The sequence below is a fragment of the Actinacidiphila sp. bgisy144 genome, assembly GCF_057708105.1.
This window is the reverse complement of record NZ_JBYIRM010000047.1, coordinates 1-51,833: the sequence shown is the minus strand read 5'-3', so window position 1 is coordinate 51,833 and position 51,833 is coordinate 1. Positions and strand designations below refer to the sequence as shown.

General features: G+C 73.9%; 40 protein-coding genes. 15 read left to right on the top strand and 25 right to left on the bottom strand.

Annotation, left to right across the window (positions count from 1 at the left end):
* Nucleotides 1-157 precede the first annotated feature (157 nt).
* Nucleotides 158-634, bottom strand: a complete 477-nt coding sequence (locus tag AC3EVP_RS34355) for a GNAT family N-acetyltransferase (RefSeq protein ID WP_435137028.1) — start codon at nt 632-634, stop codon at nt 158-160.
* Between the two features lie 54 nt (nt 635-688).
* Complete coding sequence (locus AC3EVP_RS34350; RefSeq protein ID WP_435137025.1) at nt 689-1,585, bottom strand: aminoglycoside phosphotransferase family protein; 897 nt, start codon at nt 1,583-1,585, stop codon at nt 689-691.
* A 634-nt stretch (nt 1,586-2,219) separates the two neighbouring features.
* Here AC3EVP_RS34350 and AC3EVP_RS34345 point away from each other — a divergent pair.
* The 5 genes from AC3EVP_RS34345 to AC3EVP_RS34325 all read left to right on the top strand — a co-directional run bounded on the left by AC3EVP_RS34345 (nt 2,220) and on the right by AC3EVP_RS34325 (nt 7,142).
* A complete protein-coding gene (locus AC3EVP_RS34345) occupies nt 2,220-2,486 on the top strand; it encodes a hypothetical protein (protein ID WP_435137023.1) in 267 nt (88 codons plus the stop codon).
* Between the two features lie 299 nt (nt 2,487-2,785).
* Nucleotides 2,786-4,042: a hypothetical protein gene (locus AC3EVP_RS34340; RefSeq protein ID WP_435137020.1), complete on the top strand. Its 1,257-nt coding sequence runs from the start codon at nt 2,786-2,788 to the stop codon at nt 4,040-4,042.
* 97 nt (nt 4,043-4,139) lie between these two features.
* Nucleotides 4,140-5,081, top strand: a complete 942-nt coding sequence (locus AC3EVP_RS34335) for a dihydrodipicolinate synthase family protein (protein WP_335980237.1) — start codon at nt 4,140-4,142, stop codon at nt 5,079-5,081.
* Between the two features lie 271 nt (nt 5,082-5,352).
* The gene (locus tag AC3EVP_RS34330; RefSeq protein WP_435137016.1) at nt 5,353-6,210 is read left to right on the top strand and encodes an LmeA family phospholipid-binding protein; all 858 of its coding nucleotides are present in this window, start codon (nt 5,353-5,355) and stop codon (nt 6,208-6,210) included.
* A 116-nt stretch (nt 6,211-6,326) separates the two neighbouring features.
* Nucleotides 6,327-7,142: an SAM-dependent methyltransferase gene (locus tag AC3EVP_RS34325; protein WP_335980229.1), complete on the top strand. Its 816-nt coding sequence runs from the start codon at nt 6,327-6,329 to the stop codon at nt 7,140-7,142.
* Between the two features lie 28 nt (nt 7,143-7,170).
* Here the strand turns inward: AC3EVP_RS34325 and AC3EVP_RS34320 are convergent, their stop codons facing one another.
* The 3 genes from AC3EVP_RS34320 to AC3EVP_RS34310 form a co-directional block, all read right to left on the bottom strand.
* Complete coding sequence (locus tag AC3EVP_RS34320) at nt 7,171-8,073, bottom strand: helix-turn-helix domain-containing protein (RefSeq protein WP_435137012.1); 903 nt, start codon at nt 8,071-8,073, stop codon at nt 7,171-7,173.
* A 146-nt stretch (nt 8,074-8,219) separates the two neighbouring features.
* Nucleotides 8,220-8,456 (bottom strand): DUF397 domain-containing protein, encoded by a 237-nt coding sequence (locus tag AC3EVP_RS34315; protein ID WP_335980226.1) that lies wholly within the window; start codon nt 8,454-8,456, stop codon nt 8,220-8,222.
* Nucleotides 8,457-8,799: 343 nt separating this feature from the next.
* On the bottom strand, nt 8,800-13,209 hold the full coding sequence (locus tag AC3EVP_RS34310) for an NB-ARC domain-containing protein (protein ID WP_435137008.1): 4,410 nt from the start codon (nt 13,207-13,209) through the stop codon (nt 8,800-8,802).
* A 197-nt stretch (nt 13,210-13,406) separates the two neighbouring features.
* Between AC3EVP_RS34310 and AC3EVP_RS34305 the strand changes: the two genes are divergently transcribed.
* Nucleotides 13,407-13,568 carry a hypothetical protein gene (locus AC3EVP_RS34305; RefSeq protein WP_435137005.1) on the top strand — a complete coding sequence of 54 codons (162 nt, stop codon included), beginning with the start codon at nt 13,407-13,409 and terminating at the stop codon, nt 13,566-13,568.
* 141 nt (nt 13,569-13,709) lie between these two features.
* Here AC3EVP_RS34305 and AC3EVP_RS34300 read toward each other — a convergent pair whose 3' ends face one another.
* The gene (locus AC3EVP_RS34300) at nt 13,710-15,917 is read right to left on the bottom strand and encodes an alpha-galactosidase (protein ID WP_435137002.1); all 2,208 of its coding nucleotides are present in this window, start codon (nt 15,915-15,917) and stop codon (nt 13,710-13,712) included.
* A gap of 329 nt (nt 15,918-16,246) precedes the next feature.
* Here AC3EVP_RS34300 and AC3EVP_RS34295 point away from each other — a divergent pair, with 329 nt between their 5' ends.
* Nucleotides 16,247-17,422, top strand: a complete 1,176-nt coding sequence (locus AC3EVP_RS34295) for an ROK family transcriptional regulator (protein ID WP_435136999.1) — start codon at nt 16,247-16,249, stop codon at nt 17,420-17,422.
* A gap of 19 nt (nt 17,423-17,441) precedes the next feature.
* Here the strand turns inward: AC3EVP_RS34295 and AC3EVP_RS34290 are convergent, their stop codons facing one another.
* Together AC3EVP_RS34290 and AC3EVP_RS34285 are read right to left on the bottom strand one after the other, a co-directional pair.
* Complete coding sequence (locus AC3EVP_RS34290; protein WP_335980213.1) at nt 17,442-17,897, bottom strand: ASCH domain-containing protein; 456 nt, start codon at nt 17,895-17,897, stop codon at nt 17,442-17,444.
* Nucleotides 17,898-17,950: 53 nt separating this feature from the next.
* Nucleotides 17,951-18,682, bottom strand: coding sequence for a winged helix-turn-helix domain-containing protein (locus tag AC3EVP_RS34285; RefSeq protein ID WP_435136995.1), 732 nt, complete (start codon nt 18,680-18,682; stop codon nt 17,951-17,953).
* A 260-nt stretch (nt 18,683-18,942) separates the two neighbouring features.
* On the opposite strand from AC3EVP_RS34285, the gene AC3EVP_RS34280 reads away from it, so the two are divergent.
* Together AC3EVP_RS34280 and AC3EVP_RS34275 are read left to right on the top strand one after the other, a co-directional pair.
* Nucleotides 18,943-21,270, top strand: a complete 2,328-nt coding sequence (locus tag AC3EVP_RS34280; protein ID WP_488179845.1) for a hypothetical protein — start codon at nt 18,943-18,945, stop codon at nt 21,268-21,270.
* The gene (locus AC3EVP_RS34275) at nt 21,267-22,568 is read left to right on the top strand and encodes a S53 family peptidase (RefSeq protein WP_435136989.1); all 1,302 of its coding nucleotides are present in this window, start codon (nt 21,267-21,269) and stop codon (nt 22,566-22,568) included. The genes AC3EVP_RS34280 and AC3EVP_RS34275 overlap by 4 nt, the downstream gene beginning before the upstream one ends.
* Before the next feature lie 77 nt (nt 22,569-22,645).
* On the opposite strand, the gene AC3EVP_RS34270 is transcribed toward AC3EVP_RS34275, so the two are convergent.
* Nucleotides 22,646-23,089, bottom strand: coding sequence for a universal stress protein (locus tag AC3EVP_RS34270; RefSeq protein ID WP_435136986.1), 444 nt, complete (start codon nt 23,087-23,089; stop codon nt 22,646-22,648).
* Nucleotides 23,090-23,322: 233 nt separating this feature from the next.
* On the opposite strand from AC3EVP_RS34270, the gene AC3EVP_RS34265 reads away from it, so the two are divergent.
* Nucleotides 23,323-24,564, top strand: a complete 1,242-nt coding sequence (locus AC3EVP_RS34265; protein WP_435136983.1) for an AfsR/SARP family transcriptional regulator — start codon at nt 23,323-23,325, stop codon at nt 24,562-24,564.
* Between the two features lie 30 nt (nt 24,565-24,594).
* Here the strand turns inward: AC3EVP_RS34265 and AC3EVP_RS34260 are convergent, their stop codons facing one another.
* Both AC3EVP_RS34260 and AC3EVP_RS34255 read right to left on the bottom strand, forming a co-directional pair.
* Complete coding sequence (locus tag AC3EVP_RS34260) at nt 24,595-25,851, bottom strand: M20 family metallopeptidase (RefSeq protein ID WP_435136980.1); 1,257 nt, start codon at nt 25,849-25,851, stop codon at nt 24,595-24,597.
* Nucleotides 25,848-26,690, bottom strand: coding sequence for a trimeric intracellular cation channel family protein (locus AC3EVP_RS34255; RefSeq protein ID WP_435136977.1), 843 nt, complete (start codon nt 26,688-26,690; stop codon nt 25,848-25,850). The genes AC3EVP_RS34260 and AC3EVP_RS34255 overlap by 4 nt, the downstream gene beginning before the upstream one ends.
* Before the next feature lie 133 nt (nt 26,691-26,823).
* Here AC3EVP_RS34255 and adh point away from each other — a divergent pair, with 133 nt between their 5' ends.
* Nucleotides 26,824-28,341, top strand: a complete 1,518-nt coding sequence (adh, locus tag AC3EVP_RS34250; RefSeq protein WP_335980202.1) for an aldehyde dehydrogenase — start codon at nt 26,824-26,826, stop codon at nt 28,339-28,341.
* A 374-nt stretch (nt 28,342-28,715) separates the two neighbouring features.
* On the opposite strand, the gene AC3EVP_RS34245 is transcribed toward adh, so the two are convergent.
* The 7 genes from AC3EVP_RS34245 to AC3EVP_RS34215 all read right to left on the bottom strand — a co-directional run bounded on the left by AC3EVP_RS34245 (nt 28,716) and on the right by AC3EVP_RS34215 (nt 34,759).
* Nucleotides 28,716-29,849, bottom strand: a complete 1,134-nt coding sequence (locus AC3EVP_RS34245; protein WP_435136974.1) for a sensor histidine kinase — start codon at nt 29,847-29,849, stop codon at nt 28,716-28,718.
* Complete coding sequence (locus tag AC3EVP_RS34240) at nt 29,834-30,649, bottom strand: response regulator transcription factor (protein ID WP_435136971.1); 816 nt, start codon at nt 30,647-30,649, stop codon at nt 29,834-29,836. Before AC3EVP_RS34240 ends, AC3EVP_RS34245 begins: the two co-directional genes overlap by 16 nt.
* 85 nt (nt 30,650-30,734) lie before the next feature.
* A complete protein-coding gene (locus tag AC3EVP_RS34235) occupies nt 30,735-31,382 on the bottom strand; it encodes a methyltransferase domain-containing protein (RefSeq protein WP_335980197.1) in 648 nt (215 codons plus the stop codon).
* A gap of 69 nt (nt 31,383-31,451) precedes the next feature.
* A complete protein-coding gene (locus AC3EVP_RS34230) occupies nt 31,452-32,066 on the bottom strand; it encodes a TIGR04282 family arsenosugar biosynthesis glycosyltransferase (RefSeq protein WP_435136968.1) in 615 nt (204 codons plus the stop codon).
* Nucleotides 32,066-32,755: a glycosyltransferase family 2 protein gene (locus AC3EVP_RS34225; protein WP_335980192.1), complete on the bottom strand. Its 690-nt coding sequence runs from the start codon at nt 32,753-32,755 to the stop codon at nt 32,066-32,068. The genes AC3EVP_RS34230 and AC3EVP_RS34225 overlap by 1 nt, the downstream gene beginning before the upstream one ends.
* A 199-nt stretch (nt 32,756-32,954) precedes the next feature.
* Nucleotides 32,955-33,476 carry a hypothetical protein gene (locus tag AC3EVP_RS34220; RefSeq protein WP_335980190.1) on the bottom strand — a complete coding sequence of 174 codons (522 nt, stop codon included), beginning with the start codon at nt 33,474-33,476 and terminating at the stop codon, nt 32,955-32,957.
* The gene (locus tag AC3EVP_RS34215) at nt 33,473-34,759 is read right to left on the bottom strand and encodes a molybdopterin-dependent oxidoreductase (protein WP_435136964.1); all 1,287 of its coding nucleotides are present in this window, start codon (nt 34,757-34,759) and stop codon (nt 33,473-33,475) included. Before AC3EVP_RS34215 ends, AC3EVP_RS34220 begins: the two co-directional genes overlap by 4 nt.
* Nucleotides 34,760-34,914: 155 nt before the next feature.
* Between AC3EVP_RS34215 and AC3EVP_RS34210 the strand changes: the two genes are divergently transcribed.
* Both AC3EVP_RS34210 and AC3EVP_RS34205 read left to right on the top strand, forming a co-directional pair.
* Nucleotides 34,915-36,438 (top strand): hypothetical protein, encoded by a 1,524-nt coding sequence (locus AC3EVP_RS34210; RefSeq protein ID WP_435136961.1) that lies wholly within the window; start codon nt 34,915-34,917, stop codon nt 36,436-36,438.
* Nucleotides 36,439-36,554: 116 nt separating this feature from the next.
* Entirely contained in the window at nt 36,555-37,652 is a 1,098-nt protein-coding gene (locus AC3EVP_RS34205; RefSeq protein ID WP_435136958.1) for an NAD-dependent epimerase/dehydratase family protein, read from the top strand.
* Nucleotides 37,653-37,983: 331 nt separating this feature from the next.
* Here AC3EVP_RS34205 and AC3EVP_RS34200 read toward each other — a convergent pair whose 3' ends face one another.
* Nucleotides 37,984-38,328, bottom strand: coding sequence for an ArsR/SmtB family transcription factor (locus tag AC3EVP_RS34200; RefSeq protein ID WP_335980179.1), 345 nt, complete (start codon nt 38,326-38,328; stop codon nt 37,984-37,986).
* Nucleotides 38,329-38,517: 189 nt separating this feature from the next.
* Here AC3EVP_RS34200 and AC3EVP_RS34195 point away from each other — a divergent pair, with 189 nt between their 5' ends.
* Nucleotides 38,518-39,732 (top strand): MFS transporter, encoded by a 1,215-nt coding sequence (locus AC3EVP_RS34195; RefSeq protein ID WP_435136954.1) that lies wholly within the window; start codon nt 38,518-38,520, stop codon nt 39,730-39,732.
* 44 nt (nt 39,733-39,776) lie between these two features.
* On the opposite strand, the gene AC3EVP_RS34190 is transcribed toward AC3EVP_RS34195, so the two are convergent.
* Complete coding sequence (locus tag AC3EVP_RS34190; protein ID WP_435136951.1) at nt 39,777-40,511, bottom strand: response regulator transcription factor; 735 nt, start codon at nt 40,509-40,511, stop codon at nt 39,777-39,779.
* A 755-nt stretch (nt 40,512-41,266) separates the two neighbouring features.
* Here AC3EVP_RS34190 and AC3EVP_RS34185 point away from each other — a divergent pair.
* The gene (locus AC3EVP_RS34185; protein WP_435136948.1) at nt 41,267-41,980 is read left to right on the top strand and encodes an SDR family oxidoreductase; all 714 of its coding nucleotides are present in this window, start codon (nt 41,267-41,269) and stop codon (nt 41,978-41,980) included.
* A 271-nt stretch (nt 41,981-42,251) separates the two neighbouring features.
* Here AC3EVP_RS34185 and AC3EVP_RS34180 read toward each other — a convergent pair whose 3' ends face one another.
* From AC3EVP_RS34180 to AC3EVP_RS34160, 5 genes are all read right to left on the bottom strand, one after another.
* The gene (locus AC3EVP_RS34180) at nt 42,252-43,130 is read right to left on the bottom strand and encodes a hypothetical protein (protein ID WP_435136945.1); all 879 of its coding nucleotides are present in this window, start codon (nt 43,128-43,130) and stop codon (nt 42,252-42,254) included.
* A gap of 41 nt (nt 43,131-43,171) precedes the next feature.
* Nucleotides 43,172-44,512, bottom strand: coding sequence for an acyltransferase (locus AC3EVP_RS34175; RefSeq protein WP_435136942.1), 1,341 nt, complete (start codon nt 44,510-44,512; stop codon nt 43,172-43,174).
* Nucleotides 44,513-45,066: 554 nt separating this feature from the next.
* Nucleotides 45,067-47,838, bottom strand: coding sequence for an NPCBM/NEW2 domain-containing protein (locus AC3EVP_RS34170; RefSeq protein WP_435136939.1), 2,772 nt, complete (start codon nt 47,836-47,838; stop codon nt 45,067-45,069).
* A complete protein-coding gene (locus AC3EVP_RS34165; protein WP_435137031.1) occupies nt 47,838-48,125 on the bottom strand; it encodes an RICIN domain-containing protein in 288 nt (95 codons plus the stop codon). The genes AC3EVP_RS34170 and AC3EVP_RS34165 overlap by 1 nt, the downstream gene beginning before the upstream one ends.
* Nucleotides 48,126-48,127: 2 nt before the next feature.
* On the bottom strand, nt 48,128-51,439 hold the full coding sequence (locus tag AC3EVP_RS34160) for a GH92 family glycosyl hydrolase (protein ID WP_435136936.1): 3,312 nt from the start codon (nt 51,437-51,439) through the stop codon (nt 48,128-48,130).
* Nucleotides 51,440-51,833: the final 394 nt, after the last annotated feature.

Here is a 51,833-nt window from a genome sequence, read left to right as displayed (position 1 = left end):
GCCTGTCGTTTGGATCTCCGCGGCGTCGCGTCGCCCGGCACGCACATCTGCTGCGTTCTCGTCGGGCACCGACGCTCCGCGTCGACTCCCTCCTCCGCCTTGCAGTTGCACGCACCGGACCCCGCTCCTTCTTCCACGGAGATCCAAACGACAGGCCCTAGCCGGCGAGGACGAGGAGGACCTCGTCGATCTCCTCGCCGCGCGCGTTCGCGTTGCCGCGGTCGGTGCCGGTCACCGCGAAGCCGCACTTCTCCAGCACCCGGACCGACCCGGCGTTGTCCGCGGCGGCGCGGGCGTGCAGCGGGCGGTCGGGCACCTCGGCGAGCAGCGCGCGCAGTGCGGCGGTGGCCGCGCCGCGGCCCCAGTGCTCCCGGCCGATCCAGTACGTGACCTCGCGCTCCTGCGGCGGCCCGAACACCGCCACGTGTCCCAGCACCCGGCCGTCGGCGGCGGCCACCGTGCGCTGCACCGCCTGCGGGTCCGCCCGCACCCGCGCCCAGTGCTCCTCAAACCGGCCGCGGTCCGCCGGGTCCTGCGCGGTGAACGCCGCCATCCACACCGCCTCCGGGTCCGCCATCTGCGCGAAGAAGACCGGCAGGTCGCCGTCCTCCATCGCCCGCAGCACCACGTCCATCGCGCACCCTCCCCGTTTGCCGTCCGCCGTACGGCGGCGCCCCCGGCCCGTACACTACGCCACCGCGCCGCGCCCCAGCACCGCGTCGAGGGTGCGGCTGCCGACCGCGGCCATCAGCGGGTTGTCCGCGGAGTGCGCGAGGAAGACCAGGGCCAGCGCCAGTGCCCACCCCCGCGCCCTGGTCCAGGTGGCGTCGTCGGCCCGCCCGTACGCCGCCCGCAACCCCGCGCGGCCCGGGGCGGACAGCAGCATCCAGGCCACGGACAGGTCGGTGGCCGGGTCGCCGGAGGTGAGGTCGCCGAAGTCGATCACGGCGCTGACCCGGCCCCGGTCGACCAGGATGTTCGCCGGGTGCAGGTCGCCGTGCAGCCACACCGGCGGGCCGTCCCACACGGGCGCGGCCAGCGCCCGCCGCCACACCCGCAGCGCCGCCTCGGCCGCCACCGGGTCGGCCAGGTGGGGCAGTTGGGCCACGAGGTTCTCGGTGCGGCCGGCCAGCGGGATGCCGCGCGCCGCGTTGGCGGGGGCGTCGGGCGGCGCGGGCCGGTGCAGGGCGGCCAGGAAGCCGCCGAGGGCGAGCGCGGTCTCTCCTTCGTCGGCCGGGGATGTCCGCGCCGCGGTCTCCCCGGGCAGGTAGGGCACCACGCTCCACGCCCACGGGTAGCCGCGGCCGGGGCGCCCGGTGCGCACCGGCGCCGGGACCGGCAGCGGCAGCCGGCCGGCGAGGCCGGGCAGCCAGCGCTGCTCGCTCAGTACGAGTCCGGCGGCCGCCGCCCGGCGCGGCAGCCGCACCAGGTGCTCGCGGCCGAGCCGGCAGACCATGTTGTCCCAGCCGTTGGCCGGCGCCCCGAGGTCGAGCCCGGCCAGGTCGGGATGCTGGTCGGCGAGCAACTGCCGTACCAGCTCCCGGGAGATCGCGGTCTCGGCGGCGGGCATCGGCTGGGCGTCCACGGCCCCATCGTAGGGGCGGCGACACCTGCCAGGCCGCGCCGCAGGGCGGCTTGCCACTGCCGGCCTCCGGGCAGGTGGCGGTCTCCGAACAGGCGCCGGTCTGCGGGCACGTGTCGGCCTCCGAGCAGGCGCCGGTCTGCGGGCACGTGCCGGCCTCCGGGCTTGTGTCGGCCTCCGGGCGCCTCCGGGCGGGGCGGCCGCGGTCGGGTATCGACGTGACGCCGGCGCACACCCGGGGCGCGGAGCCGACGTCGCCGTGGGCGGCCGACGCCTGCGCCGTTGTCGCGCCGTAAACGGCCGACGCCTGCGCCGTTGCCGCGCCGGCCACCAGCGCCACGAGCGCCCCGGGCGCCGTGCACACGGTGCTCACCGGCGAGCCAGCGCCACCCGTGCGCCGGGCAGGTGGCCTCCTGCGGTCGCCGTCGGCCGCGGCCGCCCTCGCGGCGCGGGACGCGCGCACGGCCGCGCCCGTTTTCCCACGAAAGGGGGCCGCCGTTGCTTTTCGGCCACGCCGTAAGAGCCCACCGCTGAGGATCGGCGGCGGCCGGGGCGCGGCAGCAAGGGCTGGCGGCGTGACGGGGCGGCGCCCCCACCCTAATCGCACAGTCGTTCGAACATGTGCCAGAATCCAGCCATGCCCCACTCCTTCCCCGACGACCTCGTCCAGGCGCAGCACGACTGGTACACCACCTACCGCGAGTTGGCGGCAGGCGCGGGCGCGCGTACGACCGTGTTGCGCCGCCGCCTGGTCCGGCTGTCCGTCCGGATCAGCGCGCACCCTTTCTGGGCCACCCTCCCCGGCACCGCGCCCGCCGCCCGGATGGAGCTGAAGCAGCTGACGTGGGACGCCCGGCCCCCGCACCGCGCGCCCCAGCACCGCGCCCCCGACCAGACCCCCTGACGCCGGGCTCCGGCCCGGCCGCGCGCGCCCACGTCCGCCCGCCCGCCCGCGTCCACGCCCCGCGCCCCGTAGCCCGTCCCCGCACCCCGTCCCCCACCGCCCGCACCCACCCCGCGCGCACCTCACACCGCACCCCCACCCACCCCATCCGCCCCAGCCGCCGCCCCTTCGCCCGGATTGCGGAGAGCGCTCTCACCACGCCTTGACACGGCGCGTCCCGACCCCGCAGGGTACGGACCCTAGAGAGCGCTCTCAGCGTCACCGCAGCCGCCCGGCCGTCGGACAGAGGTAGGTCTCGTATGACTTCACGCAGCGCCGCAGGATGCGAGGCGCCCGCGGCCGCGGGCGGGGCGGCGGGCCTGGTCGGGGAGGCGCTGCGGCGCCGTGCGGCCGTGGCCGGTGCGCCCCCGGCCGTCTACCGGCCGCCGCTCGCCGAGCCCGACTTCGGCCCGGACGTCCGGGTGGTCGGCCCGGGGACGCCGGCGCGGCAGGTGCGGGCGGCGCTGGAGGAAGGCGGGGGTGGGCGCGTCGTGCTGTTCGGGCCCGGCCGGTACGCCATGGACGTACGGCTCGGCCCGCACACGTCGGTCGTCGGGCTCGGCGCGCACCCGGAGGACGTCACGATCGACGGCGCCGTGCGGGTCGCGGGTGCGCCTGACCGGTGGGAGGGGGCCGGGTCCGGGTCCCCCACCGGGCCGCTGCACCGGGTGCGGGTGCGCGGCCGGGTGCTGCCCGCCGCGGCGGAGGACGCCGCGGAAGAGGACGCCGCGGAAGAGGACGCCGCAGCGGAGGACGGTACGGCTGGGAGCGGTCCGGACGGGCGCCGGCTCCCCGTCGGCGTCGAGGGGTGGGAGCAGGAGCCGGCCGGCGGGCCGCGCCGCGGGCGGCCGTTCCTGTACGCCGCCGAGGGCGGCCACTACCGGGTGTTCCTGCCGGGTCTGCGGCAGGCGGCGGCGGGCGCGGACCGGGCGGCGGGCGGCGCGCCGGGCTGCTCGGTGCCGCTGGACCGCTTCTACGTGGCCCGGCCGGCGGACTCGGCGCGCGCGCTGAACCGGGCGCTGTCGCAGGGCCGCCACCTGCTGCTGACGCCCGGCGGGTACGACCTCGCGGACACCGTCCGGGTCAAGTGGGCCGGCACGGTGGTGCTGGGGCTGGGGCCGGTGGTGCTCCGCCCGCGCCCGGGTGTGGCGTCGATGACGGTCGCGGACGCGCGCGGGGTGCGGATCGCGGGGCTGGTGTTCGACACGTTCGACGCGTTCGACGCAGTGCCCGACGGCCCGCCCGCGGCGCTTGAGGTCGGTGCCCGGCGGGGCGGCCGGAGCGACCCGCGCGATCCGGCGTCGGTGCAGGACGTGTACTTCCGGACGGCGGGGGCGTACGGGGCGGGCGGCGCGCTGGTCGTGCGCAGCGAGGGGGTGCTGCTCGACCGCGTCGGTGTGTGGCGCACCGGCTCGGGCCGCGCGGACGGTGCGCACGGCGGTGCGGTGTCCGGGGCCGTACCCGGCGGTGGCGGTGGTCAGCGGCTGGTCACCGCGGGCGGCCCGGCGGCGCGCTGAACCGGAGCGGTTCGCACCGTACGCCCCCTGCCACGCGGGCCGGCCGCCTCCGTACGATGGCCGGACCGGCCGGACCGACAGACCCGGGGAGGCCACGGTGGACGTCCTCACCGCCCAGTCCCTGCGCGGCATCTGGGCACCGACGCTGCTGCCGCTCGACGCGGACGACGCGATCGACTTCGACCGCCTCGACGAGGCGCTGGCGGCGGTGCTCGGCTCGGGCGTGCACGGCGTCTACACCAACGGCACCGCGGGCGAGTTCCACACCCTCGACGAGGGCGAGTACGACCGCCTGCACGCGCTGGTGGCCGCGCGCTGCACCGCGGCCGGGGTGCCCTTCCAACTCGGCGCGAGCCATCCCGCGGGGCGGCTGTCGCTGGACCGGGTCCGCCGCGCGGCGGCGCTGCGGCCGGGCGCGATCCAGGTGGTGCTGCCGGACTGGCTGCCGCTGCGGCCCGACGAGGCGCTGGCCGCGCTGCACGGGCTGGCGGCGGCCGCGGGCGGGGTGCCGCTGGTGCTGTACAACCCGCCGTACGCCAAGACGCAGCTCACCCCGGAGCTGCTGGCGCGGATCGCCGAACAGCTGCCCCAGGTCATCGGGTTGAAGGTGCCCGCGGTGGACGTCGCGCGCGGCCTCACCGACCGCTTCGCGGTGTTCGTGGCCGGCCACACCCTGGCGACGGGCCGCCGCGGCGGCGCGGCCGGGTCGTACTCCAACGTGGCCTGCATGAGCCCGGCGGGCGCGGTCCGCTGGTACGACCGGATGTCCGCGGACCCCGCGGGCGCGGCCGGCACGCAGGAGCGGCTGCGGGGCTTCCTCGACCGCCATGTGGCGCCGCTGGCGGCCGCCGGCTACAGCGACCCCGCGCTGGACAAGGCGCTGTGCGCGGTGGGGGGTTGGTGCCGCACCGGCACCCGGGTCCGCTGGCCCCACCGCTGGCTGCCCCCGCGGGAGGTACCGCCGCTGCGCGCCGCCGCGCTCGCCGCCGTGCCCGACCTCCTCGCCGACCCGCTCGGCGCGGCCCCGGGGAAGGGATGAGGGCCGATGACGGCCGAGCCCCGCGTGCTGCCGTTCCGCGCGGCTGCCGCCGGGCACGAGGTGGGCCGCCCCCTTGTCGGACACGGCCTAAGCTGAGCGGCATGCCCGCCAGGTCCGTCGATGCCGTGTCGCGCGCTGCCGTGCGCGTCCTGCCCGCGGGGCCGCGCACCGCCCGGCGCGCCGTCGGCCCGGCGGGGCCCGGCGCGGCCAGACTGCTGCCGGGGGCACCGGCCCCGCACGCCCGACTCCCCCGGATCGGAAGCACCGACGCATGACGCCCAGCGACCAGCCCCAGCGCGCGACCGACGGCATATCCGGCGCGGCCGACGCGCCCTCCGGTGGACCCGCAGGTGAATCCGCGGGTGAGGACGGCCGCCGGCCCGGCGCCGGGTCCTGGCGGCGCTTGGTGCGGGGGCGGCGCCGGCCGTGGGTCGTGGCCACTGCCGTGATCGCCGGGCTCGCGGTGCTCGCCGCGAGCGCCGACCTGCTCATCGCGCACACCGCGCGGGAGCGCATCGCCCGGGCGGCGAGCTGCCGGCTCAAGCCGGTCGGCCGGGTGTCGGCGGAGCTGTCGGGGAGCCTGGCGGGGCTGCGGATACTGACCGGGCACGTCGGCACCGTACGCATCCGCGCCGAGGACGTGGAGCGCGACGACATGGACCTGACCGTCACCGCCGAGCTGCACCAGGTGACCACCAAGGGCGCCATGAGCGGCGGCAGCGCTACGGCCACCCTGGCCTACGACGAGTTGGGCAAGCAGCTCACCCGGGGCGGTGCGGGTCTGCGCCCGGGGCCCGACGGCCACGGCGGCCTGGTGCTGACCGGCACCGTCGTCGGCATCCCGCTGCCGGTGACCGTGCACACCTCGATCAGGACCGGCAGGGACTCGGTGACCGTCACGCCGACCGATGTGGACGTCCTGGGCCGGAACATCCCGGTGGCGCAGGCGCGGAAGGGCAAGGGCGGCTCCGGGCTCGCCGCGCAGCTCGCGCCGCGCACCGTGAAGGCGCCGCAACTGCCCGCGGGGGTGGTGCTCACCGGTGCCCGGACGAACGCCCAGGGGCTCGCGCTGTCGCTGTCGGTGCCCGCGAGCGTGTCCTCGGGCGGCGCCAAGGGCTGCGCCGCGTAACGGCGTTGCCACTCCACTCGACCGGCCCCGCCGCCGCTGCCTAAGATGTGCGCAGCCACCGGGGGCCGTTCGGCGGACCGGAGTTGCACACGCAGAGCACCGTTGTGAGGGGTCATATGCCAGCCGCAGACGCGTCGTCGAGCACGTCCATCGACATAACGGTGCCCAGTGTCGCCCGCATGTACGACTACCTGCTGGACGGCAAGGACAACTACCCGGCCGACCGCAGCGCGACCGAAGAGCTGCTGGGGCAGGTGCCGAGCATGAAGGTGCTCGCGCTGAACAACCGTCAGTTCCTGCGCCGGGTGGTGCGGGTACTCGCCGAGGACTACGGCATCAAGCAGTTCGTCGACCACGGCTCCGGGCTGCCGACGCAGGACAACGTGCACGAGATCGCGCAGCGCATCCACCCGGACGCGCGGGTCGTCTACGCGGACAACGACCCGATCGTGCTCGCGCACGGCCGGGTGCTGCTGGAGCAGAACGAGAACACCGCCGTCATCCAGGCCGACTTCCGCGACACCGACAGCATATGGGAGAGCGAGGAGGTGCACCGGCTGATCGACCTGGACGAGCCGGTGGCCGCGCTGTTCGTGTCGGTGCTGCACTGCGTGAAGGAGACCGAGGACCCGGCGGGCATGGTGCACCGGGTCCGGGACCGGCTGCCGGCCGGCAGCTTCCTGGTGGTGTGCCAGCTCGTCAGCGACGACCCCGAAGTGCGCAGCGGCGTCAGCGCGTTCATGGACCAGTCGACCGGCGGCAACTGGGGCGAAGTGCGCGAGCCCAGCGTCCTGGAGACGTACCTGGAGGGCACCGAGATCATCGAGCCCGGCCTGGTCGAGGTCTCCACCTGGCGCGCCGACAACGAACTCGCCCTGGTCCAGCCGAGTTACGAGTGGATCGAGTACGGCGGCGTGGGCCGGGTGCGCTGAGGCGGACGGCCGCCCCCGCGCGGGGCGGCTACTCGTACCGCCGCAGCGCCTCTTCGAGCAGCACCCGGCTCTCCGCCGGGGTGGCCGCCAGCGCGCTCAGCTCGTCCAGCGCGGCCCGGTAGCGGTCCACGTCCTCCAACCGGTCGAGGTACATCGCGCTGGTCATGTGCTCCAGGTAGACCATGTCCGGCAGGAAGCCCTGCGCGAAGCGCAGGTAGGTCACGGCCGCGCCCGGGGTGGCGGCGGCGCTCGCCTCGTAGGAGGCGATCTGGAGCCGTACGCCGGGGTGCCGCAACACCTCCAGCAGGTAGTGGAGTTGGTCGCGCATCACCTGTGCGCCGCCGATCGGGCGGTGCAGCACGCCCTCGTCGATGAGCGCCCACAGCACCGGCGCGCCGGGCTCGGTCATCCGCCGCTGCCGCTCCAGCCGCAGCATGACGCGCTGTTCGCGCTCCTCGGCCGACGCGAGGCGGTGGCCGACGAGCACCACGGCCTGTGCGTAGGCGGGCGTCTGGAGCAGGCCGGGCACGAACTGCGTCTCGTAGGTGCGGACGACGTGGGCGTCGCGCTCCAGGCCGATGAGCTGCTGGAGCCAGTCCGGCACTACCTCGCCGTACTGCTGCCACCATTCCGGGCGGGCGGAGCGCTCCACCATGGCGAGGATCTGGCCGCGTTCGGGCTCCTCGACCCGGTAGAGGCTCAACAGGTCTTCCACGTCACGGGACTTGAGGTTGACGTGCGCGGTCTCCATGCGGCTGATCTTCGAGGCGTGCGCGCGGATGTGCCGGCCGGCGTCGCCGGGGCTGATCGCCCTGTTCTCCCGCAGCGCCCGCAGGTAGTTGCCGAGCACGCGGCCCATCGCCGTGGCGCCCATCTCGGGGCGGCGCTCGAAGAGCTGTATCGGCGAGACGGGGTGCGGCGCGGCAGGCATAGGGGCTCCCAACGCAGAGACTGGAAGGGCCATTATTGCACCGGGGTACCGCTGTGGTCTGCCCGTATACCGCGAAGGCCCGGGATGCGCCAGGGAGCATTCCGCTCGTGCGCAACCCGGGCCGCGTGAGGCGGTTCGGGGCGGCGTCAGCCGGTGTACGGGTCGAAGTCGCCGTCCTTGGCGCCCTCGACGAAGGCGGTGATCTCCGCGCGGGTGTAGACCAGCGCGGGTCCGTCCGGGTGCCGGGAGTTGCGCACCGCCACGCTGCCGTCCGGAAGCGCGGCCACCTCCACGCAGTTGCCGCTCGGGTTGCTGCGCCCGCTCTTGACCCAGCGGACCCCGGAGATCGAACTGGCCTGCACACCGTTCTCGAACTGCTGCACCTGGCATCACTCCTACGTCGGTCGGGGCGGCATACGGATACGCTCACGCACCAGGAATCACGGCAGTTGCCGCGGCGACCCGGCGCATGTGCCGCTGCAATTCCCGATGCAATTGCAGCGGCAATTCCTCGACTCACGGTACTGTCGGTGCCGCGCGGTGTCGACACATGCGTGAACGCCCCGAATTCGGGGTAGGGTCAGTGCCGTTTCCGGGAGCTTGCAGCTCAGGGGGCCGCAAAAGCCCAGGTCGCCAACGGTCCGCGCCGGCACGGCAGGTGCACGACCGTACGGGGATCGTGCACCTGCCGTGCGCAGGGCGGCGCCGTCCACCTCAACGCCTGTGCTAGGCCGCTTCGTTCGGACCTGGCGGCGGGTCGGCCGGGTGGCCGTCGGGCCACCAGCGGCGCACGTCGAGCACGGCGGCCAGCAGGGGCGCGGTGAGCTCCGGCCGGCCGTCGAGCGGTAGCCGCGCGATCAGGCCGAGGAGCGCGGACCGGCCGACCGCGGCGGCGTCCGCGACCGCCGCACGCCAGAAGGCGGGCCGGCGTTCGGGCCGGACGGTGGACGCGGCGAGCGCGAGGTCCGCGTGCGCCTCGGCCCGTTCGGAGAAGACGGGGTGGCGGGCGACGACGCCCGCGATCTGGTCGAGGAGCGCGGGGGTCAGGTGCGGCGCGAGGGCGGCAACGGTGTACGGGAAGGACCCGAGCCACCGCCTGTCGGCGGCGCGCCGGCGCAGGAGCCGGCCGACGAGGTCGGCGGCGTCCCGCTCCCCGAGCCAGGGAATGATCCGGACCAGCGTGTAGTGGTCCAGCACGGCCGTCTGCTCACGCAGCCTGCCGGTCACCATCGCCAGCAGTTCGGCGCGCGCGAGGGGCTCGGCGGTCGCGGCGAGCAAGGCGTACGCCTCGGTCTCCCCCTCCGGCGACAGCTTCCGGGCCACCCGCAGCGCCTGCCGCCGGGCCGCGTCGTCAAGGTGCGGCCCGACCGCGTCCAGCGCGCCGAGCAACTGCCCTTCCGCGTCGTCGTGGTACTCCGCGCCGATGTCCTCCTCCGCCAGGCGCTCCAGGGTCTCGGCGACGGCCGGCAGGCACTGCGAGGCGGGCACAAGGGCGAGGAGGCAGCCCAGTTGGGCCAGCCGCCAGACCTGGTTGCCGGGGTCGAGCAGCGCCGCGTACGCGGCGAACGTGCGGTCGGGCGAAGCGGCGCCGGAGCACCGCTCGGCCGCCTCCCGGACCACGTCCAACCCGGGGCAGTACACGGCGTCGACGTGTCCGTGCGGCAGGAGGACCGTGGCCAGTGCCTCGTGCAGCGTCGCGCCCGCCCGGTCCGGGGCGGCCTTCCCGGCGAGCGCGGCGAGGGCGCACGCCCGGTCGCACACGTCGTGGATCGCACGGGCGGCCCCCAGCGCCGCTTCGGCCTGCGCGTCCGACAACCGGCCGGGCCCCGGGGACTGCCGGGACCTGCCGCCGCGGTCGGACGGGCCCGGGCCGAGGGCAGCGAGCAGTTCCCCCGGTGTCGTGGCCCGCGCGAGCACCGGACGCTGGACGCCCTCCCGGTCCCCCCGGTACGCCGCCTCGCGGGCCCGGCGCAGCAGCGCGGCGCGGTCGTCGGGGTCCTGCGCGCGTGCGGCGAGCCGGGCGAGCACGAGCGCCGTAGTCCGGGCGTCCGCCGCCGCGGGAACCGCCCGGGCAGCCGCGCCGAGCGCGGCGGCGTCCAGACGGGGCGCCAACTCGTACAGGAGCGCGGCCAGTTCGTCACCGTCGACCAGCGCGGCGATCTCGCCGAGCATCCGCAGCTGGACCTCGGGCGGCCGGCCGGGGGTCAGCCGCGCCAGCGCCCGCGCCCACACGGCGGGCCGGCGTGACCACGTGTCGGGCCGGCTGCCGCGCCGCGCCGAGGACAGGCAGCCGGCGAGTTCGTCCCGCGTCAGGTGGGGCGCGAGGAGTTCCAGGGTCCCGTCCGACGTACCGTCCGCCAGGACATGGGCCGCCGCCCGGCGCAGGAGCCGGCCGGACGCGAAGGAGGCGCAGGCGGCCACCACGTCCACCGCGGTGGCGGGCGCGGTGCGGAACAGGTCGTCGACGCGCTCCTCCAGCACGGCGGTGCGCTCGGGCTCGGGCAGCGCGCGGACCAGCGCCGTCCAGCGCCGGTGCCGGGTCTCCGGTTTCCCGGCGCGCAGCAACGCGGTCGCCTTCGTGACGAGCGGGTCCCGGCGGGGGCCGGTCAAGCGGGGGATCGAGGCGGCCAGGATGGCGGCCGCGGCGTGCGCGTTGGCCGCGGGCAATTCGCGGTCGACCAGGTCCGTGAGTTCCCCGGGCCCCAGGTAGGGGGCGAGTTCCTCCGCCACCAGGCCGCGCCCGCCCCTGAGTTCCGGCGCGGACCGCTCGGCGGTGAGCCGCCACGCGATCAGCTGCTCCCGGACGTCGGGCGCCGCCACCCGCAGGGCCGCGCGCAGCGCCTGGGTCCGTTCGTGGAAGCCGTCGCCCGTGCGCGCCACCTCCAGGACGTCGCCCAGGAGTTCCGGCAGTGCCGGAAGCGCCGCGTGCAGCACCTCCCGGAAGTGGTGGCGGTCCTCGCCCTGCCGCAGGCCTGCCAGCAGTTCGCGCTGCGCCCGCTCCGGGAACCACGGGCTCGCCGCCGCGAAGACCGCGGCGCGGATCTCCCCGGAGCGCTGCCGGTCGGCGTCGGCCGCCGCCAGCGCGCGCTCCAACAGCGCCTCGCGCGCCGCGTCGTCGACCAGGCCCAGCAGCCGGATCAGCGCGTTGGTCCGCTGGACGGGCGCAGGGATGCGCTCAGCGGCCCGGATCGCGAGCCCGAGGAGGTGGGCGCGCCGGCGCGGCGGCAGTCCCGTCGCCGCGGCCAGCCGCCGGTACGCCTCGGAGCGCTGCACCGGGTCGGGCATGAGGCCGGTGTATGCCTCCGCCTGCCGGAACGTCCAGACGCCCTGCCGCACCAGGGCTACCAGGAGGGCGGCGGGCACGGTGGCCGCACGGGTCACGATCGAGCTGCGGATCAGCTCGTAGCGGATCTCCAGGGCCATCCCGGCGTCCTGGCCGGCGCCGGGATCGGCGCGGTCGGTCGCGGACGCGGCGAGGCCGCGCGCGCGTTCGAGGTCGGCGAGGTACTCGCGGACGAGGCCCGCGCGGTCGTGGGCGGCGAACCAGGTGTTGGTGCCGCCGTGCGCACCGGACGCGGCGGCCAGCAGCCGGTGCAGCAGGTCCGCCCGGCCGGCCGCCGCGAAGTGCCCGCCCAGGTGCACCAGGGCGTACCGGTCCAGGTCGTCGGCCGGGACCGGGTGGGCGAGGCCGGGCAGCCCCTTGTCGAGTCCGCCCCAGCGCCGGGCCAGGTCGGCGGCGAGGCGGTCGTGGAGCTCCGCCCGCCGCCGCCGTGCCGCGTGGCAGGAGTGGTCCTGGAGCAGGTCGTGCTGGAGGACCGTCCCGTCCTCGGGGCGGTGGGTCAGCAGGCAGCGGCGCGCGAGCAGTTCGACGGCGGAAAGCACATCGGCGTCGTCCAGTCCGCGGTGCCGCCACACCAGTTCCACGGCCGCGACCGGTACCGGCCCGCGTGCGGCGAAGACCGCGAGGTCCTCGTAGCAGGCCCGGACCACCTCCGGCAGGGCGTCGGTGCTCGCCCTGATCGCGGCCGTCAGCGAGCCGTGCCGGTAGTCGAGGAACTGTTTGACCAGCGCGTCCGGGCGCGGCCGGTCGAGCGCGTCCGCCAGTCCGGTCCAGCTGCGGCCCTCGGCGGCCATCGCCCCGCAGATCGCCAGTGCCAGCGGCAGCCCGCGGCAGTGGCCGAGCACCTGGCCGGCCGCGCCGGGCAGTTCGTCCGGTGCGACCCGCGCGTAGGCCGCGAGCAGGTGCCGGGCGGGCTCGGCCGGCAGTGTCTCCACCAGGATCGGGCGGCAGCTGTGCGGCACCGTCTCCAGGTCGCGGGTGGTGGTCAGCAGGGCGCTGCCGGGGCCGAAGACGTCCAGTGCCAGGAGCTGTTCGGCCGAGGTGACGTTGTCGACGACCACGAGGCAGTCGAGGGTGCGGAGCCGGTCGCGCAGGGCCGGCAGTCCGGCCGCGGGATCGGCGCCGGTGGCGGGCTCGTCCAGCGCGGCGAGCAGTTCGCCCCGGCAGGCGTCGGCGGACCGGCCGTCAGCCGGCAGCCACAGGACGCCGTCCCGGAACCGCCGCGCGACCCGGGGGTCGAGGGCCACCGCCCGGGCGAGCACCGACTTGCCCGCGCCGCCCATGCCGACGAGCGCCACCACGGGGGTGCGGGGCGGCGGTTCGGCCCCGGGGTCCGCGGCGCCCACCGCGGCAACGGCCCGTTCGTGCAGGTCGAGGCGGGCGAGGTACTCCGCCGGGAGATGGAGCCGGGGGTCGGCCGGGGCGCGGGCGGGGTCCGGGCCGGCGGTGCGCGGGCGCCGCCCGGCGCGGGCGGCCCGCCACAGGCGCTCCCACGACGCACGCGGCCGCCGCCGGAAGCCCGGGGTGTGCCGTTCGGCGCGCTCGGCGAGGAAGTCGAGGACCGGGGCCAGCGTCTCGAACGACCGGGGGACGTAAGTGCCTTCGAGCCAGCCGTACCAGGTCGACTCCGACACGGTCCGGCGCGGGCGCGCAGCGGGCCGGCCCGGAGCGGGCTCACCGGTCCTGCGGTTGACCGCGCGGTCGATCGACGCCCAGCCGGTGCGGCCGGACGCCTCCCACAGGTGGTGCAGGGCGGCCGTCCACGCCTCGGCGCCGGGGGCCGGCCGGTCGTTCACCGGCCGGTTCCCGGGTCGTGCGGACCCCGGACCGGACCCGGGCCGCGGGAGCCGGAGTGCCGGCTGCCGGCCTGGCGGGCGCCCGGAACGCTCCGGGTCGGCCCGCCCGGGCCCGGCGGCCAGGCGGCGTGTCGGGCCTGATGGGGCCCGAGCGCTCCGCACCCGCGTGGGCGCCGGCCGACCACGGGAGGCACACCGTGCACGTACCGGACCGATCCCGCTTCAGCTTCCGCTTCCGCTTCCGCCGCTTCGGACGCCGCCTGGGCGGCCTCGCCGTCCAGGCCGCCGTGTACGGCGCCGCGACCGCCGCCGGTTCGGGCGCGGTCGAACTCGCCGTCAGGGTGCTCGCGCACCGGTGACCGGGGCGGGCCGTCCTCCGGCCCGCACAACGTCCAGACCGACACATCTCCCCCAAGGTCCCGCCCTCACGGTAGCGTTTCGCGCGCGCCGCGGGGCGGCCTTGGCACATCGCCGGGCGCCCGTGCCCCGGCCGGGGCCGGTCACGCCGCCCGGCGCACCTCGAGGAGCAGCGCCTGGCCCGGGTTGAGGGTCGGCAGCGGCACGCCCGCCTCGGCGAGCACCGCGCCCGGCAGCCGTACCCAGCCCGCCAGCGCCTCGGTGAGCCAGGCCGGGCCGCCGGTCTGGTGCAGCGACGGCAGCCCGAGCTCGGTGCGCACCCGCACCTCGTAGCTCCCGTCGGCGGCGAGCCCGGGCAACTGCACCCGGCCGTACTGCGCTTCGGTGGACGTCGCGGTGCGCGCCCAGCAGTACAGCGCCGCGGAACCGTCGTACGCCACGACGCCGTGCAGCAGCCGCGCCTCCCGCTGCGCGTCGCCGGGCCCGGTCAGGTCGGCCCGTACGGTGCGGCCGCCGTGCAGCAGCGGGCGCAGCTCCCGGTACATCGCCGTCCAGGCGGTGATCCGCGCCAGCTCCTCGCCGGTGCAGGACGTCAGGTCCTGCTCGATGCCGGCGTGCCCGAACAGCGCGGTGGCCAGCCGGAAGGAGACGTCCGTCTCGCGGTGCGTGGTGTGCGCCGGCGACGGGCCGAAGTGCGCGCCGACCAGTTCGGGGGGCAGCAGTTGCCCGGTCCAGCGCTGGATCGACTGCCGCTCCACCGGGTCGTTGCAGTCCGAGGCCCAGACGCGGTCGGTGCGCGCGAGCACCCCCAGGTCGACCCGGCCGCCGCCGCTGGCGCAGCTCTCGATCTCCAGCCCGGGGTGCCGCTCCTTGAGGGTGTCCAGCAGCCGGTACAGCGCGCGCACCTGGGCGTGCGCGACCGGGCGGTCCGCCGGGCCGTGCACGGCTTCGTGCAGGTCCCGGTTGTGGTCCCACTTCAGGTACGCGATGCCGTAGGCGGTGACCAGCGTGTCGATGCTGTCCAGCAGGTACGCCCACGCGTCGGGGTTGGTGATGTCCAGGACGTACTGGTTGCGGGAGGTCGGGCCGCGGCCGGCGGCCGGGCCGAGCACCCAGTCCGGGTGCGCACGGGCCAGCTCGGAGTCGGGGTTGACCATCTCCGGCTCGAACCACAGCCCGAACTCCATGCCGCGGGCCCGGACATGGTCCGCCAGCGGGGACAGCCCCCGCGGCCACACCGCCGGGTCCACCTGCCAGTCGCCGAGCCCGGCGTTGTCCGCGCGGCGGCCGAGGAACCAGCCGTCGTCCAGCACGAACCGCTCGACACCGACCTCCGCGGCCTTGTCCACCAGCCGCAGCAGGCGGTCCAGGTCGTGGTCGAAGTAGACGGCCTCCCAGCTGTTGAGGACCAGCGGGCGGGGCCGGGACGGGTGCTGCGGGCGGGCCCGCAGCAGCGTGTGGAAGCGGTCGGCCAGGCCGTCCAGCCCGGCCGCGGACCAGGCGTACCAGCTCACCGGTGTCCGGTAGCTCTCCCCCGGTGCGAGCCGCACCTCACCGGCCCGCAGCAGCTCGCCCCCGCCGAGCGCCGAGGCGTGCACCCCCGCGCCCTCCGGCAACTGCTCCACCAGGAAGCGCTGGTCACCGCTCCAGGCCACGTGCACGGCCCACACCTCGCCGGACCGGAACCCGAAGCCCGGGGTGCCGACCGCCAGCAGATACGGCGAGTCCAGCCCGGGCTTGCCCCGCCGCACCTCCCGTGCGTACGTGCCGTGCGCCAACTCCCGGCGCTGCGGGGACCGTTCACGGCTCCACTTGCCGGTGAAGTCCAGCACCTCGCTCGCCCGGCGCGGCACCGGCAGCAGGGTCACGACCTGCCCCAGGTCGTACGGTGCCGGGTCCGCGTCCACCGCGGCGCGCCGGGTCAGCTCCGCCGACACCCCCAGCACGCCCGACGGCTCCAGCCGGTAGGTCAGCGCGACGTCCACACCCGCGCCGGTGTCGGCCAGCTCGATCCGCACCTCGCCGCCACCGCGGGGGTCCGCGCGGTGCTCCACCCGCGACGTCGCCAGGCGCGGCGCCCCCGCGCCCCCGTCCAGGTGCCCGAAGTGCGCGGGCGTACCCGACCACCCCTCGGCCTCCGTCGGCCACACCGTGAACCGCCGACCGCAGTCGATCGAACTGTTCAGCACCGCGGCCTCACCCGTCAGACTCAGCGCCCCCAACTCCGCGTCCGACAGCTCCCCCAGATCCGCACCCCAGTGCAGCACCCTCGGGACCGGCTCCGTCATCTCCACGACCAAGCTCGTCCCAGCAGCTCGCAACGCGACCACCCGCGCCGATGAGTCAGCCATGCGAGGGCTCCTCCCTGCGATCCAGCACTCCACGACCCCGCGAATCTAACGACCCTTTCCTTCCACCGTCAACATACCCTCCCGCCGGCCAAGAGCCGCGAACACGCCCCGCACCCCGGCCAAGGGCGCGAGCAAGCGCGCGCCCAACAGACCACCGACCCGCCACCCAGCAGCGCACCGCACCCCCGCAAGGGGCGCGAGGAACTGCGCGCCCAGCAGACCACCGGCCAGCAACCCGGCAACGAATCCGCACCCCCCAACGGCGAACCCCCGCAGCGGCCCCCACCCCCGGAGGGATTTCTTGCCGCAGGAAATGTAAGGTGCGGGTCATGCCTCTGGATGGCCAGCCGCCGGCCGCGTCACTGGTGCTGCGCACCCTGCTGCAAGGCCCGCTGACGCGGGCGGAGATCGGACGGCGCACCGGCCTGTCCCCGGGCGCCGTGACGAAAGTAGCGAGCCCGCTGCTGGCGGACGGCTGGCTGACGGAACTGGGCGGCCCGGTCCAGCCGCCGACAGGCGAACGCGCGTCGGGCCGCCCGGCGACCCCCTTGGCGGTGCGCCCGGACCGCGCCCACTTCGTGGGCGTGAAGGTCACCGCGGACGAGCTGATCGGCGTCCTGACCGATCTGACCGCCCGCCCGCTGGCGACCGGACGCACCGACCTGCGCTCGCACGACGTGGTGACGGTGGTCGCCGACCTCGCCCGGCTGGTGGCGCGCCTGCGCGCGGACGGCACGGGCTTCGGCCGAGGCGACGTGCACAGCATCGGCGTCACCCTCGCCGGGGACGTCGACGCCCGCGGCGGCACCGTGCGCTACTCCCCCTTCCTCGACTGGCGCCAGGTCCCGCTCGCCGCGCTGGTCGGCGCCGCCACGGGGATACCGGTGCTGGTCGAGAACGACGTGCGCGCGCTGACGGTGGCCGAGCAGTGGTTCGGCGCGGGCGTCGGCCTCTCCTCGTTCGCCCTGGTCACGGTCGGCGCCGGGATCGGCTGCGGCCTGTCGGTCGGCGGACGGGTGGTGTCCGGGGCGTACGGCGTGTCCGGCGAGCTGGGCCACCTGGCGCTGGGCGGCACCGACCGGGTGTGCACCTGCGGCAACACCGGCTGCGTGGAGGCCGTCGCCTCCTCCCGCGCGATCACCGAGCAGGCGCGGGAGGCGGCCGGCGACCCGGAGCTGAGCATGCCCGGGGCGGTGCGGCTGGCGTACGCCGGTCACCGGGAGGTGCGCGCGGTCTTCGCCCGGGCCGGACGGGCGATGGGGCTGGCGCTCGCCGCGGTCGCCAACCTGGTCGGCCCGCAGCGGATCGTCATCTCGGGCGAGGGCGTGTCCTCCTACGACCTGTACGAGGAGGAGATCCGGCAGACGTTCGCCGCCCGCGCGTTCGGCGCCGCGGCGGACTGCGACCTGCTGGTGCGGCCGCTGCCGTTCGAGGAGTGGGCGCGCGGGGGCGCCGCGGTGGCCGTCCAGCACCTGCTGGCCCCGCCCGCACCCGCGGGCGCGTGAGCGGAAGTCCGGCCCGCCGTCACCGCGCCGGGCGCAGGTCCCGCACGACGCGGAACCGTTCCAGCACCGCCATCGTCGTGTCGTCGACGGTGAACCCGGGGTCCGCCAGCGCCTGGCGCATCTGCGCGCTGTGCCAGAACCGCTCGTGCCCGGCCCGCCAGGAGGCGACGCTGTCGTATCCCTCGCCCTCGTCCCTCGCGTGCGCGAGGTCGACCTCCCCCAGCGGTACGACGCGGACGCCGGTCACCTCGATCACCGCGACGGGCCGGTGCGCGGAGTCGACCACCACCGACCGTTCACCGGCCTTCGGCAGTTCCTCGCCCTCGTGCGCGTAGTCGGCGACGAGCCCGGTCGTGGAGGTCTTGGTGCCGTCGAGGACCGCCGCGACGAGTTGGTCCCGCAGCGGGCCCGGGAAGGCGAACTCGGCCGTGGGCAGCGCCGCGAGGTCGGGGGGCAGGTCGGAGGCGTTCGTCATGCCGTCACATTAGCGGCGGCGCGCCACCGTACGGCCGTGTGACGAGCGCCCGTTCACATCCGGTGGCACAGGCGGTAGCCGGTGCCGCGTACCGTGAGCAGCAGGGTGGGGTTCGCGGGGTCCGGCTCGATCTTGCGGCGCAGCCGCGCCACGCAGGCGTCGACCAGCCGCAGGTCGCCCGGGGTGTGACGGGCGTGACGGTGTCCCCAGACCCGTTCCAGCAGGGTCTGGCGGGGCATCACCCGGCCTTTGCGGGCGGCGAGTGCGAGCAGCAGGCGCGCCTCGGTCGGGGTGAGGCGGACCGTCGTGCCGTCCCGGACCGCGGCGAGGGTCGCGGTGTCGACGGCCAGCGGTCCGAGGTCGAGCACCCCTTCCGAGGGGCGCGGGCGGGGTCCCGGGCGGCGTAACAGGGCGTGGAGCCGTGCTTCGAGGACGCGCGCGCCCACCGGTTTCACGAGATAGTCGGCGGCGCCGTTCTCCAAACCGGTGATGACGTCCTCCGGGTTGCCCCGGGTGGCGAGAATGACCAGCGGCGCGGGATATTCGGCCTGAATTCGACGGCATGTCTCGAAGGTGCCGGAATTCGGTGCCGCGGTGTCGAGGACGACCAGGTCCACCGCGTCGACCGGTTCGCCGAGTCCGCCCCTTCCGCGCGGTTCGCGGGTCCGGTCGGGGCCTGCCGTCTCCCCGTGGGCCGCGGTCACCCGGTGCCCCATGGCGCGCAGTACGGCCACGAGGGAGTCGTCGCAGGTCGCATCGGCCGTGACGAGCAGAAGGTGGTGCACCGGGGTGGCTCCCTGAGCGTGCTGGGGTCGGGTGAGGGCCGTGCCGCACGAGGCTGCCACACCGAAATGACCGGCGGCTGTTACACGGTGACAGCTTGGTCATAAAACTTTCCCCGGGCCGCCCAGCCGAACAAAGCTCCCTGTGAAAGTCCACCTCGACGAAGGAGACACGAGTGCACAGGGACGAATGGCCCGCCGGATGGCCGGAACCGGAAAGAGCGGCCCCTTTACACCAGGTACGCGGCCGGGTTCTGGCCCGTGTGGTGGGAGGCGCTCTCGCGCTGGGGCTGGCGGCGTCGGCCGCGGTCGTGGGCGGTGGTACCGCGCTGGCCGCCTCGGGAGGTTCGGGAGGTTCGGGAGACTCGAAGGCGCTGTCGGCCATGGCCGGCTCCCGTACCCGGGACATCACGCTGGTGACCGGTGACCGGGTCGCCGTGACCACCACCGCCTCCGGCCGGGACGTCCTGGCCGTGCGGCCGGCCTCGCACGCCGCCGGTGCGGGCGCTTTCGCCTCCTTCCAGGACGGCTCCGGCGACCGGTACGTGATCCCTGCGTCCGCCCTGCCGTACGTGGGACGGCAGTTGGACCTTTCCCTGTTCGACGTCAGCGCGCTGGTGAAGGACCCCTCGGCCGCCGACCGGGTGCCGGTGACCGTGTCCTTCACCGCCGCCGCCGGCAGCAGCCCGACCGCCCCGGCCGGGCTGACGCTGACGTCCACCACCCCGGCGCCCGCCGGTGCCCCGGCGGGACGGGGCGTCTCGGCCGGCGGCTACGCCACCGCCGGATCGGGCCGGCAACTGGCGCGGCTGCTCAAGCAGCGGATCGGCGCCGACGTCAAGGCAGGCCGCAGGCCGGGGAGCACTCCGCTGTTCCAGCAGGTGGCCTCGGTCCGCAGGGCCGCAACGACCGGCACGCCCGGCACGACCGGGTCGGCGGGCACGGCTGCGGACGCCCTGCGCGGTGCCACGTCGGACGGCTACAAGCTCGACATCCTCACCCTGGACGCGGAGGACCGCTCCGGCGCGGGGGCCACCGGCGAGGTCCTGCTGACGAACACCGATGACGCGTCCGTGTTCGCGGCCGTGCTTCCGGTCGTCGACGGCGTCGAGAAGGTGGCGGTGCCCGACGGCCACTACAGCGCCGCCATGCTGGTGCCGACGTACGACGCGGCCGGCGCGGTCACCGCCCAGTCCCTGGTCACCCGCTCCGACCTCACCGTGTCCGGCGCCACCACCGAGGACCTGGACGCGCGCACGGCCACGGCGGCGGTGACCGCTGCCACCCCCCGCCCGGCGGTGGCCGACTACCTGAGCGCCAACTGGGCGCGGGTGGACGCCACCGGGCAGACGCCGGTCTCCTACGCCCCGACCGCCTCGGTGACCTCCACCGACGGCACGCCGGTCTACGTCAACCCCCAGCCGGCGGCCGCCGTCGGCGCGGTCGGCTACGACGCACAGTGGTCGGGCCACGCGCCCGACGCCGGCGACTACCGCTACGACCTGGACTCGGCCGCCTCCGACGAGGTCTCCGCCGACCAGCAGATCCACGTCACGAGCGGGCAGCTCGCCGCCGTCGCGGCCCGCTACGACCGCGACCCGGCCAGCCCCGCCGACGGCCAGGTGACCAGCGGAGAACTCACCCAGAACGCTCCCGCCTCGTTCTCCGCCATCGCGACGCAGACCATGCCCGCCCGCGTCACGGACTACCTGAGCACCTTCAACGGAGGGGACTGGCTCCAGGAGTCGTTCACCGGTGACCTGGTCTTCATCGGCGAGCGATCCGTGCTGGCCGGACACGGCTACTCGGTGGACTGGGCACGCGGACCGCTGGCCCTGGGCCTGGGCCAGTACCCGGACACGATCCCGTTCGGGGACTGCGAGGCATGCGTCGCCGGCGGCGACCTGCTGGCTTTCCTGGAGACGACCGACAGCGACGCGGGCCACGTCGGCGACCCCAGCGTCTACGCCGACGCCTCGCCTGTGGACCAGGCCGGCCTCTACCGTGACGGCACCCTGCTGGACAGCGAGGACGGTCCGGGCGTCTACGCCGAGGGCCAGGACACGCCCGGGGGCCGCTACCGGCTCGTCGCCGACCGCGACGCCGGCGCGGAACCGAACGTCAGCCAGTCCACCAGCAGCCACACCGAGTTGACCTTCGGTCTGCCCTCGGCTGCCGACACCGGCTCCGTCCTGCCGGCGAACCTGTCCTGCGCGGGCCAGTCCGACAGCACACCCTGCCTGATCCTGCCGCTGCTGACCGCGCACGACGACCTGGCCACCGACGGCACCGGCACCAGCCACCGCACCGACCAGCGGATGGGCCTGGAGATCGGCCACGTGGCGTACCAGGGCGCCGGCTCGCGGGCCGCGATCACCTCCGCCGCCGTCCAGGTCTCCTTCGACGACGGCCGGACCTGGCAGAACGCGTCCGTCACCGGCTCCGCCGGCCACTACCAGGCCCACTGGACCAATCCGGCCGCCGCCCGGGGCACCAACCCCTCGATCCGGGTGAGCGCCACGGACGCCGACGGCAACACCCTCAGCCAGACGGTCATGCACGCCTACACCGTCGCCACCACCACGTCATGACCGCCGCCCCACCGGACAAGGAGACCGATCCCGGGATGACCACCCGCACCCGCCTGGTCCGTACCCTGCGGACCGCCGCGACCGTCCTGCTGCCCCTCGCCCTGGCGATGTCCGCCGCCGGCACCGTCCAGGCGGCCGTGCCCGCCCCGGCGTCCGGCGCGGCGCGCACGCTGCCGGCCGACGTGCGGAACGCCTGCGCGGCGGTACCGGCCGGGCAGGCCCGCTGCCTGGCGCAGATCCGCACCGACGTCTCCGGGGGCCTGGGCGTGCGAGGGCCCAGGGCCGCCGCGGGAGCCGCCGACGCGGCGCTGCCGGCGGGCTACGGCCCGGCGGACCTGAGGTCCGCCTACGACCTGCCCGCCACCGGCGGAGCCGACCAGACCGTCGCCCTGGTCGACGCCTACGACGACCCCACCGCCGAGGCCGACCTCGCCGTCTACCGCGCCACCTACGGGCTGCCCGCGTGCACCACCGGCAACGGCTGCTTCCGCAAGGTGGACCAGGACGGCGCGGCGAGCCCCCTGCCGCAGTCGGCGGGCACCTCCGGCTGGGCCACCGAGACGGCGCTCGACCTGGACATGGTCTCCGCGGCCTGCCCGCAGTGCCACATCCTGCTGGTCGAGGCCGACGAGCCCACCGAGCAGGACCTCGCCCAGGCCGTGGACTCCGCCGCCGCACTGGGCGCGACCGAGGTGTCCAACAGCTACGGCGGCACGGAACGCAACGGGGACGCCGCCTTCGCCGGGTCCTACAGCCACCCGGGCGTGGCCGTGGTGGCCTCCTCCGGCGACTCCGGGTACGGCGTGCCGTCCGCCCCGGCGGTCTACCCGGGCGTGGTCGCGGTGGGCGGCACCTCCCTGACGCCGGCCGGCAACGCCCGCGGCTGGCAGGAGACCGCGTGGAGCGGTGCGGGCAGCGGCTGCTCCGCCTGGTTCGCGAAGCCGGCCTGGCAGCAGGACACCGACTGCCCGGGCCGTACCGTCGCGGACGTCTCCGCGGTCGCGGACCCGCAGACCGGCCTCGCGACGTACAACACCACCGGAGCGCGGGCGGGGTGGTCCGTGGTGGGCGGCACCAGCGCGGCCGCGCCGTTGATCGCGGGCGTGATCGCCCTGGCCGGGAACCCCTCGGCCTTCTCCGACGCCTCGCGGCTCTACTCCGCCGAGGCGGCCGCCGGCCTCAACGACGTGGTCGCCGGCTCCAACGGCAACTGCGCCGGGGACTACCTGTGCACGGGCGCGGAGGGATACGACGGACCGACCGGCAACGGCACTCCGAACGGCCTGAGCGCCTTCTGACAAGTGCGCGCACACGTGCGGCCCGCCCGGACACCTCCGGGCGGGCCGCACGACCGCTGCCGTACCGCGCGGCGGCGTTACGCCGCTTCGCCCTCGCCGCGGACCAGCAGCACCGACACCGGCGCGACCTTCGCCACGCCGCGGCTCACGCTCGGGTGCAGCAGGCCGGAGATGCCGCTGTAGTGGCCGGGGCCGACCGCGATGAGGTCGCTGCCCAGCTCCTCGGCGCGGTCGATGAGGATCGCCGCCAGCTCCTCGCGCAGGCCCTCGTCGACCTCGCCGTCCGCCGTGATGCCGTCGCCGCGCAGCCGCGCCACGGCCTCGTCCACGACCTGGCGGCTCTCGTCGGTCTCCTCGACCGGGACCACGGTGCTGGCGATGACGCCGCCGATGACCTGGGAGGGCCGTATGTGGATGACCTGGACCTCCGCGCCGGTCAGCTTGGCGAGGGAAGCCACGGCCTCGACCACGGCCGCGCCGTGGGACGTGCCGTCGACGGCGGCGAGGATCTTCTTGTACATGGGTCCAACTTCCTTGTCATACGGGGTCTCGCGGGTCGGCGGGCCCTCCGCTGCATTGAGCGGCCGGGCGCGGTGATCCATTCCCGGAACCGGAGTGGCGTGGGCCACTCTCGCGGGGCCGCCCGATTTCGGCCGCGGGGCTCGACGGCGCGGCGGCCCGCCCCTTGAATGAGAGGAGGCGCCGGGCCGGGCTCGGCCGGGCGGCGCGAGGGTCGAACGACGACGAAGTCGGGATGACGATGGCGGAGATGGGTGCGCTCAAGCGGCGGCGGACGCTGCTGGAGCACGAATGGGCCCGGGTGGTGCCGCAGTTGCGGTCCGCCGGGCGCGGCGCGGCGCCCGCGCCGCCGGTGCGGCCGGAGGTCACCGAGTCGTGGGCGCGCTCGCTGCCGACGGTGGACCCGGGCCTGGAGAGCGCGCCGCCCGCGGCGGGCGGCACCGCGCGCTGGGCGCGCTCCCCGCTGTACCGGCCGGTCACGGAGCTGGCCGGCGAGCTGCTGAGCATCGCCGAGGACGCCGGCTACGTCGCCGCGGTCACCGACGAGGCGGGCACCATCCTGTGGACGTGCGGCGGGCGGGTGATGCGGCGCCGCGCCGAGCGGGTCAACTTCGCGCCGGGCGGGCGCTGGGACGAGGGCGCGATGGGCACCAACGCGCTGTCGCTGGCGCTGCGCAACGGCCACCCCAGCACCGTGTTCTCCGCCGAGCACCTGGTCGCGGCCCTGCACGGCTGGGTCTGCTACTGCGCGCCGATCCACGCCCCGGACGGCCGGGTGCTCGGGGTGCTGGACCTGTCCACCACCTGGGACCGTTCGCACCCGCTGGCGCTGCCGACCGTCCGCACCCTGGCGTCGGCGATCGAGGCGCGGCTGCGGGACGGGGCCGGGCGGGGCCGGGCGCCGGAGCGGGCCCGGCCGGGGGTGGAGCTGCGCTGCCTGGGCGCGGCCCGCGTCACCTCGGCCGGGGCGCCGCTGCGCCTGCCGCCGCGGCAGGTGGAGGTGCTGGCGCTGCTGGCCCTGGAGCCCGGCGGCTTCACCCCGGAGCGGCTGCGGGAGTCGCTGTACGGCGACCGGCCGGTGACCGCGTCCACGTTCAAGGCCGAGGTGTCCCGGCTGCGGCACGCGCTGGACGGCGCGGTCGCCACGCGGACGTACGCGCTGACCGCGCCGGTGGTGTGCGACGCCGTCGAGGTGCTGGCGGCGCTGGGCCGCGGTGACACCGGTACGGCGGTGGAGCACTACCGGGGGCCGCTGCTGCCGCTGTCGGAGGCGCCGGGGGTGGTGGCCTGGCGCGGGCACCTGGAGGTGGGGGTGCGGGAGGCGGTGCTCGCCTCGGCCGACCCGCGGTTCGCGCTGCGCTACGGCGAGCGGGCGCCGTACGACACGCAGGTGCACGAGCACGCGCTGCGGCTGCTCGGCCCGGGCGATGTGCGGCGCGGCATCGCGGTGAGCCGGGTCGAGGCGTCCCGCCGCTGACCGCCCGGACCCCGGCCGCTCCCGCCGCCCTTACCCGGCGAGCCAGGCGAGGGCCGCCACCGCCATGGCGCTCACGCCGGTGTCGAGGGTCGGCTGGATCACGGGCGCGAAGGCCGGGCTGTGGTTGACCGGGATGTCCGCGGCGGTGGTGCCCTCCCGCACGGCCCGCTCGTACCGTTCGGGGTCGGTGCAGCCGACGCCCCAGTAGGTGAAGGGCACGCCGAACGCCTTCGGGATCTCGCTCATGTCCTCGCTGGCGGTCTGCCGGTCCAAGGTCCGCGCGCTGTCGCCGAAGTACGCGCTGAACGCCGCCGCGACGCGCCGGGTGGGGGCCTCGTCGTTGACGGTGGGCGGGAAGGCGGCGGTCTTCTCGATCTCCGGTTCCCGCGGCGCCCCCGACGCCTGGCACTCGGCCCGGACGATCCGCTCGACGGCGTCCAGCACCCGGGCGCGGGTGGCGTCGTCGTACGTGCGGACGTTGAGCTGGAGGACGGCGCGGTCCGGGATGACGTTGGGGCCGCTGCCGGCGTGGATGCTGCCCACGGTGAGCACGACCGGGTCGGTGGCGGCCACCTCCCGCGAGACGACGGTCTGCAACCGTACGACGATCATCGCAGCCATCACCACCGGGTCCACCGCGGCCTGCGGCATCGAGCCGTGCGCGCCGCGGCCGTACACGGTCACGCGCAGGCTGTCCGCGGCCGACAGCACCGAGCCGGCGCGCGTGCCGACGTAGCCGGCCGGGTAGGGCAGGACGTGCTGGGCGAGCACCACGTCGGGCCGGGGCGCGAGGTCGGTCAGGCCGTCGGCGACCATGGCGTCGGCGCCGTCGCCGTTCTCCTCCGAGGGCTGGAAGAGCGCCACGAAGGTGCCGCGCCAGGCGTCCTTGGCCCCGGCCAGCAGGCGGGCACAGCCGACCAGGCACGTGACGTGCATGTCGTGGCCGCAGGCGTGCATCACCGGCTGGTCGGTGCCGTCGGCGCCGGGCACGGTGGCGGTGGAGGCGTAGGGCAGCCCGGTCTGCTCGCGCACCGGCAGGGCGTCCATGTCGGCGCGGGCCATGACGACCGGGCCGTCGCCGTTGGCGAGCACCGCGACCACCCCGGTGCCGCCGACGCCTTCGGTGACCTGGTAGCCGCAGTCGCGCAGCGCCTCGGCGGCCTTGGCGGCGGTCCGCCGCTCGTGCAGGCCGAGTTCGGGGTGGCGGTGCAGGTCGCGGTAGAGGTCCTCCAGGTCGGGGCGGGCGCTGTCCAGGCCGGCGAGTACCGCGCGGGAGGGGTCGCTCATGGGTGCTCCTCAGCTCCTCGGTCCTGGCCGTTCTCGCCGTCCTGGTCTTCCGCGCCGTTCGCGCCGTTCGCGCCGTTCTCGCCGCCTTGGCCGTCCCGGCCGTTCCTGCCGTCCGGGCCGTTCCCGTCGCCGCCGGTGCCGCGGGGGTCGCGCCGTACCAGTGCGGCCAGTCTGGCCTGGGGTCGCCAGTCCGGTCCACGGGGCAGGTTCCAGCCGTAGTACACGGCGCTGAGCCGGAAGACCAGGGCCAGCGCGACGCCCACGCAGATCCCGACCGTGGGGGCTCCGAGGTAGGCGCAGACCACGGTGACCGCGGCGACCAGCAGCGCGACGGTGGCGTACAGGCCGTTGCCGCCGAAGACCGCGGGCACCCGGCCGAGGATGACGTCCCGCAGCGCGCCGCCGCCGACCGCGGTGACGGTGCCCAGCATGATCGCCGGGAGCCAGCCGAGGCCCGCCGACAGGGTCCGGTTGGCGCCGGCCACCGCCCAGAACCCGATCACCGCGGCGTCCAGCGCGGTGAACAGCCGGCCCCAGGAGTGCTCGCTGAGCGGGATCAGGAAGGCGGCGAGGGCGCCGCCGAGGGCGACCGCGACGTAGGTGTAGTCGGTCAGCGCGATCGGGGTGCCGTGCTGGAGGAGCACATCCCTGATCAGGCCGCCGCCGAGCCCGGAGACGAGGCCGACGACCACGAACCCGAACAGGTCCAGGCCCGCGGAGCGGGCGACGGCGCCGCCCAGCAGCGCACAGGAGCAGACCCCGGCGAGGTCGAGGTAGCGCGTGACGGTGTCGATCCCGGCCGGGACCGACAAGGCCGATATAACGGACGGGCTGGGCATGCGGCGAGCATAGACGGAAGTGGGGGCGGCCGCCCGGGGTGAGGGGCCCGCGCCGATCGCGCCAACCTTTCGCCAACCTCCGGCCGCCACAGTGGGCCCCGTCGTACCCTCCGCGACCTCCGAGGAGCCCCGCATGGCCTACGCGCAACCCGGCACCGAAGGCAGCATCGTCAGCTACGCCGCCCGTTACGACAACTTCATCGGGGGCGAGTGGGTCGCGCCCGCCGAGGGCCGGTACTTCGACAACCCGTCACCGGTGACCGGCGAGACCTTCTGCCAGGTCGCCCGCTCCACCGCGCCGGACGTCGAGGCCGCGCTCGACGCGGCACACGCGGCGGCCGGCGCCTGGGGCCGCACCTCCACCACCGAGCGCGCGGTGATCCTCAACCGGATCGCCGACCGCATCGAGGAGAACCTGGAGAAGCTCGCGGTCGCCGAGACCTGGGAGAACGGCAAACCGGTGCGCGAGACGCTCGCCGCGGACCTGCCCCTCGCGGTCGACCACTTCCGCTACTTCGCGGGCGCGATCCGGGCGCAGGAGGGCTCGATCGGCGAGATCGACGCGGACACGGTCGCCTACCACTTCCACGAGCCGCTGGGCGTGGTCGGGCAGATCATCCCGTGGAACTTCCCGATCCTGATGGCCACCTGGAAGCTGGCGCCGGCGCTGGCCGCGGGCAACTGCGTGGTGATCAAGCCCGCCGAGCAGACCCCGGCGAGCCTGCTGCTGGTGATCGAACTGATCGCGGACCTGCTGCCGCCCGGCGTGGTCAACGTCGTCAACGGCTTCGGTGTGGAGGCCGGCAAGCCGCTGGCGTCCAGCCCGCGGGTGGCGAAGGTGGCGTTCACCGGCGAGACCACCACCGGGCGGCTGATCATGCAGTACGCCAGCGAGAACATCATCCCGGTCACCCTGGAGCTGGGCGGCAAGAGCCCCAACATCTTCCTGCCCGACGTGACCGCCGCCGACGACGACTACCTGGACAAGGCCGTCGAGGGCTTCGTGATGTTCGCGCTGAACCAGGGCGAGGTCTGCACCTGCCCGTCGCGCGCCCTGATCCACTCCTCGATCTACGACGAGTTCATGGCGCGCTGCGTGGCCCGCACCCGCGCCATCAAGGGCGGCGACCCGCTCGACCCGGCGACGATGCTCGGCGCCCAGGCCAGCAACGACCAGTACGAGAAGATCCTCTCCTACATCGACATCGGCCGGCAGGAGGGCGCCGAGGTGCTCACCGGCGGCACCGCCCGCACCGTCGACGGCCTGGAGGGCGGCTACTACATCGAGCCGACCATCTTCCGCGGCACCAACGACATGCGGATCTTCCAGGAGGAGATCTTCGGGCCGGTGGTCTCCGTGACCACCTTCGACTCCGTCGACGAGGCCCTCAAGCTCGCCAACGACACCCTCTACGGCCTCGGCGCCGGCGTGTGGACCCGCGACGCGAACACCGCCTACCGGATGGGCCGCGAGATCAAGGCCGGCCGCGTGTGGACGAACTGCTACCACGCCTACCCGGCCCACGCCGCCTTCGGCGGCTACAAGAACTCCGGGATCGGCCGGGAGAACCACAAGATGATGCTCGACCACTACCAGCAGACCAAGAACCTCCTCGTCTCCTACTCCCCGAAGGCGCAGGGCTTCTTCTAGCCCCCGCGCCAGAGGCGCCTGGCCTGGCCTTACGTCAGGCCGGGCGCCTCTTGCACACGCTCAGCGCCGCCGAGGAGCAGCGCCCGGCTTCCTCCCGACATCTCCCAGCGGTTGAGCACCTTCTTCTGCAGCAGGGCTCAACACGGAGTCGCACTACCACGAACTGCATCCGCCATGATCCGGGCCATACCCGGGCCAGCGGCTCCTGGTCTCCTACAGCGAGAACAGGCCGGGCTTCTTCCGACACCCGTCCACGGCGGGTCTGACCTGGCCTGGCGCCGGGTCGGGCGCATGAGCGCTCCTTCACCACCGGGGTCGGTCGCCGGCCGACGGGGGCACCCCCGGGCGCGGATCGCCCCGGCGTCCCCGCTCCGTCAGGGGTTGACAGGAGTGGAGCGCGCCGCGGGCAAGGTGACGTCGAAGCGGCAGCCGCCGGGGACGTTGTGTGCCGTGGTGCGGCCCTGGTGCGCTTCCACGATCCCGCGGACGATGGCGAGGCCGAGGCCGGCGCCCGCCGGCGGGGTTCGCGCGCCGGTGCCGCGCCAGCCGGTGTCGAAGACGCGGGGCAGGTCGTCGGGCGGGATGCCGCCACAGCTGTCCGTGACGGACAGGATCACTGAGTCGGACGCGTTGTCGCGCCGGGCGGACACCGCCACCGTTCCGTCCGGCGGGGTGCGGTGGATCGCGTTGGTGAGGAGGTTCGCCAGCACACGGGTCATCTCCCGGCTGTCGACTTCCACCGGCGTCCGGTCGACGTGGTCGCCGACGAGGTGCACGCCGTGCTCGGTGGCGAGCGGGTTCGCGCCCGCGATCGCGTCGCCGACCAGGTCGTAGACGGATATCCGGGTCGGGGACAGGGCGAGGACACCGGCCTGGATGCGGGAGAGTTCGAACAGGTCGCCGACCATGCCGCTGAGCCGGTCGACCTCCGCGCGGATCTGCCGGTGGTAGCGCGCGGGGTCGTCGGCGATGCCGTCCTCCAGTGCCTCGGTCATCGCACGCAGGCCGGCCAGCGGGGTCCGCAGGTCGTGCGAGATCCAGGCGACCAACTCCCGCCGGGATGCCTCCAGGGCCCGCTCCCGCTGCCGCGACAGGGCGAGTCTGGCACTGGTGGCCTCCAGTTCCCGCCCCAGTGCGGCGAGTTCCGCGGTCGGGGTGCTGTCCGGGGCGGCGAAGATGTCGTTGTCACCGAACGCCCGGGTGGCGGCGGCCAGCGCGCGGCTGCCCGCGACCACCTGCCGGCCGAGAATGAAGGCGACGCCGAGCGAGACCACCGCGGCGATCGCGCAGACCATGGTGACCACGCCGAGGTCGTGTTCGGACAGGAACATGGCCCTCGCCACGGACAGGGTGCCTGCGAGCATCGCGGCCACGGTCACTGCCGCGACGACGGCCAGCGACAGCGCGAGGGAGCGGTGCCGCAGAAGGCGCAGGGCGGCGGCGCCGAGCAGGCCGGCGGCGACCGCGCCGAGCGCGGCATAGGCGGCGATGATCAGGAGATCGTGCACGGTCCCCCGCCTTCCTCCGGCCGCCGCTCGGCCGTAGGGCGGGCGGGCTCCGGGGCCTGCCGAAGCTCTTCCGGGCCGGCCGGCGGGTCGAAGCGGTAGCCGATGCCCCACACGGTGGTGATGAGCCGGGGACGGGCGGGGTCCTGCTCGATCTTCTCGCGCAGCCGCCGGACGTGGACGGTGACCGTGGACAGGTCGCCGAACTCCCAGCCCCAGACGCGGCGCATCAGTTCCTCGCGGCCCATGACACGCCCGGGGTGCCGTAGGAAGAACGCGAGGAGGTCGAACTCCCTTATGGTGAGGGGGAGTTCACGGCCGTCTTGCAGCGCGCGGCGGGCCGCGGGGTCGAGCGCGAGCGGGCCCGAGCGCAGCCAGGGGACGGCCGCGGGGGGCGCGGCGGCGCGGCGCAGCACCGACTCCGCCCGGAGCACGAGTTCGCGCGGGCTGAACGGCTTCGTGACGTAGTCGTCGGCGCCGACCTCCAAGCCGAGGATGCGGTCGTCCTCGTCGCCCCGTGCGGTGAGCATCACCACCGGCACCGGGCCGTCCTGCCGTATGCGCCGACAGACCTCCAACCCGTCCATGCCGGGCAGCATGAGGTCGAGCACGACCAGGTCCGGTCGGGTCAGCGCAGCCAGGGTCACCGCCGACGGGCCGTCCGCGGCCCGGTCGACGGCGAATCCCGCCCGCTCCAGGTAACTCGCGACGACCTCGGCGACCGTCGGGTCGTCGTCCACCACGAGGATCCGCCGGCGGTCCGGGACGGGTGGGGTCGGCTCGGGCACGGTTGCGCTGCTCATGGACACGAGTCTGGCACCCGGCCACTGACGGTGACCATGCCCGCTGCCCCGCCCGCGCGCACCGTCCGGAACTCGTAAGAACCTGCTACCCCCGCGCTGCCCCCTCCTGCGGTGGCTCTTCCGGCGGTCCCGGCGTGCGCAGCGCGGTGAAAGCGCGACCGCCCGCGGTCCATGCGGCAGTCACGGTCCAGCCGGTCGTGTAGGCGTGCCGGTCGAGGGCGCGGGTACCGAGCAGCGCCCACGGAAAGGGTGTGCCGTGGGCCCGGGTGCCGTCGTGGAGGCGGACGTGCAGGCATTCGTCCCGGTCGGGCGGGCCGGGTGTGCTCTCGGCGATCAGGGTGCCGCCGGCGCGGAGCAGCCGGCGCAGCCGGGTGAGCAGCGCGTCCGGGTCCCCGCCGATGCCGATGTTGCCGTCGACCAGCAGGGCGGTGCGCCAGTGGCCCTCGCGGGGCAGCCGTTCGAAGACAGACCGGGTCAGGGCGGGGCCGCCGGCCGCGCGTGTTCGGCGCACGGCGTCGGCGTTGACGTCGATGCCCAGGGTGGTCCGGCCGCGCGCGGCGAGTGCGGTGACCATGCGCCCCGGTCCGCATCCGACATCCAGGACGGGACCGGTGCAGGCGGCCAGCACGGTGCGGTCGGCGGCGTCCGGGGGCGCACACCAGCGTTCGACGTCCAGGTGGAGCAGGCGCCGGTCCGGGCCGGACAGGTACAGCGGGCCGCGACCGGTCCGCATCGCCGCCGTATAAGGGTCCGCGGCCGACCACGCCGGTGGGGCGGACACCGTCATCGGGAGGGTCACCACTCACCCGCCGGCACGCAAGTGGGCCAGTGCGGTGGCAAAGCGGGTGCCGGGGGCCCGCGCCGCCACCCACGCCGCGTCCGCGGCGGTGTCCACGTCCCGCAGCACCGGCAGGTCCCGCACGGTCAGCCCGGCCGCGGTCAGCCGGTCGCGCTGCGCCCTGCCCGTGTACGGGGTGGACATCGGCACGCCGCGCACGAGGTCCGGGTCGGGCTCGGCGAGGCCCAGCGCCCAGAACCCGCCGTCGGCCGCCGGCCCGAACCAGGCACCGGTCCCCGGCTCGGGCGCGGTGTGCAGCAGGGCCGGGGTGACCTGGGGGGTGTCCATGCCGATGAGCAGGGTCGGGCCGTCGCAGTGCCCGAAGGCCGCGGCCAGTCGTTGGTCAAGGCCGCCGGCGACCTGCGGGACGACGTCGATGCCCGGCGGCAGCCAGGCCCCGGGGGCGCCGTCGAGGACGAGCAGCCGCCGGTCGGCGGGGGTGGCGGCGACAGCGGCCAGGGTGTCGGCCAGGGCCGCGGCGGCCAGATCGGCGGCCTGCTGCGGCGTGAAGGGCGGGCAGAGCCGGGTCTTGGCCCGGCCCGGTACGGGTTCCTTCGCAATCACGACGAGCGTCGCCATCAGACGGTCACCGGCTTCCGGTCCGCGCGGGCGGGAGCGGCGAGCACGGCGCGCATGTCGTGGACGGCGTGCCAGGTGCCGCGCCAGGTGCCGGTGACCTTGGACCTGCCGGTGCGCGGCTGGTAGGGCACGTCCTGCTCGATGACGCGCCAGCCGGCCTCGGCTGCGAGGACCACCGTTTCCAGCGGGTAGCCGCTGCGCCGGTCTCGGACGCCCAGGTCGAGCAGGCGCCGGCGGCGGGTGGCGCGCATCGGGCCGAGGTCGCGCAGCCGCAGGCCGGTACGCCGGCGCAGCATGCGGGTCAGGGCGGCATTGCCGGCGCGGGCGTGCGGCGGAAACGCGCCGCGAGCCGTCGGGCGGCGGCGGCCCAGCACGAGGTCGGCTTCGTCGGCCGCGATCCGGTCGACGAAGTCCACGAGCAAGGCGGGGTCGAGCGAGGCGTCGCAGTCGCAGAAGCAGACGAACTCGGCCTCGGCGGCGAGGAGTCCGGCGTGGCAGGCGGCGCCGAAGCCGCGGCGCGGTTCGTGCACGACGGTGGCACCGTACTCCGCGGCGATCCGGGCGGAGCCGTCACGCGAGCCGTTGTCCACGACGACGGCCCGCCACCCGGGCGGGACCCGTTCCAGCACCCAGGGCAGTGCCTCGGCCTCGTCGAGGCAGGGCAGGACAAGATCGACGGAACACGTCATGGGGGAACCTCAGGGTGTCGGGTGATCGGGTGGTGGTGGTGTGACGTGGCGGCAGTGCGGCGACCGGGCGGCGGTGCGCGGGGGCGCGTCGCCTCCGGACGGACCGTCAAGACGGCCGGCCGGGGACGACGGGACCGTGCGCCGGAACCGCTGTGCCCGAATCGGGCTGCGGGGAACGCCCGGTCGGGTATGTGCGGTGTCAGGCGTCCGTGGCGTCGGCCGGCGGGTCCGGGCGGCGCGCCGGGCGGCGGCGGTCACCCCGGTCGCGTCGATCTCGCCACAGGCGAACAGCCAGGTGGAGTGCGGACAGGCCGAACAGACCGGCGGTGACCGCCAGCCAGCGGGTGCGGAAGACGCCAGGGTCCAGCAGCGTGACAGCCCGGTAGTGTGCACCGCTGTCGGTGGAGATGAGCGGCCAGTAGACGAGGAGCAGCATCAGCGACACGAACGCGGGGACCCGGATGTGGTTCACCACCGCGACGCGGCGCGGTGAGTTCGGCCGTCCGGCGCGTACCGCCCGGTGCAACAGCCAGTCCGCGCCGCCGTACAGGGGCACGGCCACCAGGTCGTGGACGACAGCGGCGCCGACCGTCCACTGCACCACGCCCCACCAGTCGCCGGCGAGCAGCCGGACCGCGGCGTAGCCGCACAGCGCGAACGAGGCCAGCAGGGCGGCGAGATGCCACCACGGTTCGCCGTACAGGACGCGGAAGATCCTCACGCCCGCTCCCGGGCGTCGGAGGCGCCGAAGGTGAGCCGGCCGACCCACTTGGTGTTCATCACGCCCGGCGCGGCGGGCACGATGACGCGGGCCGGATAGCCGTGGTCGGGGGTGAGCGGGGCGCCGTTGACCCGCAGGGCCAGCAGCGAGCGGGCGTCACGCACCTGCCCCGCGCTGAGTGCGACCGCGCGGAAGGAGCCGGAACGCTGCACGGACTCGACGAACACGCCCGGCGGATCGCCGCCGTGGCCCACCAGGGCGGCGAGGTCTCGCAGCCGTACGCCCTGCCAGTGCTGGTCGTCGGTGGACCAGCCCTCGACGCAGGCGATCGGCAGCGCCGCCGTGCTCTGCGCCATCCGGTGCAACTCGGCGAGGCTCAGCCGGATCACGCCGGCGGCGCCGGTGACCGTCAGCCGCCAGTCCTCGCCCACGTCCTGGGGCCGGATGTGCGCCGCGGCCGCGGGCTTGTTGACGGCGAAGGCGCCCGGTCCTGCGCCCGGGGACCGGCCGTGCGGCGCGAGCAGCGCGGCCCGGCGCAGCGGCCCGCCGATGCTCTGGCCGGCGGTCACCACCAGCAGCGCGAGGGAGCCGAGCCCGACCATGCCGAGCGCGCCGCGCCGGGAGATCGTCGGTTCCGAGGGACGCATCGGCACCAGGCCGGTCGCGTCGGGCGGCTCCGGGCGGGTCCGCGCGGTGGGGGTTCGCAGCTCCTCCCACAGGTCGCGGCTGCGCAGTGCCCGCACGACGGAGGGAAGTTTGAGAGCCACGTGCGCCAGCGCGGCCCCGCAGAACACCCAGGCGCCGTAGAAGTGCAGCGGGTAGAACGAGCCCGGGAAAAGGTAGTCCACCTGCGTGTTGAGGATGCCGGTGGTGAACTCGAAGAGCCCGCCGCCGACCAGCAGCAGCAACGACAGCCGCTCCAGCGCGTGTCCGAGTGAGCGGACCGGCGGCAGCGCGAACAGCTTCGGCACCACCGACCACAACTTGGCCAGCAGCACCGGCACCAGCGCGATCCCCAGCGTGACGTGCACCCCCTGGTTCACCCGGTACAGCCAGTACGGGTGCGTGGGCCAGGAGAAGAGGTAGAAGCCGAGCAGGCCCTTGTCCGGTGTCTTGTCGTTCACACGCGCCAGGCCGGGGTCGTACGCGGCATAGGACAGCAGGCCGGTGACGAAGACCACCGGAAGGCCGACCAGCAGGACGGTGCCGAGCACGGACGTCAGCCACGGGCCGCGCAGCGGACTGCGCCAGGGTGCGAACCGGCGGGCAGGGGGGACTTTCATGTCGGCCGACCCTAGTGGCGTGAACAGGTCCTTCGACCGGATCGACCCATGACGAAAGTCTGACGTCGACCGGGACCGCCCGCAGACCTTTCGGAAGTCTGACGTCCGGCTGAGCTGCCGTGCCGGCACCTCACCGGGTGTCTAGGGTGCGGCAGGTGAGCTTCTTCCCCGCCGGTCCGCACCCCTCCGCCGGTCCGTGCCCCTCCGAGGGCCCCCTCACCGACCCGGGCCCCGCGCAGACATCGTCGGACCGGCCCGAACGACCCGCGCCGGACGGTGGGCCGCGCCGCCGGGATCTGCTGGCCGGTGCCGCGGCCCTGCTGCTGTTCGCCGCGGTGGCCGCAGTCGGCGCCTGGCTCCAGCACGACGGCCACGCGCTGCGGTCGCCGTTCCCGCCGCTGGAGGCGTGGTGGCACCCGCACGCCGGACCGGGCACACCGCTCACCGTGCTGGTCGCCGCAGCCGTCATCGGCTACGGGCCGTCCGCCGCCGCGCGGTTGCCCCGGCACGCCCTGCCGTGGGCGGCGTGGGCCGCGGCGTCGGCGTGGACCTGGTCACTGGCCCTGGTGGACGGCTGGCACCGCGGCGTCTCGGGACGGCTCCTGGAGACCGGGGAGTACCTCACCCAGTTGCACCGCTTCGACCACCTCGGGCCGGCGCTGCGCACCTACGCCGCGCACATCCTGATCCACTCCCCGCATAACTGGACCACCCACATCGCCGGTCACCCGCCCGGCGCCGTGCTGACCTTCGTCGCGCTGGACCGGATCGGGCTGGGCGGCGGCACCTGGGCGGCGGCGTTCGTGATGACCGCCGGCACCTCCCTGGTTCCCGCGGTGCTGCTGACGCTGCGGTTGCTCACCGGCGAGTGGCGGGCACGGACGGCCGCGCCGTTCCTGGTGCTGGTGCCGGGAGCGGTGTGGGTCGGGGTCGCCGCGGACGGCTACTTCGCCGCCGTCGCCGCCTGGGCGCTGGCTCTGCTCGCCGTCGCCGCGACCCGCACCTCACCCGTGTCCCGTGCGGCGGCGGGGTTCGGCGCGGGACTGCTGCTCGGCGCTGCCTGCTACCTGTCGTACGGGCTGGTGCTGCTCGTGGTCCCGGCGGCCGTCGTGTTGCTGTGCGCCCGCAGCGTCCGCCCGGTGCCATACGTGCTGGCCGGATGCGCGGTCGTGGTGGCCGCGTTCACCGCGAGCGGCTTCGAGTGGTGGCAGGCGTACGGGCTGCTGCGGACCCGCTACTACCAGGGTGTCGGCGGCATCCGACCGTACGGCTACTGGTTCTTCGGGGACCTGGCCACGGTGGTCGCCGCGGCCGGCCCCGCATCGTTCGCCGGTCTGCGCCGGGTGCTCGCGGCGCGGGGCCGGTTCTCCGGAGGGCCGGGAGGGGAACCGGCCGGACCGCCCACCGCGCCCCGCGGCGTCGGTGCCCTCCTGGCCCGGTGGCAAGGCGAGGAGCAGGCGCTCGCGGCCGTCCTGCTGCCGTGCGGCTTCCTCCTGGCGATGCTCGCCGCCGACCTGTCGGGGATGAGCAAGGCCGAGACCGAGCGGATCTGGCTGCCGTTCAGCCTGTGGCTGCCGGCCTGCGCCGCGTTCCTCCCACGACGCGATCACCGCGGCTGGCTCGCCGCCCAGGCGGTGGCCGCGCTGCTCCTGAACCACCTGCTGCTGACCAGCTGGTGAGCGCACGCGACCGACCCGCGACCGGTGCTCCGCGCCGAAGCGCACACCCACGAACCAGGCGGCGCCGCGGCACCGCCCCGAACCGCTGGACCACCACACCCAGGAAGGCCGACCGCATGCGCGTACTCGTCACCGGTGGCGCGGGATTCATCGGAGCCCACATCGTCGCCGCCCTGCTGGCCGGCGGCCACGAACCGGTCGTGCTCGACGCCCTGCTCCCCACCGCCCACCCGGTTACCCCGCCGGCACCGCCGCAGGCCGAGTGGTTCAGGGCGGACGTCAGAGATCCCACGGCGGTGACGCGGGCGCTGCGAGGTGTCGACGCCGTGTGCCACCAAGCGGCCATGGTGGGGCTGGGCAAGGACTTCGCCGACGCACCCGCCTACGTCGACTGCAACGACCGGGGAACCTCCGTCCTGCTCGCGGCCATGGCCCGGACCGGGGTGCGGAAGCTGGTGCTCGCCGGTTCCATGGTGGTGTACGGGGAAGGACGTTACGACTGCCCGCGCCACGGACGGGTGACGCCCGGACCACGCCGCGTGGACGACCTCGCCGCCGGCCGCTTCGAACCGGGATGCCCGCACTGTGGAGCCGAGCTCGCCTCCGGCCTGGTCAGGGAGGACGCGCCCACCGATCCCCGCAACGTGTACGCGGCGACCAAACTCGCCCAGGAACACCTGGCCGCCTCCTGGGCACGCGCGACCGGCTCGCGGGCGGTGTCCCTGCGCTACCACAACGTCTACGGCCCCGGGATGCCGCGAGACACCCCCTACGCGGGCGTGGCCTCCTTCTTCCGCTCGGCACTGGCCCGCGGTGAGGCCCCCAGTGTCTTCGAAGACGGCGGCCAGCGGCGGGACTTCGTGCACGTCCGCGATGTGGCGGTGGCCAACTCCCTCGTGCTCGGGGGCATCGCGCGTCGCCCGCCCGGCACGTTCGGCGCGTACAACACCGGCAGCGGAACCCCGCGCACCATCGGCGAGACGGCGACCGCGCTCGCCGACGCGTACGGCGGTCCGGCCCCCGTGGTCACCGGGGAGTTCCGGCTGGGCGACGTCCGCCACATCACCGCCGACTCCGCACTGCTGCGCGAGGAGTTCGGCTGGCGGCCAGAGGTCGCCTTCGCCGACGGCATCACGGAGTTCGCCCGCGCGGCGCAACGCCCGGCAGTCCCCAGCCAGCAGGCCGCGGCCGGGACCGCGGTGGCGCGGCCGTAGCGCGAACAGCGCACCGGCAGGGGCGGATGCCGCCGAGGCGGAGGTTCGCGGTGCAGACGGCCAGGACCGCGTGTCCGGCCTCCGCCCGGTGGAGGCGCGGTGCCCCGCCTCGAAGGCCGGCGGCCAGGGCGCCTACCAGGCGGGGTGTGCTGGTGCTGATCCGGGTTGCGAGCAGGCGGCCGACCGCTGCGGGCCCCGTCGGCGTCGTCGTTGCCGAAGTCGGCCGACGCCCGCTCCCGGGCGCCGGCCGCCGCCCTGATCGCACTGGTCCGCCCTCCCGGCCGCCGCCGTGGTGGGTCCGGGCGCTGCCTGTGTTCGCGCCGTCGCGTGATCAGGCACCGGGCCGGGGCGCGGCGTCGGGGGCTTCGGAATCGGCATTGGCCAGCACCGCGGCGAGCAGACCGGGAAAACGCTCCTCGAACTCCTCGGTGCGCAGGCGCGCGGTCTGCTGCTGGCCGGTGTGCGTACGCCAGATGAGCCCGCACGCGCGCAGCACGCGGAAGTGGTGCGAGGCGTTGGATTTGCTGATGCCCAGGGCGTTGTAGATGTCGTTGCACTCCGTCTCGCCCCGGCGGGCGAGGAGGCTGACGATCGCGAGCCGGAGCGGCTCGCTCAGCCCGTGCAGAGCCTCGGCCAGGCTGACGTCGGCCAGGTCCGCGTGAACAGGGTCTCGCATGGGTCTTCTCAGTCTCCTCGGTTGCGGAACGGCAATCGTGACGGCGGCCCTCACGCCTCAGCCGGACGGCCGCCGTCACGATCGATTGTCCCGGCCGGGAGCAGGTTCCGTGCGCCAGTGACCGTCCCGGCCATCCGCCACGCCCCACCCCTCTTCCCAAAGGTTCAACAACCACTGTACCGTTAGACCATGAATCCTCGCATCTACCTCTTAGCCCTCGGCACCTTCACGGTCGGAACGGAGGGGTACGTCATCGCCGGGGTCCTGCCCGACGTGGCGCACGACCTCCACTCGTCGGTCTCCGTGGGCGGACAGATGGTGACGGTGTTCGCTCTCGTCTACGCACTCGCCGGGCCGCCCCTGATCGGCGTCTTCCAGCAGGTCCGCCCCAAGCGTCTGCTCATCGGGGCGGCACTGGCCTTCGCGGCGGCCAATCTGCTGGCCGCCGCCGCCCCCGACATCTGGGTACTGGCCGGCGCCCGGGTGTTCGCGGCGGTGGGCGCCGCGCTCTTCGCGGCCCCGGCCGCAGCCGCCGCCGCGGCGCTGTGCACACCGGAGGAACTGCCCCGGGCGATCGCGGTGACCGCGGGCGGCAACGCCATCGCGCTCACCCTGGGAGCGCCCATCGGCACCCTGGTCGGCGGCGCGTTCGGCTGGCGCTCCGCGTTCGTGTTCGTCACCCTGCTCTCGCTGGTGACCGCCGCGGCGGTGGCGTTCGGACTGCCCGAGATCCCGGCGGCGTCCTCGTCCGTCGCCGGGCGGCTGAACCTGCTGCGCCACGGGGCCGTCCGCTGGGGTCTGGCCACCACGCTCGGCCTGTTCCTCGCCGCCTACAGCGTCTACACCTACCTGTCCCCGGTCGTGCAGCGGTCCGCCGGACTCGGCAGCAGCGGGGTGGCGTCGCTGATGATCGTCTTCGGCGCGGGCGGCTTCCTCGCCGGCCGGGTCGTCCACTCCGTACTCGCCCGCTGGCCGATCGCGGCGGTCCTGCGGACCGTCCTGCTGGTGATCGCCGGCCTGCTGGCCGTACTGACCGTGCTGACGATCACCCATGTCTCCACGGTGGCCCGGGTCGTGGAGTTCCCGCTGCTGTTCGCCTTCGGCGCCGCCTGGTGGTCCGGCGGCATCAGCCAGCAGACACGGCTGGCCGGCCTGGCACCGCAGCAGCGGCCGCAGGCCCTGGGACTGCACTTCTCCGCCCAGTTCCTGGGAGTCGCGATCGGCGGCGCACTCGGCGGGCTGGCCCTGTCGACGGTGAGCGCCGGAGCCGTTCCGGTGGTGGGCGGACTGGTCGCCCTGGCCACGCTGGTCAGCGTCCGCCAGACCATGCCGGCGCCGGCCGCGGAAGCGTCTGCCGCCGAACGGCCCGAGACGGCCGCGAGCAGCCCGACTCAGGTCCGGTGACGGTCCGGCCTGTGCCGCCGCACCCGACACGGCCCGGGGAGCGGTCAACTCGCCCGCTCCCCGCCCGCCGACCGGGAGCGCGGAGGCGCCAGCCGGAACCCCACCCCGCGGACGGTCTCGATCAGTTCCGGCACCCCGAGCTTCTTGCGCAGGCCGGCGATGTGGACGCCGAGGGTCCGGGTGTCACCGGCACCGTCGTGGCCCCAGACCGCGGTCATCAGGTGAGCCCGCGTGAAGACCCGTTCGGGGTCCGAGACCAGGACGGCCAGGAGGTCGAACTCCTTGCGGGTCACCTGCACCTCCCGATCGTGCACGGCGATCCGCCGCCGGCGCAGGTCGACGCGGACGTAGCCGATCTGGTGGACCTGGTTGTTCGGGCGCATCCGCCGTGACGGGACCGCGGTACGGGCCCGCGGCTCCCACAGAGCCAGCGCCCGCCGGCTCGCCGCCTCGACCCGGGCGGTCAACTCGCGTGCGCTGCACGGGTAGACGATGTAGTCATCGGCGCCGAGCCGGAAACTCAAGACTCGGTCCAGTTCGTCGTTCCGCGTGCTGATCATGATGACCGGTACATGCGACACCGCCCGAACTTCCTGGCAGACGTAGAATCCGTCCACATCGGCGAGAAGGACGTCGAGGAATACGGCGTCGACATCGTCGCAGCGTTCCAGGACGACACCGCTCTCATGTCCCGTCTCGACTTCGTAGCCCTGCTCGCGTAAGTCCTCTGCGATACCGAAAACCAATCCCTCGTCGCGGGAAACGGCGAGAACATGCATGCGTCTGCCCCCTCTTTAAACGGCATGGCCACAGGCCGATCAGCTGGTATGAATCGGCAACCAGAAACAGGAGATCGGAAGATCAGGAATACTCACTTCGGATTTCTCCGGAAGGAGTGGAGCACCCGGAGGACAACGTGGCGCGCCGGACCTCTCCGTCGCCGCACCCACCCCTGCCCCCACGCCGGAACCATGCGCGGCCGCTCCGGTCCACGCTCCGAAAAAACCTCTGCGACCTGCGACAATCGACCTGCCGGACACCGGACGAGCGACCGGGACGGGCAACGCTGCGAGCCAGGTCGGCCGCCGCACGCGAGCTGCGGCACATGTACGAGGCGGAGGTCGGCCGGGCGGACGCGTCGCCGTTGCCGGTACGCCCTCCATCCGTCATCCGTTCCGGTCGGCCGGCGCGCAGCACTGATGGCGGTCCGGCCCGCCGGGCACAAAGCACTGTACCTCTCCACTTTCGCGTCGATGCACATCAAATGGACTTCGGTCGGCACAACCCGTTCAGTCTACACAGGCGAAGTGACCCGTCAAGTAGACATTATGTTTAGTTTACTTGTTTTGTGGATTACAAGGCCGGCCGTTAATGGCGGCGCACATCCAGTCTCGCAACGATTGGGCGAAACGGCTGGCGGACCTCCGTATTCAGCCAGCGTCTCGTCTTGTTATGAACGCCGATTTGCGCCATTCATCGAGCGGACCGAGGATGAGGCCGACAGCCGGTCGGAGGCAGCGGAGGGACGGGAACGATGAGGAGTCACGCCGGACGGCGCGTTCTGGTGGCCGGCGGGACCTCCGGTGTGGGGCTTGCCACCGCCAAGGAGTTCGCCGCGCTCGGGGCCGAGGTCACGGTCGTCTCGCGCAGCAAGGAGCGGGTGGACGCGGCAGTCGCCGAAGTGGGCGGCCGGTGCCGCGGCGAAGTCCTGGACCTGCGCGACGCCGACGCCGTCGCGGAGTTCTGCGCAACGGCCGAGTTCGACCACGCGGTCTCCAGCACGGCAGGCGCGGCCCGGGGGCGGGCGGACGATCTGCCGCTGGCCGCGGCACGGGCGGCCATGGACAGCAAGTTCTGGAGCGCCTACCACCTCGCCCGCAGCGTACGGCTGCGCCCCGGAGGCTCGCTGACCCTGGTGACCGGCCATCTGTCAGTGCGCCCGGGGCCCGCTTCCGCGCTCCAGAGCGCCGTCAACGGCGCTCTGGAGGCACTGGTACGGGCACTGGCGCTGGAACTGGCCCCGATCCGGGTCAACGCCGTCTCCCCCGGGGTGTTGCGCACTCCGCTGTGGGACTCCCTGCCCGAGGAGGAGCGGACCCGGATGTTCACGTCCGCCGCGCAGAGGCTGCCGGCGGGCCGGGCGGGCGAGGCGTCGGACGTCGCCGACGCGATCGCCTTCCTGACGGGCAACGGTTACACCACGGGAGCCACCGTCGTCGTCGACGGGGGCGGCGTCATCGCCTGCTGAGCGCGCCCGTCGGTCAAAGATCTCCGCCCATGCCCCGACGCCGGTCCACCCCTCCCTCCGTACACCTCGCGGCGGGAGGGAGGGGTGGACCGGCGTCTCACGCCTGTCGTGCGGCGGGGCTCTCAGGGACGACGAGGCAGCAGGAACGGCCCCCTCGGTCCTCGGCGGGCGGCCGGGCACCGGCCGCCCCGGGGCGGATACGGGGGCCGGGCGCCGAGTTGCGTCAGCGTGCGCTCGACGATCTCCAGCAACAATTCGCGCTGCGTGCCCATCACCAGCTCACCGGGTTCGTCAGCTCCAGCCCGGACGCCGAGTCGCGCAGGGTGATCACGTCTCCGTCACGCAGTTCCACGCCGTCCTTGTGGGTGCTGACACAGGAACCCAGCAGAAGGTAGACGACCGTCCCCGGGGGGAACAGCCCGGCACGTCGCAGCAGCAGCCGTTCCATCAACGCTCGCGAGTAGATCATGGCCCGCCGACCCAGAGTGCCCTGTCTGCGCCAGACGGCCGACCCGTCGCGTTCGACGGACGCGTACACGGTGCTGACGGCCGGCAGGTCCGCGAGGACGACATCGGAACAGACGGCCGACGGGTGGAGCTTGGAGAGGTTGGCCAGGTTGCGGTGCGCGGTGCGCAGCCCGGCGTCGGAGAAGTCGTTGGCGAGGGTGTGGCCGAGGTAGACGGCCTCGCCCCGCGTGTTCACGCAGTAGATCGCGCAGTACTCGGCTTCCGTGCCGCCGCCGATGACCATGGAGGTGCCGGTCAGCGGCTGCCCTTCGGCGACGAGGAGCGATCCGGGCCCCTTGTAGTAGAAGTCCAGGTTGCCTTTCTCCACCCTGACGTCGTTCACCGCAGCGTGCGAGTACCCGAAGCTGTAGACCGCGGAGAGCGCCGGCGAGGCCGGCAGGAACGGGACTTTGACGGGCAGCCGCGCCGCGCCGGGCCGGGCGGCTGCACTGTCGGGGACGCCGAGTCCGGCGGTGTAACGGTGCCAGGACTGTCCGCTGTCCGCGAAGTCCACCGCCAGGTCGTACCAGGACGAGGTGCCGCCGACGCCTTCCGGCGCGGGGGCGAGGGAGGCACTCAGCGCCGACAGCAGGAGCGCTTGGCCGGTCGCTTCGAGCGGAGCCTCCCGCGTATTGATCGTCATGTCGTCTCTCTCACTCGATGGTGGCTGGAGGCGGTGACCGGTCACTTCTTCGCGAAGACCTTGAAGCTCCGTCCGTCCACCGCGATGTCCCGCACCTCCACCAGGCGGTCCGCGGTCTGCGGTCCGTCGGCCAGGCAGCGGGTCTCGGCGATGAGCACGCCGCCGGGAAGCAGGACCCGCTGGAGTTCCGAGAGCGGCACGGACGGGGCGGCCGGGTCGTGCTCGGCGACGACCACCTCGTAGCCGACCCGCTTGTCGTAGTGGTAGGTACCGGCGGTCTCCAGCGGCAGCGTTGTGCCCGTGAGGTCGGAGCGGACCCGGATGCGCTTCGCCTTCGCGTACGACGCCCACTGCAGCAGGTAAGGGGTCAGCTCCTGCGCACCGGTGACGACATCGAGGCGGCCGCGGGCCAGCGCCGGGACCAGGCGCAATGATCCCGGCCGGACCAGCAGGGCTCGCGGGGCGGCCCCGGCGTCCTGGACGGACTCGGCGAACGGCGTGAGATCGCCGGAGCCGAGCAGTGCGCCCGCGTGCTCGGCGTAGACCGTCCGCCAGTCGCGGTCGACCGCCGCCCAGTCGGAGATCCGCAGCGTCTCCTCCACGGTCAGGTGGTAGCGGCCGAGCAGAAACGCCTTGAAGGGCTGGTACTGGAGGATGCGGTCGTGGTCCCCCACGATGGAATAGTCGCCCACCCAGTTGTTGATGAACGACCGGGTCCCGACGATGCTGCCCAGGCCCAGGTAGTCGCTGTTCCAGCCGACCATGGCGTCCCGACCGACCCAGGCGTAGTCGCGCAGGGTGATCGCCGGCTGCGTCGTCATCGAGACGGTGCGCGCGCCGACCGAGGGGCGGCCGTACGCGCCGTGGTCCTGGCGCAGCAGCAGGCTGCCCGGCGAGAGCCAGGCGCCGTCGCCGATCGTGATGTCGCCGCCGGCGTTGATGCCGCTGCCCTTGCCGAACCGCACGTAACGGCCGATCCGGAGCCGCGGGATGAGGTGCGCGGCCAGCCCGTACTGGTGGTCGGCGTGCGGAGCGCTGAAGTAGGCGCCACCCTCGAAGTGCGTGGGGAGTATCCAGTGCTGCCCGGTGCCTTCCTTCACCAGCAGCGGGTCACCGCCGGTGTCCACGGCGAAGTGGCCTTCGGGCAGGCCGAGTTCGGCCGCCAGGTCGGCGAACGAGGCGGCGACCAGCCGTCCGAACTCCATCTGCTGCTGCTCATCGCCGACGGCCGAGGACCGTTTGCGCAGTTCCTTGAGCACCTGCGCATACCGCACGATCGGGTACGGGACGGCGGGCATGTCGGCGGCCAGCCTTCCCGACAACTCGCGCGGCGCGACCCGCTCCACGGTGGTGTTCACGTCGAAGTAGTCGGACTTGTCCAACAGATCTCCTTCAGAACAGCTCCCGGGGGAATCCGGCGCCTGTCCGCCGAGGCCCGCGGTCGCCGCTGACCGCCGCCTCCCGTTCCCCCGGAAGCTCACCCCGATAGCGTCGCTGCGGCTGCGAGGAGATACAAGAAAATCAGCTCTAGGTTTTCATCATTTCCGGACCGCCACATTTAAGAATTTTCAAGGAAATCACTAAAATGCCTGGTGGGAGCGTTCCTGGTGGGAGCGTTCTTGCCGGCGACGGTGTGCAGTTGGGGCGACAAGTGGCGACGCCCCTGGCAGACGGTTTTTCGACCAGGAAATCCATCTCCGGCGCCGTTTACAGGGCTGGGGTGAGCGGTGCGCGATCATCGCGCGACGGTGCCGGAGCGGGTCCCGGGGTTTCCGCCGCAGCATTGTGGTGACGCACGTGCTGAAATCGCTTGGCACGTTGCGGGCTCCCCGGTCAGGAGCCGATGGGGCCCGCGGCCTCTCGTGGTGGTGCGCCGGTGGCGTGTCCGGGCCGGCCGCGCGTGGGCGTGCGCGGCCGGCCCGGGGGGCGCCGTTCGTCAGCCGGAGCAGGTGAGCTTGGGTGCGGCCCAGTCTCCGTGGTCGTAGGCGTTGCCGTCACCGGCGTCGCCGACCACGAGGTCGAGGGTCTGCACACCGGTCAGGTCCGCGGTGAGCTGCTGGGCGGGATCGTTGCCCCTGATCGTCCCCGTGGCGGCGAGGGTCTTGCCGTCGCCGAGCACGCTGAAGGTCATACTGCCGTTGCCCCCGGCGTCGGCGTCGTTACCCACCGTGGAGGTGAACTTCGAGCAGTTGCCGCCGAGGTAGAGGGTGACGTCGCTGATCGAGTTCGTGCCCAGTCCCTTCGGGTAGACGGTGCCGTTGATCGTGAGCGGCGAGCCGTCACCGGCGTTGGTGCCACCCACCGACTGATCGCGCTCCACCGGGCCCCAACCGTTCGTGGACGCCACGAAGTCGAGGTCACTGACGTCGTTGACGCCGGTGGGCGGCGGCGGGTTGACGACCGACACCTGGGCGTCCTGCCGCAGCCACTGCGCTACGCCCCCCTGGGCGAAGGTCGCGGTGGCGCTGATCGTGGCGGTGGCCGCCTTGTCGGTCGGCGCCGTGAGCTGCCAGGTCGCCGTCGCGCTCTGGCCGGGCTCGACCTCACCGAAGACCTGCGGCTGCGTGTCGAAGGTGAAACCAGGGGCGGCGAGGCTGATGTTGACGCCTTCCGCGGCCTTGGCGCTCTTCGGCACCGAGACGGTGGTGGTCACGTTCACCGTCTTGCCGCGCTGCACGCTCGCCGCCGACGGGGTGACCGCAAGCGCCGCGGACGGCTTGTCGTTGCCGGTCTTCGTGAACGACAGGTTGTCGAACTGGTCGGTGTCGTAGGAGGTCAGGCCCAGACCGCCCTGGCCGGCGCGGTAGCTGCTGTCGCTGACGGAGCCGATGTCCTTGCCGTCGACGGACGCGGTGATCTGCGAACCGCTGAAGGACAGGCCCAGCTTGTGCCACTTGCCGGTGCCCAGCGCGGTGGTCGCGGATCGGGTCAGCACGGTGCGGTTGCCGCTCGCGTCGCTCTTGAAGACGGTCCAGGCGCCGGTGTCACTGATCTGGAAGTAGTAGCCCTGTTGGTGGGACTGCGGGCGGTTCTGGGTGCCCGCGCGGCCGATCAGCTCGACGGTGCCGGGCTTGGCCAGTTCGACGTCGGACTGGAGCAAGTAGTTCGTCCAGGTCGGGTCGCCGACCAGGGTGAAGGCGTCGGAGTCGTCCTGCCACTCGATCGGCTTGACGGGCGCCATCTGCTGCAGGCACATCCCCCTGCGTCCGGCGGCGCACTTCTGCACCTCGAACGAACCCTGCATGTCCGAGAGGTACTTGGCCTCGGTGCCCGCGGCGTCGTTGTCGAAGGTGTCGGAGTAGGGCAGCTTCAGCGCGTGCGCGGCCGGGGCGGTGGCGGTGCCCTTGCCCTGCCCGGTCGTCGTGGTGACCGTGTAGATGTAACCCGGCTTCATGGACAGGGGGTACGTGCCGTCGGCCGACGGCGTGATGTCCTCGGTGTGCGTGAGCTGCGTCGAGGAGGTCGGGTCGTCGACGTCGGTGGCCCACACGTGCGCGGTACCGGTGGACAGGCCGCCCTTGACGGTGAAGTGCGCGGTCTGCGCGGCTGTGGCGCTGGTGGTCTCCAGGACGGTGGAGTAGTCCTTGCCGTTCGGGGACTTGAGCGTCACATAGCTTCCGTTGGACTCCGAACCGCCGAGGTAGCCGGAGCCGTCGTCGATGAACGTCCAGCCGGGCTGGGCGAACTGGGTGACCTGCGCGGTGGCCCAGGTGTTCTCACCGATGCTGTAGTTGCCCGACCAGGGTGACCCGGCGGTGGCAAGGCCCACGGTGGAGTAAGGCAGGTTCGGGTAGATCGCAGCGATCAGCGGCCAGTTGAAGTAGCTGGTCATCTTCGCGTCGACGTAGCCGCGGGTGATCGAGCGGATCAGCGCGGGCGCGCCGGTGTTCATGTCCTGCGAACCGTTCTCGGACGCCCACAGCGGCTTGCCGTTGTCCTGTGCGGTCTTCGTGCTGGAGCAGCTGTCGGCGGGGCCGCCGTCCCCCTGGCAGGGGTAGTGGGCGCCGATGATGGAGACCGCGTTGTCGAAGTCGGGGTCCTTGGCCATGTCGTCGGCGACGTCCCAGCCGCTGTCGTCGGCCACGATCTGCACCTTGGAGTAGCCGGCGTCGTCAAGGGCCTTGCGGAGCTGGACGTACCAGTCGGCGTCGTGGCCGCGTTCGTTCCAGCCGCCGAGGTACTTGATGTCCAGTCCGTGCTGCTTGGCGCATCCCAGCCAGGAGACGAGGTAGTCGATGGTGTCGGTGGACCAGAAGCCGCCGTTGATCCAGCCGGGCGCCGCCCATGCCAGGCCGTACAGGCCGATGTTCGGGTTGCGCTTGACCGCCTGCTCGGCGAGCCAGAACTCGTAGCCGGCGTCGCAGTTGATCTGGCCCTTGGCATGCTCGATCGACGGCTCGGAGCCGTCGGTGGAGTTGGCGTCGCCGCCGATCTCCAGCTTCAGCAGCTGAAGGTCGGCGCCGTAACCGGGCTTGAACATGTAGTCCAGGATCTGCGACTGCTGGGCGGCCGGATAGTCCGTCAGCAGCCGGGAGTTGCCCCCGCCGCCGCTGATCGCGCCGATCCCGTCGAACGTCCGGCCGCTCTTGGCCCCGTCCACGCTGATCGCCGTACCGGGGTCTGCGTGGGCCGGCGTGGCGACTGCTGCCAGCAGGGCAGCGAGCAACGCCAGCACCCACACAGAAGTGAGTCTCCGCACACGAGTCATTACCCGAGGCATGGTTGACGCCCTTCACTAGAGGAGGATGTCGCACAGTGTTTCGACGTGTTGCAGTCCCACAGCTCCAGCCGGGTGCCGTCGGCCGTGCCGCCGCCGGTGGCGTCCAGGCATTTGCCTGCCACGCCCGACCGGACCGGGCCGGCGCCTCCTGACGGCCCGGTGCCGGTCGAGCGTGAGATCGGAGTGAAGCGCTGGTCGGAGTTGTCGGTGGGGTTCCACTGCTCGTACTGGGTGTCGGAGGCACCGGAATTCCCGTCGGCGGGGGCGAGCGCGATCGTCAGCGCTGCAGCGTCATCGCGTAGATCTCGAGGTCGCTGTCGCGTTGCCAGTCGAGGCCGCCTGAGCCGGGGGCGACCCAGGCCGGGACGGACGGGGCGGTCAGGGAGAGGGAGCGGACCTGCTTTCCGGGGGCCAGGGGAACGGTCGTCTCGTAGAGGGAAGCCTTCGTCGTGGTCTTTCCGGTGCCCGCCTTGAGCTGGTAGGCGGTCGTCAGTGCGACGGAGTTGCCGAAGTCCGGGGTCTTGTTCGCCCAGCCGGTGAGTTCCAGCGGGACCGTCGCCGTGCTGCCGTCGGTGTACGTGACGACCGCGGTGGCCGACGCGGCGCCGGTGCTGCCGTTGTCGGAGGCGCCCACGATGTGGAGGCTGCCGTAGTCACCGGACGGGAGGGCGATGGCCTGGCCGGTGGACTTGACGAAGTTCTGGCTGGTGCCGGCGGTCGGGGGCGCCTGGTAGGTGACGCCGCCGAAGGTGACCGGGCCCGGTGCGGGCAGTTGGTCGGCGGCGAAGCTCAGGCCCGTGCCGTCGAAGTCGCCCTGACCGGGCGCGTCGAGCGTGGCAACGCCGTCGTTGTTGTAGGCGGTGTCCAGGTCGACGGCGCACGACGTGCCGGTCCGGATCGCGCACTTTCCGGCCGGTCCGACCACGACGGAGACGGTCTTCTTCACCGGGGCGGCGCCGGGGAGCTCGGCGGTGACCGACACGGCGTAGGTGCCCGCCGGGGTTCCGGCCGGCGCGGTGATCCGCAACCGGTCGTTCACCTGGGCGGGGAGCCCGTTCGAGGCGGCCGTCGCCGTCGTGTGCGACGGTGACACCGACCACCCCTTCGGGGCCGCGGCGGTCACGGCGACCCGCGCGGTGTGCGGGGCGGTGGCCAGCAGCGTCAGGCCGACCTGCTGCTCCGACGGGCCATCCGCCGTGGGCTGCACGGCGACCTGGTCGGGCGAGACGTCCGCGCTGAGGTGCGTCTGCGGGTTCGGCGCCGTGTCGATCGACGGCGGCGCGTCCTTCGCGGCCGTCGCCCACGCGGTGGGCGTGGTGCTCAGGGCGAAGTCGATCCGTCCGCCGTGGGCGATGTCGGACTGGCCGACCCATGCCTTGTCCCACGCCTTGCCGTTCACCTTCGCGGAGGCGATGTACCGATCGGCCATGCTGGTGCCCGGCGCCGAGATCGTCAGGGTGCCGCCCTGCTGCCTCCCATAGGCGCCGATCGACACCTGGGCGTTCGGGAACTGCGGGGTGGTGAGGACGTCGAAGTTGCCGCCACTGGTCGTCGGGTAGAGGCCCAGCGACGACATCACGTACCAGGAGGACATCTCCCCCATGTCGTCGTTGCCCGGGATGCCGCCGGGGGTGTTGGTGAACAGGGTCTCCTGCGCCTTGACCACGGTCGCGGTGTTGCCGGGCTGCCCGGTCCACGCGTACAGGTACGGCGCGATGAGGTTCGGCTCGTTGTTGGGGTTGTACTTCGTGGAGTCGTAGTAGTCGTACGGGTCGCTGACCCACTCCGTGTGCGCGGTCCCCGACGGGTCGGAGAGGAGGTCGTCGTACGCGAAGAAGTCGTTCAGCCGGTTGGTCGTCGCGGCCTTGCCGCCCAGCATGCCGACGAGCCCCGCCGGGTCCTGCGGCACCAGCCACTGGTACTGGGTCGCGTTCTGCTCGTGGAAAGCGTGGTCGCTCGTCACCGGGTCGTACGGGGCCAGCCAGGTGCCGTCGGTGGCGGTGCGCGGCCGGAACTGGCCCGTCTGCGTGTCGAAGACGTTCTTGTAGGACTGGCCGCGCTCGGCGAACATCGCGGCGTCGGCCGGGTGGCCGAGGCCCTTCGCCATCAGCGCCAGTGAGGCGTCGGCCGCCGCGTACTCCAGCGTGGCCGACGTGCCGTAGTAGCAGTCGTTGTCGTTGGACTTGGTCGGGCAGCAGTTGCCGCTCGTGCCCGGGGCGCAGTCGGCGTTCGGCTTGATGTTGAGGCCGTAGGGGATGTATCCGCGGTCCGCGTAGTACGCCACCCCGGCGCGCCCGTTCTCCCGGACGTCGGCGGCCGGTACCTCGGTCGCGTTCGCCCGCAGGTACCGGTACGCCTCCTGCGCGTCCGCCCCGGTGAGCAGCCCCTTCGACCAGCCCTCGACCAGGAACGGCGTGACCGGGTCGCCGGTCATGATGTTGCCCTCCTGGTCCTCCAGGTACCAGCGCGGCAGCCCGCCGCCCTCCCGCGCGACCGCCAGGATCGACATGTCGATGTCGTGCGCGACCTTGGGGACCAGCGTCTCCAGAAGCTGGTTCTGCGTCCGGAACGTGTCCCACAGCGAGAAGTTGCTGTAGGGGGCGTAGCCGTTCGCGGTGTGCAGCTTCTTGTCGGCTCCGACATAGCGCCCGTCGACGTCACCGATGAGGTTCGGATCGAGCATGGAGTGGTAGAGCGCCGTGTAGTACGCGACCTGCTGGTCGTGCGAGCCGCCGCCGATCGCGGCCTTGTGCAGCATCGTGTTCCACTGCTTGTTCAGCGCCTTGTGGGCCGCCTCGAAGTCGAATCCGAGCTTCCCGGTCTCCGTCGAGAGGTTCTTCCGGGCGCCGGCGAGCCCGGTGAAGGACAGGCCCACCTTCGCGACCACCGGAGCGTCGTTCTTCGTCGTGTCGAACGTGACCCACGCCCCGTTGGCGCCCTTCGCGGCCGAGTCACGCGATCCCGCGCTGCGGTCGGTGCCCTGCCAGGTGCCGTACGACGTGAACGGCCGGCTCAGCTGGGCGACGAAGTAGGTCTTCTTGGAGTCCTCGACCCACCCCTCGACCGTGCGGTCGCCGACGACGTGGATCTCGGACTCGCTCACTCCGGAGCCGGCGTTGAACATCACGTTCGCCTGGCTCGTCCGCGGGAACGTGTACTGCTGCCACCCGGTCCGCGCGGTCGCCGTCAGCCCGACGGCCACGCCGTACTTGTCGAGCTTCGTCCCGTAGTAGTCGGGGGCCGTCGTCTCGTCGGTGTGGCTGAACGTCGAGGCGTACTGCGCCGGATCGGTCGTGCTCACCTCGCCGGTGGTGGGCATCATCGGCAGGTAGTTGAACCGGCAGCCGTTGATGGTGGTCTGGCTGAACCCGGTGACGGCGCCGGCGGACTCGGTGTCACATCCGGTGCCGCCGGCCGTCTTCACCAGCGGGCTCTCCTGCACCAGGCCGAACGGCGCGCCCGCGGCCGGGAAGTCCAGTCCCTCGTTCTCCGTCCCGATGAACGGATTGACCAGCTTGGTCAGATCGCTCCCCGCTCCGGGCACCGCGTCGGAGGCCGCCACGGACTGGGGGGCGGCGTGCGCGCTCACCGCCGTCCCGGCGGACCCGGCCAGAGCGAGGGCGACGCACAGTGCCGCCGCCCGCAGTCGACCCGTGGTGCGTCGTGCCGTCGGCCCGTTCCGGCTTGTTGCGTATCGCGTGGAATGCATAGCGTCCTTACCGCGTTGCCACTCGAAGACATCGTTGTCATGCGCAGAACGACGGTAGGTCGACAAGCCATCACCCGCAAGGGGTGCGGCGCCCTGCCGAGACGGCATCGGCGGGGGCGGACGACCCGGAGCCGGGGCTGCCCGGCGCCGCATCGATTCCTCGGTGCGGTCGTCGTCGTGCTCCCGCGCCAGAAGGCGATGCCGGCGTGCCGGAGGTCGTAGGGCCGTTCTGCGAGCAGCAAGGTCGGCTCGTCCGCGGTCGGCGCGGCGGCCC

Excerpts from the sequence above, each read along its gene's own strand:
- AC3EVP_RS34355 (WP_435137028.1), bottom strand. The coding sequence starts at position 634 with ATGGACGTGGTGCTGCGGGCGATGGAGGACGGCGACCTGCCGGTCTTC.
- AC3EVP_RS34345 (WP_435137023.1), top strand. The coding sequence starts at position 2,220 with ATGCCCCACTCCTTCCCCGACGACCTCGTCCAGGCGCAGCACGACTGG.
- AC3EVP_RS34340 (WP_435137020.1), top strand. The coding sequence starts at position 2,786 with ATGACTTCACGCAGCGCCGCAGGATGCGAGGCGCCCGCGGCCGCGGGC.
- AC3EVP_RS34330 (WP_435137016.1), top strand. The coding sequence starts at position 5,353 with ATGACGCCCAGCGACCAGCCCCAGCGCGCGACCGACGGCATATCCGGC.
- AC3EVP_RS34325 (WP_335980229.1), top strand. The coding sequence starts at position 6,327 with ATGCCAGCCGCAGACGCGTCGTCGAGCACGTCCATCGACATAACGGTG.
- AC3EVP_RS34320 (WP_435137012.1), bottom strand. The coding sequence starts at position 8,073 with ATGCCTGCCGCGCCGCACCCCGTCTCGCCGATACAGCTCTTCGAGCGC.
- AC3EVP_RS34300 (WP_435137002.1), bottom strand. The coding sequence starts at position 15,917 with ATGGCTGACTCATCGGCGCGGGTGGTCGCGTTGCGAGCTGCTGGGACG.
- AC3EVP_RS34295 (WP_435136999.1), top strand. The coding sequence starts at position 16,247 with ATGCCTCTGGATGGCCAGCCGCCGGCCGCGTCACTGGTGCTGCGCACC.
- AC3EVP_RS34290 (WP_335980213.1), bottom strand. The coding sequence starts at position 17,897 with ATGACGAACGCCTCCGACCTGCCCCCCGACCTCGCGGCGCTGCCCACG.
- AC3EVP_RS34275 (WP_435136989.1), top strand. The coding sequence starts at position 21,267 with ATGACCGCCGCCCCACCGGACAAGGAGACCGATCCCGGGATGACCACC.
- AC3EVP_RS34270 (WP_435136986.1), bottom strand. The coding sequence starts at position 23,089 with ATGTACAAGAAGATCCTCGCCGCCGTCGACGGCACGTCCCACGGCGCG.
- AC3EVP_RS34265 (WP_435136983.1), top strand. The coding sequence starts at position 23,323 with ATGACGATGGCGGAGATGGGTGCGCTCAAGCGGCGGCGGACGCTGCTG.
- AC3EVP_RS34260 (WP_435136980.1), bottom strand. The coding sequence starts at position 25,851 with ATGAGCGACCCCTCCCGCGCGGTACTCGCCGGCCTGGACAGCGCCCGC.
- AC3EVP_RS34255 (WP_435136977.1), bottom strand. The coding sequence starts at position 26,690 with ATGCCCAGCCCGTCCGTTATATCGGCCTTGTCGGTCCCGGCCGGGATC.
- adh (WP_335980202.1), top strand. The coding sequence starts at position 26,824 with ATGGCCTACGCGCAACCCGGCACCGAAGGCAGCATCGTCAGCTACGCC.
- AC3EVP_RS34240 (WP_435136971.1), bottom strand. The coding sequence starts at position 30,649 with ATGAGCAGCGCAACCGTGCCCGAGCCGACCCCACCCGTCCCGGACCGC.
- AC3EVP_RS34235 (WP_335980197.1), bottom strand. The coding sequence starts at position 31,382 with ATGCGGACCGGTCGCGGCCCGCTGTACCTGTCCGGCCCGGACCGGCGC.
- AC3EVP_RS34230 (WP_435136968.1), bottom strand. The coding sequence starts at position 32,066 with ATGGCGACGCTCGTCGTGATTGCGAAGGAACCCGTACCGGGCCGGGCC.
- AC3EVP_RS34225 (WP_335980192.1), bottom strand. The coding sequence starts at position 32,755 with ATGACGTGTTCCGTCGATCTTGTCCTGCCCTGCCTCGACGAGGCCGAG.
- AC3EVP_RS34215 (WP_435136964.1), bottom strand. The coding sequence starts at position 34,759 with ATGAAAGTCCCCCCTGCCCGCCGGTTCGCACCCTGGCGCAGTCCGCTG.
- AC3EVP_RS34205 (WP_435136958.1), top strand. The coding sequence starts at position 36,555 with ATGCGCGTACTCGTCACCGGTGGCGCGGGATTCATCGGAGCCCACATC.
- AC3EVP_RS34200 (WP_335980179.1), bottom strand. The coding sequence starts at position 38,328 with ATGCGAGACCCTGTTCACGCGGACCTGGCCGACGTCAGCCTGGCCGAG.
- AC3EVP_RS34195 (WP_435136954.1), top strand. The coding sequence starts at position 38,518 with ATGAATCCTCGCATCTACCTCTTAGCCCTCGGCACCTTCACGGTCGGA.
- AC3EVP_RS34190 (WP_435136951.1), bottom strand. The coding sequence starts at position 40,511 with ATGCATGTTCTCGCCGTTTCCCGCGACGAGGGATTGGTTTTCGGTATC.
- AC3EVP_RS34185 (WP_435136948.1), top strand. The coding sequence starts at position 41,267 with ATGAGGAGTCACGCCGGACGGCGCGTTCTGGTGGCCGGCGGGACCTCC.
- AC3EVP_RS34180 (WP_435136945.1), bottom strand. The coding sequence starts at position 43,130 with ATGACGATCAATACGCGGGAGGCTCCGCTCGAAGCGACCGGCCAAGCG.
- AC3EVP_RS34170 (WP_435136939.1), bottom strand. The coding sequence starts at position 47,838 with ATGACTCGTGTGCGGAGACTCACTTCTGTGTGGGTGCTGGCGTTGCTC.